General features: G+C 65.6%; 62 protein-coding genes, 3 tRNA genes and 2 pseudogenes (1 of these 67 running past the window's edge). 38 read left to right on the top strand and 29 right to left on the bottom strand.

Going from position 1 to position 55592, the window contains the following annotated elements:
- Positions 1-2: a 2-nt sliver of an undecaprenyl-diphosphate phosphatase gene (locus OXG30_09630; protein ID MCY4135155.1), read on the top strand. It extends 835 nt beyond the left edge of the window; a 2-nt sliver of its 837-nt coding sequence is all that appears in the window; its start codon lies off the left edge, out of view; the stop codon is cut by the window's left edge — 2 of its three bases fall inside, at positions 1-2.
- A 12-nt stretch (positions 3-14) separates the two neighbouring features.
- Here OXG30_09630 and OXG30_09625 read toward each other — a convergent pair whose 3' ends face one another.
- The 3 genes from OXG30_09625 to OXG30_09615 all read right to left on the bottom strand — a co-directional run bounded on the left by OXG30_09625 (position 15) and on the right by OXG30_09615 (position 2084).
- Positions 15-656, bottom strand: coding sequence for an SAF domain-containing protein (locus tag OXG30_09625; protein ID MCY4135154.1), 642 nt, complete (start codon positions 654-656; stop codon positions 15-17).
- A gap of 76 nt (positions 657-732) precedes the next feature.
- Positions 733-1533, bottom strand: a complete 801-nt coding sequence (locus OXG30_09620; GenBank protein MCY4135153.1) for an S-methyl-5'-thioadenosine phosphorylase — start codon at positions 1531-1533, stop codon at positions 733-735.
- 167 nt (positions 1534-1700) lie between these two features.
- The gene (locus OXG30_09615; GenBank protein MCY4135152.1) at positions 1701-2084 is read right to left on the bottom strand and encodes an FmdB family transcriptional regulator; all 384 of its coding nucleotides are present in this window, start codon (positions 2082-2084) and stop codon (positions 1701-1703) included.
- A gap of 97 nt (positions 2085-2181) precedes the next feature.
- Between OXG30_09615 and OXG30_09610 the strand changes: the two genes are divergently transcribed.
- The 9 genes from OXG30_09610 (at position 2182) to OXG30_09570 (ending at position 9000) form a co-directional block, all read left to right on the top strand.
- The gene (locus OXG30_09610) at positions 2182-2760 is read left to right on the top strand and encodes a glycerol-3-phosphate acyltransferase (GenBank protein MCY4135151.1); all 579 of its coding nucleotides are present in this window, start codon (positions 2182-2184) and stop codon (positions 2758-2760) included.
- Positions 2730-3965: a molybdopterin molybdotransferase MoeA gene (locus tag OXG30_09605; GenBank protein MCY4135150.1), complete on the top strand. Its 1236-nt coding sequence runs from the start codon at positions 2730-2732 to the stop codon at positions 3963-3965. The genes OXG30_09610 and OXG30_09605 overlap by 31 nt, the downstream gene beginning before the upstream one ends.
- Positions 3966-4036: 71 nt before the next feature.
- Entirely contained in the window at positions 4037-5020 is a 984-nt protein-coding gene (moaA, locus tag OXG30_09600) for a GTP 3',8-cyclase MoaA (protein MCY4135149.1), read from the top strand.
- Positions 5021-5055: 35 nt separating this feature from the next.
- Positions 5056-5559, top strand: coding sequence for a cyclic pyranopterin monophosphate synthase MoaC (gene moaC / locus OXG30_09595; protein ID MCY4135148.1), 504 nt, complete (start codon positions 5056-5058; stop codon positions 5557-5559).
- A gap of 448 nt (positions 5560-6007) precedes the next feature.
- The gene (locus OXG30_09590; GenBank protein MCY4135147.1) at positions 6008-6295 is read left to right on the top strand and encodes a hypothetical protein; all 288 of its coding nucleotides are present in this window, start codon (positions 6008-6010) and stop codon (positions 6293-6295) included.
- Positions 6296-6372: 77 nt separating this feature from the next.
- Positions 6373-6446 (top strand) — tRNA-Ala (locus tag OXG30_09585).
- Positions 6447-6477: 31 nt separating this feature from the next.
- Positions 6478-7482 carry a phosphotransferase family protein gene (locus tag OXG30_09580; GenBank protein MCY4135146.1) on the top strand — a complete coding sequence of 335 codons (1005 nt, stop codon included), beginning with the start codon at positions 6478-6480 and terminating at the stop codon, positions 7480-7482.
- Between the two features lie 37 nt (positions 7483-7519).
- Complete coding sequence (locus OXG30_09575; GenBank protein MCY4135145.1) at positions 7520-7888, top strand: hypothetical protein; 369 nt, start codon at positions 7520-7522, stop codon at positions 7886-7888.
- Between the two features lie 2 nt (positions 7889-7890).
- Positions 7891-9000 carry a hypothetical protein gene (locus OXG30_09570; GenBank protein MCY4135144.1) on the top strand — a complete coding sequence of 370 codons (1110 nt, stop codon included), beginning with the start codon at positions 7891-7893 and terminating at the stop codon, positions 8998-9000.
- Positions 9001-9012: 12 nt separating this feature from the next.
- Here OXG30_09570 and OXG30_09565 read toward each other — a convergent pair whose 3' ends face one another.
- Both OXG30_09565 and rsgA read right to left on the bottom strand, forming a co-directional pair.
- Positions 9013-9843, bottom strand: a complete 831-nt coding sequence (locus tag OXG30_09565; protein ID MCY4135143.1) for an SDR family oxidoreductase — start codon at positions 9841-9843, stop codon at positions 9013-9015.
- An 88-nt stretch (positions 9844-9931) separates the two neighbouring features.
- A complete protein-coding gene (gene rsgA / locus OXG30_09560; protein ID MCY4135142.1) occupies positions 9932-10900 on the bottom strand; it encodes a ribosome small subunit-dependent GTPase A in 969 nt (322 codons plus the stop codon).
- A 140-nt stretch (positions 10901-11040) separates the two neighbouring features.
- Between rsgA and OXG30_09555 the strand changes: the two genes are divergently transcribed.
- Entirely contained in the window at positions 11041-12813 is a 1773-nt protein-coding gene (locus OXG30_09555; GenBank protein MCY4135141.1) for a molybdopterin-dependent oxidoreductase, read from the top strand.
- Between the two features lie 29 nt (positions 12814-12842).
- On the opposite strand, the gene OXG30_09550 is transcribed toward OXG30_09555, so the two are convergent.
- The 3 genes from OXG30_09550 to OXG30_09540 all read right to left on the bottom strand — a co-directional run bounded on the left by OXG30_09550 (position 12843) and on the right by OXG30_09540 (position 14392).
- Positions 12843-13028 carry a type II toxin-antitoxin system HicA family toxin gene (locus OXG30_09550; protein MCY4135140.1) on the bottom strand — a complete coding sequence of 62 codons (186 nt, stop codon included), beginning with the start codon at positions 13026-13028 and terminating at the stop codon, positions 12843-12845.
- 15 nt (positions 13029-13043) lie between these two features.
- Positions 13044-13235, bottom strand: a complete 192-nt coding sequence (locus OXG30_09545) for a type II toxin-antitoxin system HicB family antitoxin (protein MCY4135139.1) — start codon at positions 13233-13235, stop codon at positions 13044-13046.
- A gap of 260 nt (positions 13236-13495) precedes the next feature.
- Complete coding sequence (locus OXG30_09540; GenBank protein ID MCY4135138.1) at positions 13496-14392, bottom strand: nuclease-related domain-containing protein; 897 nt, start codon at positions 14390-14392, stop codon at positions 13496-13498.
- A 107-nt stretch (positions 14393-14499) separates the two neighbouring features.
- Here OXG30_09540 and OXG30_09535 point away from each other — a divergent pair, with 107 nt between their 5' ends.
- From OXG30_09535 to OXG30_09520, 4 genes are all read left to right on the top strand, one after another.
- Positions 14500-15690: an acyl-CoA dehydrogenase family protein gene (locus OXG30_09535; GenBank protein ID MCY4135137.1), complete on the top strand. Its 1191-nt coding sequence runs from the start codon at positions 14500-14502 to the stop codon at positions 15688-15690.
- Between the two features lie 125 nt (positions 15691-15815).
- Entirely contained in the window at positions 15816-16973 is a 1158-nt protein-coding gene (locus OXG30_09530; protein MCY4135136.1) for an acetyl-CoA C-acetyltransferase, read from the top strand.
- A gap of 7 nt (positions 16974-16980) precedes the next feature.
- Complete coding sequence (locus OXG30_09525) at positions 16981-17718, top strand: SDR family NAD(P)-dependent oxidoreductase (GenBank protein ID MCY4135135.1); 738 nt, start codon at positions 16981-16983, stop codon at positions 17716-17718.
- Positions 17719-17761: 43 nt separating this feature from the next.
- Complete coding sequence (locus OXG30_09520; GenBank protein MCY4135134.1) at positions 17762-18028, top strand: hypothetical protein; 267 nt, start codon at positions 17762-17764, stop codon at positions 18026-18028.
- A 329-nt stretch (positions 18029-18357) separates the two neighbouring features.
- On the opposite strand, the gene OXG30_09515 is transcribed toward OXG30_09520, so the two are convergent.
- The 3 genes from OXG30_09515 to OXG30_09505 are packed head-to-tail and all read right to left on the bottom strand — an operon-like array spanning position 18358 to position 21241.
- Positions 18358-19413, bottom strand: coding sequence for an enoyl-CoA hydratase/isomerase family protein (locus tag OXG30_09515; GenBank protein ID MCY4135133.1), 1056 nt, complete (start codon positions 19411-19413; stop codon positions 18358-18360).
- The gene (locus OXG30_09510; GenBank protein MCY4135132.1) at positions 19379-20890 is read right to left on the bottom strand and encodes an AMP-binding protein; all 1512 of its coding nucleotides are present in this window, start codon (positions 20888-20890) and stop codon (positions 19379-19381) included. The genes OXG30_09515 and OXG30_09510 overlap by 35 nt, the downstream gene beginning before the upstream one ends.
- A gap of 45 nt (positions 20891-20935) precedes the next feature.
- On the bottom strand, positions 20936-21241 hold the full coding sequence (locus tag OXG30_09505; protein ID MCY4135131.1) for a hypothetical protein: 306 nt from the start codon (positions 21239-21241) through the stop codon (positions 20936-20938).
- 65 nt (positions 21242-21306) lie between these two features.
- Here OXG30_09505 and OXG30_09500 point away from each other — a divergent pair, with 65 nt between their 5' ends.
- Positions 21307-22494 (top strand): CoA transferase, encoded by a 1188-nt coding sequence (locus OXG30_09500; protein ID MCY4135130.1) that lies wholly within the window; start codon positions 21307-21309, stop codon positions 22492-22494.
- Positions 22495-22512: 18 nt separating this feature from the next.
- Here the strand turns inward: OXG30_09500 and OXG30_09495 are convergent, their stop codons facing one another.
- Together OXG30_09495 and OXG30_09490 are read right to left on the bottom strand one after the other, a co-directional pair.
- A complete protein-coding gene (locus OXG30_09495) occupies positions 22513-22899 on the bottom strand; it encodes a type II toxin-antitoxin system VapC family toxin (GenBank protein MCY4135129.1) in 387 nt (128 codons plus the stop codon).
- Positions 22896-23156 carry a type II toxin-antitoxin system VapB family antitoxin gene (locus tag OXG30_09490; GenBank protein MCY4135128.1) on the bottom strand — a complete coding sequence of 87 codons (261 nt, stop codon included), beginning with the start codon at positions 23154-23156 and terminating at the stop codon, positions 22896-22898. The genes OXG30_09495 and OXG30_09490 overlap by 4 nt, the downstream gene beginning before the upstream one ends.
- A gap of 81 nt (positions 23157-23237) precedes the next feature.
- Between OXG30_09490 and OXG30_09485 the strand changes: the two genes are divergently transcribed.
- The 9 genes and pseudogenes from OXG30_09485 to OXG30_09445 all read left to right on the top strand — a co-directional run bounded on the left by OXG30_09485 (position 23238) and on the right by OXG30_09445 (position 29071).
- A complete protein-coding gene (locus tag OXG30_09485; protein ID MCY4135127.1) occupies positions 23238-23963 on the top strand; it encodes a VIT1/CCC1 transporter family protein in 726 nt (241 codons plus the stop codon).
- Entirely contained in the window at positions 23960-24820 is an 861-nt protein-coding gene (locus OXG30_09480) for an SDR family NAD(P)-dependent oxidoreductase (protein MCY4135126.1), read from the top strand. The genes OXG30_09485 and OXG30_09480 overlap by 4 nt, the downstream gene beginning before the upstream one ends.
- A 60-nt stretch (positions 24821-24880) precedes the next feature.
- Positions 24881-25942 (top strand): annotated as a pseudogene (locus OXG30_09475) (class I SAM-dependent methyltransferase).
- A gap of 50 nt (positions 25943-25992) precedes the next feature.
- Positions 25993-26065, top strand: a tRNA-Glu gene (locus OXG30_09470).
- Between the two features lie 48 nt (positions 26066-26113).
- Positions 26114-26374, top strand: a pseudogene (locus OXG30_09465) (tyrosine-type recombinase/integrase).
- 320 nt (positions 26375-26694) lie between these two features.
- A complete protein-coding gene (locus tag OXG30_09460) occupies positions 26695-27324 on the top strand; it encodes an NYN domain-containing protein (GenBank protein MCY4135125.1) in 630 nt (209 codons plus the stop codon).
- Positions 27325-27570: 246 nt separating this feature from the next.
- Positions 27571-28353, top strand: coding sequence for an SDR family NAD(P)-dependent oxidoreductase (locus OXG30_09455; GenBank protein ID MCY4135124.1), 783 nt, complete (start codon positions 27571-27573; stop codon positions 28351-28353).
- Between the two features lie 83 nt (positions 28354-28436).
- Positions 28437-28670 (top strand): type II toxin-antitoxin system prevent-host-death family antitoxin, encoded by a 234-nt coding sequence (locus OXG30_09450; protein MCY4135123.1) that lies wholly within the window; start codon positions 28437-28439, stop codon positions 28668-28670.
- Positions 28667-29071, top strand: a complete 405-nt coding sequence (locus OXG30_09445) for a type II toxin-antitoxin system VapC family toxin (GenBank protein ID MCY4135122.1) — start codon at positions 28667-28669, stop codon at positions 29069-29071. Before OXG30_09450 ends, OXG30_09445 begins: the two co-directional genes overlap by 4 nt.
- Here OXG30_09445 and OXG30_09440 read toward each other — a convergent pair.
- Positions 29015-29452 (bottom strand): MFS transporter, encoded by a 438-nt coding sequence (locus OXG30_09440; protein ID MCY4135121.1) that lies wholly within the window; start codon positions 29450-29452, stop codon positions 29015-29017. The two genes, OXG30_09445 and OXG30_09440, sit on opposite strands and share 57 nt — an antisense overlap.
- A 39-nt stretch (positions 29453-29491) precedes the next feature.
- Here OXG30_09440 and OXG30_09435 point away from each other — a divergent pair, with 39 nt between their 5' ends.
- A complete protein-coding gene (locus tag OXG30_09435) occupies positions 29492-30262 on the top strand; it encodes an SDR family NAD(P)-dependent oxidoreductase (GenBank protein MCY4135120.1) in 771 nt (256 codons plus the stop codon).
- Between the two features lie 4 nt (positions 30263-30266).
- Here the strand turns inward: OXG30_09435 and OXG30_09430 are convergent, their stop codons facing one another.
- Positions 30267-31043 (bottom strand): methyltransferase domain-containing protein, encoded by a 777-nt coding sequence (locus tag OXG30_09430; GenBank protein MCY4135119.1) that lies wholly within the window; start codon positions 31041-31043, stop codon positions 30267-30269.
- 38 nt (positions 31044-31081) lie between these two features.
- Here OXG30_09430 and OXG30_09425 point away from each other — a divergent pair, with 38 nt between their 5' ends.
- Complete coding sequence (locus tag OXG30_09425) at positions 31082-31897, top strand: TIGR03619 family F420-dependent LLM class oxidoreductase (GenBank protein ID MCY4135118.1); 816 nt, start codon at positions 31082-31084, stop codon at positions 31895-31897.
- Positions 31898-31993: 96 nt separating this feature from the next.
- Complete coding sequence (locus OXG30_09420; protein ID MCY4135117.1) at positions 31994-32266, top strand: hypothetical protein; 273 nt, start codon at positions 31994-31996, stop codon at positions 32264-32266.
- A gap of 49 nt (positions 32267-32315) precedes the next feature.
- Here the strand turns inward: OXG30_09420 and OXG30_09415 are convergent, their stop codons facing one another.
- From OXG30_09415 to OXG30_09405, 3 genes are read right to left on the bottom strand one after another with little or no spacing between them, the layout of a single operon-like run.
- A complete protein-coding gene (locus OXG30_09415; protein MCY4135116.1) occupies positions 32316-33362 on the bottom strand; it encodes a hypothetical protein in 1047 nt (348 codons plus the stop codon).
- A gap of 40 nt (positions 33363-33402) precedes the next feature.
- The gene (locus tag OXG30_09410; protein MCY4135115.1) at positions 33403-33594 is read right to left on the bottom strand and encodes a hypothetical protein; all 192 of its coding nucleotides are present in this window, start codon (positions 33592-33594) and stop codon (positions 33403-33405) included.
- A 48-nt stretch (positions 33595-33642) separates the two neighbouring features.
- Positions 33643-33942 (bottom strand): hypothetical protein, encoded by a 300-nt coding sequence (locus OXG30_09405; GenBank protein MCY4135114.1) that lies wholly within the window; start codon positions 33940-33942, stop codon positions 33643-33645.
- Between the two features lie 80 nt (positions 33943-34022).
- Between OXG30_09405 and OXG30_09400 the strand changes: the two genes are divergently transcribed.
- The 5 genes from OXG30_09400 to OXG30_09380 all read left to right on the top strand — a co-directional run bounded on the left by OXG30_09400 (position 34023) and on the right by OXG30_09380 (position 40568).
- Positions 34023-35015 carry a hypothetical protein gene (locus tag OXG30_09400; GenBank protein ID MCY4135113.1) on the top strand — a complete coding sequence of 331 codons (993 nt, stop codon included), beginning with the start codon at positions 34023-34025 and terminating at the stop codon, positions 35013-35015.
- Positions 35016-35099: 84 nt separating this feature from the next.
- On the top strand, positions 35100-36836 hold the full coding sequence (locus OXG30_09395) for an ABC transporter substrate-binding protein (GenBank protein MCY4135112.1): 1737 nt from the start codon (positions 35100-35102) through the stop codon (positions 36834-36836).
- Positions 36837-36925: 89 nt separating this feature from the next.
- A complete protein-coding gene (locus OXG30_09390) occupies positions 36926-38704 on the top strand; it encodes an ABC transporter substrate-binding protein (protein ID MCY4135111.1) in 1779 nt (592 codons plus the stop codon).
- Between the two features lie 53 nt (positions 38705-38757).
- Positions 38758-39702, top strand: a complete 945-nt coding sequence (locus OXG30_09385; protein ID MCY4135110.1) for an ABC transporter permease — start codon at positions 38758-38760, stop codon at positions 39700-39702.
- Positions 39703-39794: 92 nt separating this feature from the next.
- Positions 39795-40568 (top strand): ABC transporter permease, encoded by a 774-nt coding sequence (locus OXG30_09380; GenBank protein MCY4135109.1) that lies wholly within the window; start codon positions 39795-39797, stop codon positions 40566-40568.
- A 14-nt stretch (positions 40569-40582) separates the two neighbouring features.
- Here OXG30_09380 and OXG30_09375 read toward each other — a convergent pair whose 3' ends face one another.
- The 5 genes from OXG30_09375 to OXG30_09355 all read right to left on the bottom strand — a co-directional run bounded on the left by OXG30_09375 (position 40583) and on the right by OXG30_09355 (position 44710).
- Positions 40583-41530, bottom strand: coding sequence for a transglutaminase family protein (locus OXG30_09375; protein ID MCY4135108.1), 948 nt, complete (start codon positions 41528-41530; stop codon positions 40583-40585).
- Positions 41527-42546, bottom strand: a complete 1020-nt coding sequence (locus OXG30_09370; GenBank protein ID MCY4135107.1) for an alpha-E domain-containing protein — start codon at positions 42544-42546, stop codon at positions 41527-41529. The genes OXG30_09375 and OXG30_09370 overlap by 4 nt, the downstream gene beginning before the upstream one ends.
- A gap of 40 nt (positions 42547-42586) precedes the next feature.
- Positions 42587-44041, bottom strand: coding sequence for a circularly permuted type 2 ATP-grasp protein (locus OXG30_09365; protein ID MCY4135106.1), 1455 nt, complete (start codon positions 44039-44041; stop codon positions 42587-42589).
- Between the two features lie 49 nt (positions 44042-44090).
- Positions 44091-44165 (bottom strand) — tRNA-Pro (locus tag OXG30_09360).
- Positions 44166-44230: 65 nt separating this feature from the next.
- Positions 44231-44710 (bottom strand): CarD family transcriptional regulator, encoded by a 480-nt coding sequence (locus tag OXG30_09355; protein ID MCY4135105.1) that lies wholly within the window; start codon positions 44708-44710, stop codon positions 44231-44233.
- Positions 44711-44843: 133 nt separating this feature from the next.
- On the opposite strand from OXG30_09355, the gene OXG30_09350 reads away from it, so the two are divergent.
- Positions 44844-45866 (top strand): hypothetical protein, encoded by a 1023-nt coding sequence (locus OXG30_09350; GenBank protein ID MCY4135104.1) that lies wholly within the window; start codon positions 44844-44846, stop codon positions 45864-45866.
- A 17-nt stretch (positions 45867-45883) separates the two neighbouring features.
- Here the strand turns inward: OXG30_09350 and OXG30_09345 are convergent, their stop codons facing one another.
- Together OXG30_09345 and OXG30_09340 are read right to left on the bottom strand one after the other, a co-directional pair.
- Complete coding sequence (locus tag OXG30_09345) at positions 45884-46600, bottom strand: DUF429 domain-containing protein (protein MCY4135103.1); 717 nt, start codon at positions 46598-46600, stop codon at positions 45884-45886.
- Positions 46593-47501: a glutaminyl-peptide cyclotransferase gene (locus tag OXG30_09340; GenBank protein ID MCY4135102.1), complete on the bottom strand. Its 909-nt coding sequence runs from the start codon at positions 47499-47501 to the stop codon at positions 46593-46595. The genes OXG30_09345 and OXG30_09340 overlap by 8 nt, the downstream gene beginning before the upstream one ends.
- Before the next feature lie 260 nt (positions 47502-47761).
- Between OXG30_09340 and OXG30_09335 the strand changes: the two genes are divergently transcribed.
- Both OXG30_09335 and OXG30_09330 read left to right on the top strand, forming a co-directional pair.
- Positions 47762-48847, top strand: a complete 1086-nt coding sequence (locus OXG30_09335) for an acyl-CoA dehydrogenase family protein (GenBank protein MCY4135101.1) — start codon at positions 47762-47764, stop codon at positions 48845-48847.
- 34 nt (positions 48848-48881) lie between these two features.
- On the top strand, positions 48882-50147 hold the full coding sequence (locus tag OXG30_09330) for a sulfotransferase (GenBank protein ID MCY4135100.1): 1266 nt from the start codon (positions 48882-48884) through the stop codon (positions 50145-50147).
- A gap of 9 nt (positions 50148-50156) precedes the next feature.
- Here the strand turns inward: OXG30_09330 and OXG30_09325 are convergent, their stop codons facing one another.
- From OXG30_09325 to OXG30_09310, 4 genes are all read right to left on the bottom strand, one after another.
- Complete coding sequence (locus OXG30_09325) at positions 50157-50504, bottom strand: DUF5615 family PIN-like protein (protein MCY4135099.1); 348 nt, start codon at positions 50502-50504, stop codon at positions 50157-50159.
- A complete protein-coding gene (locus OXG30_09320) occupies positions 50501-50923 on the bottom strand; it encodes a hypothetical protein (GenBank protein ID MCY4135098.1) in 423 nt (140 codons plus the stop codon). Before OXG30_09320 ends, OXG30_09325 begins: the two co-directional genes overlap by 4 nt.
- A 101-nt stretch (positions 50924-51024) precedes the next feature.
- The gene (locus tag OXG30_09315; GenBank protein MCY4135097.1) at positions 51025-51999 is read right to left on the bottom strand and encodes an LLM class flavin-dependent oxidoreductase; all 975 of its coding nucleotides are present in this window, start codon (positions 51997-51999) and stop codon (positions 51025-51027) included.
- A gap of 60 nt (positions 52000-52059) precedes the next feature.
- The gene (locus tag OXG30_09310) at positions 52060-53172 is read right to left on the bottom strand and encodes an LLM class flavin-dependent oxidoreductase (GenBank protein ID MCY4135096.1); all 1113 of its coding nucleotides are present in this window, start codon (positions 53170-53172) and stop codon (positions 52060-52062) included.
- 95 nt (positions 53173-53267) lie between these two features.
- Between OXG30_09310 and OXG30_09305 the strand changes: the two genes are divergently transcribed.
- Positions 53268-54203, top strand: coding sequence for an alpha/beta hydrolase (locus OXG30_09305; GenBank protein ID MCY4135095.1), 936 nt, complete (start codon positions 53268-53270; stop codon positions 54201-54203).
- Positions 54204-54266: 63 nt separating this feature from the next.
- Positions 54267-55592: MFS transporter (locus OXG30_09300; protein ID MCY4135094.1), on the top strand; the 1326-nt coding region annotated here is incomplete at its 3' end.

Raw genomic sequence — 55592 nt, 5'->3', positions numbered from 1 at the left:
AAAGGCGACACCTCTCAACCGGCCTGGACCAAAGCCAGGGTCACCGATCCCTGGACTACCGCGGAGGCCACCGGAAGCAGCTCTTGGCCGGTGACGGCGATGGTGACGGCGTGCTCGGCCCTGTCGGTGACCATCGCGGCAGTGGCCACGGTGAGCGTGGCTTGGGTCTGGGTGCCGCCGTCGCCAGGCAGGGGCAGTGTCACCAGCACATCCACGAGGTCGCCGGGGGCCAGCGGGGGCAGAGCGGTGTGGGCGGGTATGGCCACCTCGGTTCGATCCCCTATGGGCAACCCGCCCAATCGAGCCGCGGTCACCACCTCACCGGTGTGGATGGCGGATGACGCCACTTCGTCGCCGCGGAGGGCGGCCACCGCTCCGGCAGGCAGGGTGAGAGCCGGGTGCCGTCGGGCTTCGGCATTTTGCTCACTCAACTGCTCTCCGGCTTCGATGGGTTGGGTGGCCACGATTACCGGGGTGAGTTCGCCCAGTGACGGGCCGCCTCCGGCCATGGCGGCGATGGCGGCTACCACCAGTCCGGTGATCGCTGCGGCCATCGCCACCACTATCCAGTAGCTGCGCCGCCCGCCCGGCAGTCGGGCTAGAAGCGAGCCCCGCCAGGTGAGGGCTTGGTCGTCGGATTCGGGAGATGCGGCCACCAGCGCGCGCCTTCGCGATGCATGATGCGGGGGAAGCGTCGCTCAGGTTAGCTGCGGTTTGGGTCGTTGGGAAGGGTCAGGATTCCGGCAGGGGCGGGTCGATGCCGTTGGTGCGGTTGGAGCAGTCGGGGAGATTGCGGGCAATGGCCCGAATGGCGCCGAACAGCACTGCTCGCATTTTGTCGACGTTCTGGGCGAAGAAGGCGAACACCTCGTCTTGGGTGACCGGCTCGATGTCGGGATCGTCGTCCAGGCCCACGTCGTAGTCGGTGACCAGCGCAGCGGTGGCATAGCAGATACCCAGCTCGGCGGCCAGGGCGGCCTCGGGGTACTGGGTCATCCCCACCACGTCCCAGCCGTTGTCGCGGAACCAGCGGGACTCGGCCCGAGTGGAGAAGCGGGGGCCCGAGATCACCGTCATGGTGCCCCCATCGTGGGCGGTCATGCCCTCGGAGCGGGCGGCGCCAAGCAGCGCCTGGCGGAGCTCGTCGCAGTAGGGGTCGGCCAGCGAGACGTGGTTGGTGACGGTGTCGAAGTAGGTGTCGGCCCGGCCCGAAGTGCGGTCGACCAGTTGGTCGCACACCACTATGTGGCCAGGAGCGAGCTCACGACGCAGCGAGCCGCAGGCGCTTGGTCCGAATATGGCCCGAACCCCGGCTTGTCGCAGGGCCCACAGGTTGGCCCGGTAGTTGACCTTGTGGGCCGGATATCGGTGGCCGGGGCCGTGGCGAGCCAGAAATACCACCTCGATATCGTCTACCAAGCCGATAGTGAGTGGCCCCGACGGTGGACCGAAGGCATCGTCGCCGGGAACTTCTACGGCATCGTCCAGCAGGGAGTAGAGACCGGAGCCGCCGATGACGCCGATCTCAGGCATGGCTAGTGGTGTGTCGCAGGAATAGCGCCGTGGATCGCGACGGCAGCGGCGTTCCTCGCAAGGCGCACCGACGCAGCCATACCCGGAGCGTACGGCAAGGAGGAGCAACGCCGCGAGGGGCGTCGATGCCTAGCAGGACACGAGCGATTATTCCTGCGACACACCACTTAGTCGTCGGAGGAACTGGAGGCGGCTTTGGCCGGTTCGCGGCTGGAGGACTCCGATGAGCTGCTGTCGGACTTGCCAGCGTCAGGCTTCGCGGCGTCGGACTTCTCTGAGCCGTTGGAGCTGTCGCCGTTGGTTGAAGAGCCGGCCACGGTGGATGACTTGGCCCCTGAGCGGCTGTCGTTGCGGTAGAAGCCGTCGCCCTTGAAGGTGATGCTGGGGACGCTGAAGACCTTGGAAACCTGGCCCTTGCCGGGCTGGGTGCAGGCGGCGGGGCTGGCGATCGAATCGGCTTTGGGGCAGAGCGTCAGGGAATCTTCGGAGAACGACTGGATGACTTCGAAGAGGGTGCCGCAGGTTTGGCAGTTGTAGTCGTAGGCGGGCACGGAGTTAAAGGATAGGGGTGGGTTGTGTTTGTTGGCTATCTGAGGGTGGTACCAGCCTCCGGCAGGCTGGCGGGTCCCACTTTTGTATTGTTGGCGCGTGGACTGGGCATGGTGGCTCGTGCTGGCCGGCTATGCGTGGGGGACGTTTCCCGGCGCGCTTTTGGTGGGGAGGTATACGGGGCACGATCCGACGCGGGAGGGGTCGAAGAACCCGGGGGCCAGCAATGTGTACCGGGTGGCGGGGCGGTGGCCGGCTGCTTGGGTTCTGCTCAGTGATGTGGGAAAGGGATTCATCGCTGCCGGGCTGGGCCTGATCTTCGGCGACCAGTTGATTGGGGCAGCGTGTGGTGCGGCCGCGGTGGTGGGCCATATCGTGCCGCTGGGACGCTACCGCGAAGGGGGCAAGGGGGTGGCCACCTTCGAGGGAATGCTGTTGGCCCTCACCCCGGTGGTAGGGGTAATTCTCATCGGCGTGTGGGCGGTGGCTTTGGCCGGCACCAAGCGGGCTGGCGCGGCCTCGCTGGTGGCGACGGCGGCTGCGCCGGCGGCGGTGGCCATCCAGGGGTGGCCGGCGCCCGACGTCGGCGTGGCGATTGGGGTGACGGTGGTGGTTGTCGCCCGCCACCATGAGAACATTCGCCGCATGTGGCGACGACAAGAACCGGCTCTCTGGTGATGATTCCGCTGGCTGAAGCCCAGGAGCGGGTGCTGGCGGGGTGCAACCTGCTGGACGAAGTGGTCGTTGGGGTAGACCACGCCCGAGGGCTGGTCACCACTGAGACCGTGGTGGCGCCTGAGCTGGTTCCCCCATTCGACAACACGGCGATGGACGGTTTTGCGGTGCGATCGTCCGACGTGGCCGATGCGCCGGTGACTCTGGCCGTTGCGGGCACGGTGGCCGCGGGCGTGCCGCCCGATATCACTGTGGGCGCCGGACAGGCTGTGCGCATCATGACCGGGGCAGTCATACCCCCCGGTGCCGACGCAGTGGTCATGGTGGAACTCACCGAGACCAGTCCCGACGGCACCGGGGTGACCGTGGCCCAGTCGGTGCCCGCGGGCAACCACATTCGCCGGGCCGGCGAGGACCTGACGGTGGGCCAGACGGTGTTCGGGCCGGGAGAGGTTCTGACTCCCGGGCACTTGGGAGTGCTCACCAGCCTGGGCATGTACCAGGTGAGGGTGCGGCCGAGGGCTCGAGTGGGGGTCATGTCCACCGGCGACGAGCTGGTCGAGGGGCCGCAGCCGCTGGAGATGGGCCAAATCCGCGATTCCAACCGGCACACGCTGTTGTCTTTGCTGGCTGAGGCCGGGTGCGAACCGGTGGATTTGGGCAGCATGGCCGATGACGAGGATGAGATTGCCGCCGGCATCCGGGCGGGAGTGGAGAAGTGCGACGCCCTTTTGACCTCGGGTGGGGTGAGCATGGGCGACTACGACTACGTGAAGAAGGTGCTCGACGAGATCGGCGACATGTCTTGGATGCAGGTGGCCATAAAGCCGGCCAAGCCGCTGGCGTTCGGTCTGGTGCAGGGCATCCCGGTGTTCGGGCTGCCGGGCAATCCGGTGTCGTCCATGGTGTCGTTCGAACTGTTCGCCCGGCCCGGCCTGCGCAAGATGATGGGCCATCCTCCCGATACCTGGCATCGCCAGCCGGTGATGGGCCGCGTGGCCGAGGGGTTACGCCGCCGACCCGACGGAAAGACCCACTTCGCCCGAGTTCGAGTCGAGTACGCCGACGGCGAGTTCCTGGCCCGATCGGCCGGAGGCCAGGGATCGCACCAGCTGTCGGCCATGGCCGCAGCCGACGCCCTAGCCGTGCTGCCCGACGGCGACGGCCTCGACGTCGGCGAGGCGGTGTCGCTGCTCATCCTGCGCTGACCGCGAGCCAACCGGCCCCGGATTGGCTTTCCACAGTGTGTTCGGCGCCTTATTCGGCCAGAATGGGGGGAGTGAGCGTGCCGCTGATCGACACCTTTGGACGGGTACACCGGGATCTCCGTATCTCGATAACCGACCGATGCAATTTCCGCTGCACGTATTGCATGCCCGCCGACGGGCTCGACTGGCTGCCCCGCGAAGACCTGCTCACCTTCGAGGAAATCGAGCGCATCGCCAAATTGATGGTCGACCGCTTCGGCATAGACAGCATCCGCCTCACCGGCGGGGAGCCCACTGTGCGGGCCAACTTGCCGGTGCTGGTGGAGAAGCTCGCGGCCTTGGGCGTCGATCTGGCCCTGACCACCAACGGGGCTACCCTGGGTCTTCTGGCCGAGAAGCTGGCCGCCGCCGGGTTGCGGCGGATCAACATCTCTCTCGACTCCCTTCGACCCGAGCGGTTCGAGGAGTTCACTCGCCGGGACGAATTGGACCGGGTGCTCGACGGAATCGACGCCGCCCTGGCCGCCGGACTCAACCCGGTGAAGGTCAATGCGGTGATGATGCGGGGCATCAACGACGACGAGATCGTGGACTTCGCCCGGTTCGGCCGAGACAAGGGCGTGGAGGTCCGGTTCATCGAATTCATGCCGCTGGACGCCGACCTCTCGTGGAGCAACGACAAAGTTGTCACCCTCGACGAGATCGTGACCACGGTGGGCGAGGCGTTTCCCCTGGCCCCCGTTGAGCGATCCCATTCACCGGCCGCGGTATGGCACTACGCCGACGGCCAGGGTTCGTTCGGGGTGATCGCCAGCGTGACCGACGCCTTCTGTGGAAATTGTGACCGGGTACGGCTCACCGCCGAGGGCATGTTCCGCAACTGCCTGTTCGCAGTAGATGAGCACGACCTTCGGGAGCTGGTGCGCTCGGAGGTCAGCGACGATGAGATCGCTGCCGTCATCTCCGATGTGGTCAAGGACAAGTGGGCCGGGCACGCCATCAACCAGGTGCACTTCATCCGCCCCGGCCGATCGATGTCACAGATCGGGGGCTGATGTGACATGGGGTCTTGCGTGACTAGGGGGCTGATGTGACCGACGTCGGATTCACCCACCTCGATCCTCTCGGCCGGGCCCGCATGGTGGACGTAACTCCCAAAGATCCCTCGCACCGCCGGGCCATTGCTCGGGCCAAGGTGTTCATGAGTGCCGACACCGCCTCAGCGGTGGCCCGGGGTGCCATCGGGAAGGGGGATGTGCTGGCGGTGGCCCGGGTAGCGGGGATCCAGGCGGCTAAGCGCACTCCCGAGCTCATCCCGCTGTGCCACCCGTTGCTGGTGGGGGCGGTGTTGGTCAACTTCAGGATCGAGGACACCTACATCGAGATCGAGGCCGAGGTGGAAACGATCGACCGGACCGGGGTGGAAATGGAAGCCCTCACGGCCTGTTCGGTGGCCGCTCTGACGGTTTATGACATGTGCAAATCGCGGGACAAGGAGATGGTGATCGGAGAAATCGCCCTGTGGGAAAAGACAGGTGGGCGCTCTGGTTCTTATCGGCGTTTGGAGGATGCCGACTCGACCTACAACGACTGACCGTATCCCCCTGAAATGCCTGCTGAAGACGGGGTGGCGCGGGTGGACTTTCTGTAGTAGAACCGTAACAAGTGTTAAGTCCCTGTAATGTCCATCTGCCTATTGCCGTAGCGCGTTCAGACAGCCTTCGCGAAGGGTGCAGGCACGACCATCCACCAGTGAGCCCACTAATAGGGCTTACGATTAATCGTGCAAGGGACCCCCGAGATTGGTGACATCAGTGTTGCTCATGATCTTGGCAGCTGCATGGGCTGCCTTTTTGCTACCGCCCCTGATTCGCCGGGCGCGTAACGGGCAATTCGGGTTTAGGCGGCGCACGCCGCAGTTGGGTTTCCGCGCTCCGCTTCGCTCTGTGAATCCCCGTCTGGCTGAGCGGGGTGCCATGGCCGCTCCAGTGGTGGCCCTTCGGCCCAATATCACCCTGCCGCCTCGGGTGTACGCTAATCAGATGGCTTCGAATTCGAATCGAGGGATACCCCGGACTTCGATCGACGCCCGCCGCCGTCGGCGCCGCATCCTGGTGACGCTTATCGTGGGTGCGCTGGCCTCCTTCGTCTTCGCCGTCTATCTGGGCGGATTCGCCTTAGTGGTACACCTGCTGATTGACGCCTTGCTGTTGGGCTACGCCATGCTGCTGGTCCAGCACCAAAGAACCCGCGAGGATCGGCTCAATCCGGTCGGTGCCGACGACTCACAGCCCCGCTCCTGGGACGTGGCCTCCGGCGGCCAGCGCTGATCTCTTCTTCCCGCTGACACCCGCTCATTCCAATCGCGGTTCGGCGCGTCTCCCCCATTAGGCTTGATTCGGCATTTGGGGCTGTAGCTCAGTTGGCTAGAGCGCCTCGTTCGCAACGAGGAGGCCGGCGGTTCGAGTCCGCTCAGCTCCACTCCGCGCCGAGTCGGTAGCGTGTTCTTTCGATGACCGGGGACTTTGACGCCGCCCTAGAAGGATTCATCCGAGCGCGCTTGGGCGAGGTTTACGGGCTTCGGGTGGAAGGCGAGGCTCGGGCCATCGGAGGGCAGTCACGGGAGAATTGGCCGTTCGATCTGCATTGGCAAGATGGCGGGCAGTCGCACCATCGACAGCTGTTCTTGCGGCGTGATCCGGTGGGCAGCGTGCTCGAAACCGACCGCAGGGTGGAGTTTGAGGTGCTGCGGCGGTTGCACGACCAGCCGGTGCGATCTCCCGAGGTGGTGTGGCTGGACGCCGACGGGTCGGAACTGGGCCGCCCGGCGATGGTGATGACCCGCTATGACGGCCACAACGACCACTTCATTCTGCAAGGAGGCGACGGTCGGCCCGACGAAGACTCCCGAGTGGGGATCGCCTCGCAGATGGTGGATCTGATGATCGAGATTCACGCTCTGGACTGGAAAGGCGCCGGACTAAACGAGGTTCTGGCTGTGCCCGCTGATCCGGCGGAGGCGGCCATCGACGAGTGGGCCGCGGTGATCGAGCGCCAGTCATTGGAGCCCCAGCCGGTGCTGGCCTATATCGAGCAGTGGATGCGCCGCAACCGGCCCGAGCCCGGCGAGATCACCGTGGTCCACGGTGACATAAAGCCGGGCAATGTACTGTTCGACGGCAACTTGGTGCAGGTGCTGCTGGACTGGGAGACCGTGCACTTGGGCGATCTCGCCGAGGATGTGGGATGGGTGACCAACCCGCTCCGCCGGGTCGAGCACCAGATTCCCGGACGGTGGGAGGCGGCAGATCTGGTGTCGGCCTATGAGGCTCGCACCGGCCGGACCGTCGACCGGGATGCGCTGCGATTCTGGCAGGTGCTGGCCAACTACAAGCTGGCGGCCATCGTCATCACCGGGGTGCGCAGCTTCTGTGACGACCGCACCCTTCGGGTGTGGTTAGGAGCTGGACAACTAGCCAAATTGCTTTTGGCCCAGACCGCGGAGGAGTTGGGATGAGACCGACATTGAGCGAGCAGATTGAGGAGCATCTGGGATGAGACCGACATTGAGCGAGCAGATCATCGGGGCCCGCCGAGTGCTGGTGGAGTTGGCCTCCCCCGAAGTGTCTGACTCCTATACGCAGGAGCAGATCGCCTTTGCGGCCGCGGCTCTGGAGCACGCCGCGGCGCGATGGTCTGAGGTGCTGCCCGATCTGGTGATCGACATTCGGGCTCTGGAAGAGGTCTTGGGCATCGAACCCGCGGCGCTAGAGGAAGCCGTGCCCGGCGTTGTCGACTACGAGGCAGCCGACGTATACCACCGGAGCCTGCGGGCCCAGCTCACCGATGAGATCATGAGCGGGTCTGAGCAGTCCCCCGCGGTGCGGGCCTACTTGGCCGATTCCACAGAAAGGCTGAAGTAGCCATGCTCGGACCCCTTGACGACACCCTGTGGCACCAGATTGCCGAGCCGTTCGAGCACGTTGGCACGTCTGATCCCCGGTTCTTCGACCGCTACTGGTTCGCCATCTACGACCCGGCCGGACAGGCCGCGGTGCAGTTCACCATGGGCTCCTACAACAACATGAACGTGATCGACGGCGGGGTGGTGATGGTGCGGGGCGGCACCCAGCACAATCTGCGGGCGTCGCGGGCGCTGCGCCCCCGCTTCGAGCCCGAGGTGGGGCCGATGCGGGTGGAGCCGACGGTCCCGCTGGAAGAGCTGAGGGTGATCCTGGCCCCCGGCGATCACTCCATCGCCTGCGATCTGGTGTGGCGGGCCGAGCTGGCCCCGGAGATCGAGAAGCCCCACGTAGAGCGGGAGCGGGGCCGGGTGGCCCAAAACTACCAGCGGTTCAACCAGGTGGGGGTGGTGGACGGCTGGATCACAATCGGCGACGAGGGCTTGGAGGTGGATGGCTGGTGGGGCGGCCGGGACCACTCCTGGGGAGTGCGCCCCTCCATGGGCATCCCCGAGCCGGTGACCGGGCCGCCCCGCCGCCACAGCGAGGTGGGCACCTTGTTCTACTTCCTGTTCTTCTCCACCAACCATCGGGCCGGGCACGTGCAGATCATGGAGCGGGGAGCGGAGCGGGTCTACCTCACCGGGCTGATCCGGGATCGGGACGCTCCCGACACCGACGGCCACGTCACCCAGGCCGATCTTTCACTGGACTTCTTCGCCGACACCCGTCGGTTCTCGTCGGCCGAAATGGCAGTGCAACTGGACGACGGGCGGTCGCTGCGGCTCGGCTCGGCACCGCTGGGTTCGGCGGTGGCCATGGCCGGGCTGGGGTACAGCGGCGGTTGGGACGACGAGCTCGGCCTCGGCGTCTATCGGGGCGAGTCCTACGTCGAGCACGAGATCTGGGACGTGAGCCACCCCGCCGATGTTGTAGCGACCTCCGGTGAGGTGTTCACGCCGATGCACCGCATCGCCCCGGTCACGGTCACCACCAACGACCCCGAAGAGTCCGGCACCGGCAGCCTCACGATGATCGCCAACGGCCGACTTCCTCAGTACGGCTTGGACTGAGCTCCCCCCAGATCAAGGCACGTCAGGGAGGTTGGTGAAGCCTCGGCCGTCGGCGCGGCGGTACCAGCCCTGGGCGGTCATCGTGCCGCCATCGACGGGGATGGTCTGGCCGGTCATGAAACGGGACTGATCGGAGGCCAAGAACAGGGCCACCTCGGCGAAGTCGTCGGGGTTTCCGAAGCGGCACAAGGGGATATTCCGGGTTACCTGCTCGAGGGGTCGGCCCCGCAGCATCTGGTCGAGGGGGGTTTGCAGTGTGACGGCCATGTCGGGAGCGATGCAGTTGACCCGGATATTCTGGTCGGCCATTTCCAAGGCGATTGATCGGGTGAACGCGATGATGGCGGCGTTGGACGCCGAATACACCGCGATCCGGGGCATGGCCCGCAAGGCCTCCACCGTGGACACGTTCACGATGGTGCCGCCGCCCCCTTCCACCATGGTGGGCAGGAATGCATGGGTGCAGCGCAATACGTGGCGGAAGGTGATGTCGATCTGGGCATCCCAGTCGGCCTCGGTGGTCCTGATGAACTTGCCCGCACCCGGCCGGTAGTCGCCCACGTTGTTCACCAGCACGTCCACTCGGCCCTCGCCGAACTCCACCGACGCCCGGTGGAACTCGGCCACTACCGCGGCGTTGGTAATGTCGCCCACCACCGAGATGGCCCGCCCTCCGGCCTCGGTGATGTCGCCCACTGCGGTGTTGGCCAAGTCGGCGTCGATGTCGTTGACCACCACTGCGGCCCCCGCCTCGGCGAACAACCGGGATATGCCGCCCCCGATACCCCCGCCTCCACCGGTGACGGCTGCGATCGTGTTGGCTAATGGCGTTGCGCTCGGCATCCGGGCTTTCTAGCGCATGCAGCGGTCGGCCTGTGAATTGGTCAGGCCGACCGGTGCGGCCCGGTCAGGCGGTCGGGCCTACTCGCGGCTAACGCCGTCGGCGGGCGAGGTCCAGGTCTTGGTCGGCCAGCTCGTCGGCCAGCTCCAAGTAGCGCCGCAGCCGGCCCGAATCCACGTTGCCGGCCACTGCACACCCGGGCTGGCCCTGGTGCCAGCAGTCTTCGGCGAAACGGCAGTCTTGGTCGAGGGCGTCGATCTCGGCGTAGGCCGCGGCCAGCCCCTCCCACGCATCCCACGGCCCCACGGCTCGGATGCCGGGCGTATCCACGATCGATCCCCCGTTGGGGAGCGCGATGAGCCGCCGGGCGATGGTGGTGTGGCGGCCCCGGGCGTCGCCCGCCCGCACTTCTTGGGTGTTCTGGACCTCGGTCCCCACCAGAGCGTTGATGAGCGTGGATTTGCCCACTCCTGACGGTCCCAGCAGCGCCAGCGTGCGGTTGCCCTCCAGCAGGGCGGTCATTTGATCGAGGCCCTCGCCCCGCAACGCGGCGGTGACCACCACCGACGCCCCTGGCGCCAGGGCGGCCGCCTTCTCGGCGTCCCGCTCGGGGCGGCGGCGAAGATCGGCCTTGGCCAGGATGATCGCCACCGACGCGCCCGACTGCCAGGCCACCACGCAGAAGCGCTCGAGCTGGGCCGGATTGATGCGCCGGTCGAGGCCGTGTACCACCCCCACCACATCGACGTTGGCTACCAGTGTTTGGGCTCGGGCGTGCTCGGCCGGATCTCGCCGCACCACCAGGGTGCGCCGCTCCAGCACCTGTTCCACTGTGGGGATGTCGTCAAGGTCGGGAACTACGGTGACCCAGTCGCCGGTTACCGGAGCCACATCGCCTTGGGCTCGCTGGGAGTCGGACGAGACCCGGATCTGGCCCTCGTCGGTCATCACCTCGCACTCGCCCCGGTCCACCTGCACCACCCGGCCCAGTCGTCCTCCCTGGCTCTGGGCCAACTCCCGCCACTGTTGGTCAGCGCCCAAAGCCTCCAGCGGTGTCATCGGCTAGCGATTGGCACGATTTCCATATTCCGGCTCCAAGTAGCGGGTCTATTGGCCCAAACAGTGGAAAATCACAATAGCCTTAGTCCCACACGACCGGATGAAGAACACCCGGGCCACTCACTCTTCGGGAGTCAGAAATGAGCGAATCCGAAACAGCCGTTTCAGGCGAGCGCCGGGCGGCCATCTCCCCGTTCCAAGCGATCTCCGCCGGCATTGTGGCCGCCGGCGGTGCGCTCGGTTTGAGCGAGATCTTGTCGGGGTTGAGCCGCAAGATTCCGTCGCTGGTGGTCTCGGTGGCCGAGGAGATTGTGGACATCACCCCCGGCTTCATCGCGCGCTGGTCCATCGACACCCTGGGGACCGCGCAGAAGCCCGCGCTGGTGTGGGGCATCGTCATCGTGTCGATTCTGCTCGGCGCAGTGTTGGGCTGGCCGTCCCGCAAGCGCTGGTGGGTGATGCCTGCCGGGCTGGTGGTGTTTGCCGTGGTCGGCGGGTGGGCCGCGGCCCGCAATCCCCTGTCCAGCGACGGCTTGGGATGGATGTCGGGCCTCTTGTCGGGGGCTTTCGGCATTGCGGTGTTCATGAGCCTGTACGCGCTGGCCCTCTTTTCCCGGCTGTCCAGGGAAGAAGAGCCTTCGGAGGACGAAGCCCGACCGGTGCCAATGGTCGGGAGGGGCCGGTTCAACGACCGGCGTCGCTTTGTGGGCGCAGTGGGCATCATGGCCGGGGCCTCGCTAGCCGGTGGCCTGCTCGGACGATGGCTGCGGCGGCGCGACACCGTTGAAGGGGCTAGGGAGGGTGTTGCCGAAGCCCTCCAAGGCCGCACAATCGCCACCCCCACCGCCCGGGCCACACCAAGGCCCACCGAGTCGGCCTCGGAACCGGCTACCCCCACCGCGACGGCGACCCCCGAATCCGCCGGTGCCGAACCCACAGCAGAAGCAACGCCCGAGGCCACCGCCGAGCCCACACCCTCGGTCACCGCTGAGCCGTTGCGAGAGCCCAACTTCGACTACATCGCCGGGATCGCTCCCCTCATCACGCCCAACGAGGACTTCTACCTGATCGACACCGCCCTCTCGTATCCCCAGATCGACCCGGCCGACTGGTCGCTGCGGATCCACGGCATGGTGGATCAGGAGGTGGAGATCAGCTTCGATGAGCTGCTGGATCTGGGCCTGGTTCGAGAGCAAGTGACCTTGTCATGCGTATCCAATCGGGTGGGCGGCCGCTTGGTGGGCAACGCCGAGTGGGTGGGAGTCCCGCTGGCCACCGTGTTGGACCAGGCGGGAGTGCAGCCCCAGGCCACTCAGATTGTGGGGCGCTCGGTGGACCGGTGGACCGCCGGTTTTCCCACCGCGGTGGCGCTCGACGGAAGGATCGCCATGGTGGCGGTGCAGATGAATGGCGAGCCGCTGCCCATCTCCCACGGCTTCCCCGCCCGGCTGGTAGTGGCCGGCTTGTACGGCTATGTGTCGGCCACCAAGTGGCTGTCGGACATCGAGCTCACCACCTGGGAGGCATTCGACGGCTACTGGATCCCCCGCGGCTGGTCCAAGGAGGGGCCGATCAAGACCCAGTCCCGCATCGACGTGCCCCGCCGGGACTCCACCATCGACCCCGGTCCCACCGCGATTGCCGGGGTGGCCTGGGCCCCCACCCGGGCCATCGAAAAGGTTGAGGTACAGGTGAACAACGAGGATTGGGTGGAGGCCGAGCTCAGCCGAGAGACCACCATCAACTCCTGGCGACAGTGGATGGTGACCTGGAACGCCACCCTCGGTGAACACCAAGTAAGGGTGCGGGCCACCGACGGTACCGGGACCACGCAGACCTCGGAGATCAGCAATCCAGCGCCCGACGGGGCCACCGGCTGGCACACCATCCAGGTGAGAGCCGACGAGGCCTGATTCCCAGATCCCCCAGCAGTACTGGCCCGTCAGTCCTCAGACGTGCTGAGTTGTTTGATGATGTGCCTAGCCAGCCTTTCGTTGATTTCTCGGTGGCGGGGCACGGGCTGATAGGCACCAGTTACGGGATTGCGGTACCAGTCGTGCTTGGAGCCATGCCGAACCAGGACGGCGCCGGACGCTTGAATCTGCTTGATCAGGTCAACCCGCTTCATGCCTGGGCGGGGTGATCATGCCAGCGTGAGGTCGGCGACTCGGCGTACCCCGGGAAGCTCGCCGCTAGTCAGGTCGGCGTAGAGGTCGCGCAGATGCTGCTTGAGTTCGTCCAACGTCTCACCCTGCGTCCAATAGTCGGGGAATTCCTCCAGATACCCGAGCCACCATTCGTCTTCTTGCCAGTAGACCATCTTCGTCGTCGCCACGTCTGCGTCTCCCTGCTATCCGTTGGCTCGAACTCCCCGACGGGGGTCAAGCCGTTCGCTTTCCCTTGCTCATGCACCGTAGCGAACGCTGCCCTCACCACCCAAGAGGTTGTTCACAGCCCGGAGAGCACCCTCCCATTCAGCTTTCAGCCCAAATTGGTTCGGAAGTCCCACAGGCTTCGCAATCCAGGAAGTACTGCCCCATCTCCCTGCCAATTTGTGCCTTCTTGTAACCCTTTTGCGTTGACCCACAGGCAGGGTCACTCCGCAGGCATCGGCGTGTTCTCGTGGCACACACTGCACTGCCAGTAATCGTTGTAGTAGGGCCGCGTCCGCCTTCGCGCTTCTAATTTCTCTGAACCGCAATGCATGCATTGCGCAAGTGCAGGCCGTGCATCCGCAACACCGATGCGACCAACATGCCGCTCGGCAAGAAATCTAGCCACAGTCCGGGCCTCTGGCTTCTTCATGTTCCAAATCCCGTAATCCCCCTGACCCCTTATCTTGGTCAGCTTCGCGTTGCGACTGTGCAGCTTGAGTTCCTGGTTGATCTTGTCAGGCACTTGATCAGCTTTGGCCACGAACACTCGAAATGGCTCTTGGGGCTCCTTCCATCCATCAATCCTCTTTATCGTTCCCTTGTCGGACACAGCAACAATGGTTTGGATTGGGGCTCTTGCGAAGCCGCGCTGATCCGTTCCGTAAATGAGCCTGGCGACAGTGCGAATCCCGAATGGAAGTCTCCCAACAAGTTCTTCCGCATGCTGGTACAGGAACTTTCTAAGGAACTCCGACTGCCTCCGCGCTTGCTGAATTGGCGAGGGCATTCCCGTCTCGCAGTGGTCGTTGACACGGGTCCACTCATCTCCTCCCGAGCCATCAGACCGCACTTGTACCTCTCCTGTCACGGATTTGCACTCGATGATGAAGAACCCAAAGCGGTGTACGAGCAGGTGATCGATCTGGCACACTCCGGTGGAGTCATCGTGCTCTGGTTGGGCGGGGTCCTCGAGCCGCAAGCCGTGCAGAACGAAGATGTTCGGATCATCAGAGAAAAATCGGTGCAGATAGTGGGCCATTTGTTTCTCGGCGGCGATTCCGGCCTGTATACGTGGGTCTTGGTTGTGGGCAGCCTCTTTGAATTTCTTGACGATCATCGCGACATTTTGGCAAATCCCGTATGTCATCCCTGCGTCGGTCAGGTGCTGTCTGATCTGAGAGGCGGGTCGTCTACCCGGTGTGGCCGCCAGTAGATTTCCGGCAGATGGATTTCGACCTGACTCCCGCGGAGCGGGACTTCCGCGACGAGGTGCGGACGTGGCTGGAGGAGCACTTGGTGGGGGAGTTCGCCGGGCTGCGGGGCCGGGGCGGGATGGGTCAAGAGGACATTCCCGCCGAACAGCAGATTGCCTGGGAACGCGAGCTGGCCGGCGGCGGCTGGCTGGGCATCGACTTTCCCGCCCACTTGGGGGGCCGGGAGTGCAGCCTGTCGGAGCAGGTGCTGTTCCACCAGACCTACGTGGAGGCCCGGGCACCAGGGCGGCTGCCCAACATGGGGGTCACGCTGCTGGGACCGACTCTGGTGGCCTACGGCACCCCTGAGCAGCAGGAGCGGTTCGTGCCGCCGATCCTGTCGGGCGAGGAGTTCTGGTGCCAGGGCTATTCCGAGCCCAATGCCGGGTCGGATTTGGCCAACGTGGGCACCAAAGCGGTGCTCGACGGTGATCGGTGGGTGGTCAACGGCCAGAAGATCTGGACCTCGCTGGCCCAATACTCCGACTGGTGCTTCGTGGTGTGCCGCACTGATCCCGACTCGGCCCGCCACGCCGGGCTCTCCTACCTGTTGGTGCCCATGGACCAGCCGGGGATCGAGATTCGCCCCATCGTGCAGATCACCGGCGGTACCGAGTTCAACGAGGTGTTCTTCGACGATGCGGTGACCAATGCCGATCTGGTGGTGGGGCAAGTGGGCCGGGGCTGGGAGGTGGCCATGGGCACGCTGGCCTTCGAGCGGGGGGCCTCAACGCTGGGCCAGCAGACCTACTTCCGCCAGGAACTAGACGCGCTGCTGGCCGAGGCCCGGGCCAACGGCACCGCTGATGATTTGGTGATCCGTCAGGAGCTGTCCCAGGCCTACGCCACATTGGAGATCATGCGGTACAACAACCTGCGGATGCTCACCGTGGTGGACGCCGGTGGGGTGCCGGGGCCGGAAATGTCCATCGGCAAGCTGTTGTGGTCCAACTGGCACCGCTCGCTGGGCGAGTTGATGGTGGGGGTGCGGGGGGCGGACGCCATGGCGGTTGCGGTTGACGACGGTGAGGACTACTCGCTGGACCCATGGCAGCGCACGTTCCTGTACAGCCGAGCCCACACCATCTATGCCGGATCGAATGAGATTCAGCGGAACATCATCGGTGAGCGAGTCTTGGGGCTTCCTCGCGAACCGAGGTAATTGGATGAGGCCAGAGCGAACCAACTTGTTCGGGCTGCCGAGAGAACCGCGGTAATTGGCAAGCCAAATTGTTGGGCCTTCCCCGAGAACCGCGATGATTTCAAGTATCGGAAAGAGGAGCAGCCATGGCTGAGGCATACATCATCGACGCGGTCCGCACCCCGGTGGGACGACGGGGCGGCAGCCTCTCGGAGATCCACCCCGCGGACTTGGGGGCCCATCCCATCCTCGGGCTTCTCGATCGCACCGGTGTCGACCCGGCTGCGGTGGACGACGTGATGTACGGCTGTGTGGACGCCCTCGGCCCCCAGGCCGGCGACATCGCCCGCACCGCCTGGCTGGCCGCCGGACTGCCCGAACACGTTCCCGGAACCACCATCGACCGCCAGTGCGGATCGGCCCAGCAGGCCGTCCACTTCGCCGCTCAGGCGGTGATGGCCGGGGTGAACGACATGGTAGTGGCCGGCGGCGTGCAGAACATGAGCATGATTCCCATCGGCTCGGCCATGGAGGTGGCCCAGCATGTGGGGGTGGAAGACCCCGACCCCTTCACCGGTTCCGACGGCTGGGTTGATCGCTACGGCACCCAGGAGGTGTCGCAGTTCCGGGGCGCTGAGCTGATCGCCGAGCACTGGGACATCAGCCGTGAGCAGATGGAGGAGTTCGCGCTGGCCAGCCACGAGCGGGCGGCCACCGCCACCGACGAGGGCCGGTTTGCCAACGAGATACTGCCCCTGGCTGACCTGGAGTTCGACGAGGGCATACGGCGGGGCACCACCTTGGAGAAGATGGCCAGCCTGTCGCCGTTGGCCGAGGGCGGGCGGCTGACCGCCGCGGTGTCCAGCCAGATCTCCGATGCGGGCTGTGCCATGCTGATCGCCGGAGAGCAGGCGGTTTCCGACCACGGGTTGAAGCCCCGGGCCCGCTTCCACCACATGTCGGTGCGGGGCGCCGATCCCATCTTCATGCTTACCGGCCCCATCCCGGCCACCGAATATGCACTGGCCCGAACCGGCATGACCATCGACGACATCGACCTGTTCGAGTGCAACGAGGCTTTCGCCCCGGTGGTGCTGGCCTGGATGGGCGAGCACGACGTGCCCCACGAGAAGGTCAACGTGAACGGCGGGGCCATCGCTCTGGGCCACCCCCTGGGGGCCACCGGGGCCCGGCTGATGACCACCCTGTTGAACGAGCTGGAGCGCACCGGTGGCCGCTACGGCTTGCAGACCATGTGCGAAGGCGGCGGCCAGGCCAACGTCACCATCATCGAGCGCTTGTAGTCGGGGCGTGGCCGAATTCGCCGACAAGGTGGTGATCGTCACCGGCGCAGCCCGGGGCATAGGGCGGACCACGGCGGTTGAGTTCGCCGAAGCCGGGGCGACGGTCGTAGGGGCTGACCTAAATGCCGAGGCCCTCAACGATGTGGAAGAACTGTCGCTGCGACTGGGCGGAGATGTGGGCGACACCGGCGATGCCCACGCCATCATCGACGACACTCTGGCTGCCTTCGGGCGCCTCGACGTGCTGGTGAACAACGCCGGGGTATGGGTGCTCAAGCCCACCGCCGAGATCACCCCCGAGGAGTGGGACGACCAGCTCTCCACCAACCTGCGCTCGTTCTTCCTGCTCATCCGCCGGGCTTATCCCGCGCTGGCCGAGGCCAGGGGCAACGTGGTGAACGTGGCCTCCATCGCCGCGATGCGATTCACCACCCCGCATGTGGCCTACGCATCTGCCAAAGCCGGGGTGGTCGCCATGACCAGGGACTTGGCCGCCGAGTATGGCCCCGATGTGAGGGTCAACGCGGTGGCCCCCGGCCCCATCGACACTATGCACCTCACCGCTTCGATGACGCCCGAGGAGAAGGCCGACTTCGGCCGCCGCTACCCGCTGGGCCGCATGGGCGAACCCGAAGACGTGGCCCACGCCATCGTCTTTCTGGCCTCCCCCAAAGCCGCCTACATCACCGGCGCCACCCTCCCCGTCACCGGCGGAACCGAGTTGGGCGTCCCCAGCCTCTTCTAGCCTTCGGTTGAAATCCTCCAATTTCGTAATACAATAATCGAGTGTGGAGATCCACAGCTCGGCGAAAAAGCATGGATTCGGCGATCAAGAAATACTTCATGCTCTTGACCATGCCATGGCCGTCTTTGACTTGGACTCTGAGGGAGACCCTCCCAGGGTCCTGGCAATCGGACCGGACCCCTCCGGCAACATGCTGGAGATGATTTGGCTTGAGTTGAGCGACGGGGAGCGGCTTGTAATCCACGCCATGGCCCTCAGGCCTGCGTATTTCACACTCTTGGAGCTTGCAAAGCGGGAAGAACAGGAATGACCAACGAGAAGACATACCAAACACAAACCGGACGGGCGCTCACTGACGATGACGTAGAGAGCATTGCTGTCGAGGTAGAGACAACCGACTACGACGTTGAGGCGCTTCGTGCTCGCCGGCGGGGGCGCCCACCCATGGGTTCTGAGCCTTTGGAGGTTGTGACGGTACGGATCGAAGCTGAGCTCCGGGCTGCCATTTCTGCAAGAGCGGAGAAGGATGGCATGACGGTCAGCAGTGTCCACCGGGAAGCCTTGCGACAATTTCTCGACGTTCCAGAGTCGGCCTAGTTGCTGCCATAACTCTGACATCGACTGGCGGATGACTCCGTCTCAGCCCTCGATGCGGTCGATGAGGCCCCAGCTCAGGGCGGCGGTGGCGTCGATCTCGGTGTTGGTGAGGGCGAAGTAGCACAGGCGCTGGCGGCCGATGCGGCGGGCGATGCTGACGGTGCCGCCCGCACCGGGAACCAAGCCCATGGCCACCTCGGGCAAGCGGAAGGTGGTGTCGGGGTGGGCGGCCACGTCGTGGGCGTAGGCAGGCAGCTCCACGCCGGCGCCGACACAGGTGCCGTGGACCATGGCCCGGGTCTTGGCGGCCAGCCGGTCGATCCAGAAGGCGGCGCTGCGCACCGAGCGGACCCGATGGGCGGTGCCGGGGTCGGGAGTGGTGCCGAACTCGGCCAGATCGCCGCCGGAGCAGAACGTGGGCCCGGCACCCTCGAGCACGATGCCGTCGAGGGTGGGGTCGGCCCATGCGGCCCGAAGCTGTTCCACCAGCCCGTCGCGCATTTCGGCGCTGAAGGCGTTGTGGCGCTCGGGCCGGTTGAGGGTGAGCCGCAGGGTTGATCCGGCGCGCTCGGCCAGCACGGCGGGCTCGGGGTTGTCGGGAACCAGACGGCTGGGCTGGGAGGCCAGCCAACCTTGGAACTGGGGGCCGGACTGAAGGGTGGAGTAGGCCAGTGACTCGGCCACCAGCCCGTCGGCGGTGGAGCGGTCTCGGCTCAGGCGCAGGAGCTGGACCAGGGCCACTGCCGCGGCGGGCGATGCTGCTGCCGCGGCCGCGATCTGGTCGACCTCGTCGGCGGCCACGGCCAGCGGTACTTCGAGGTCGCCAGAGGCGAGCACGATGTCGAAGGGGTCGCAGATCTCGGCCAGCTTTGGGGCATCGGCGGGGTCCCGGTCGTCGGGCACGGAGGCCACGATCACAGCGGGGGTGCTCTTCACCAGATCGGCTGTTTCGGGCGACGGCCATTGCGACAGGTCGGCCGCGGTCAGCTCGACGAGAATCACCGGGCAGTCGGCCAGTCCATAGTCCTCCCCGGCGTAGGGGAGCGACAGCAGCGACCTGGCCTCAGCCAGACCTGTCGTTTGAACTGGCGAGCTCATCTCTTAGGATCCGGCGCAAGAGCTTGCCGGTCTCGTTGTAGGGCAGCTCGTCGCGCACCTCGATGCGGTCCGGGGTGCGTGACGACCTCATCTGAGTCTTCACGAACTCCTGGAGTTCGGCGATGTCCACCGTTTGCCCTTTGGCGGGCACCACCACCGCGGCCACCGCCTCGCCCCACTGCTCGTCGGGCACGCCGACCGCGGCGGCGTCGGCCACCGAGTGGTGGCTCAACAGCACGTCTTCGATCTCGCCGGGGGAGATGTTCTCCCCGCCCCTCACGATGATGTCGTCGATGCGGCCTTCCACGAACAGGTAGCCGTCGTCATCGAGCGAGCCGCCGTCGTTGGTGGGGAACCAGCCGTCGGGGGTGACCCGGGTGTTCCGCCCCAGGTATTCGCCTGAAACCTGCTCGCCTCGTACCCAGATCTCGCCGGAGGTGCCGGTGGGAACCGGTTCGCCCTCGTCGTCGCGGATGTCCACCTCGATGGCGGGCAGCGGTCGGCCCGCCGAGCCCAGCCTGGCCCGCACGGCGGGATCGTCGGAGCGGTGGGCTTCGCGGTGCTCATCGGGGCCGAGCACGGCCACCGTGGAGCTGGTCTCGGTGAGGCCGTAGGCGTTCACGAAGTTGGTCTCGGGCAGCAACTCCAGTGCTCGGGCGATGACCGGAGCGGGCATCTTGCCGCCGCCATACGACAAGGCCCGCAGCGAGGGGAGCCCGCCTCCGACGTCCTCCAAGTGGTCCACGATGCGGGCCAGCATGGTGGGCACCACCATGGCATGGGTGACACCCTCGGCACGGACCAGGTTCACCCAGTCGGCGGCGTCGAAGTTGGGAAGTTGCACGATGCGGCGCCCGGCGTACACCGAGCTCAAGATCGCGGCCATGCCGGCCACGTGATAGGGGGGTACCGACACCAGGGTGGCCTCGTCTTCGGACGCCCCCATGAACTCCACCGAGCCGATGATGTACGACACCAAGTGCTTGTGACGCAGTACCGCGGCCTTGGGCGCTCCGGTGGTGCCGCTGGTGTAGAGGAGGATGGCGATTTCGTCCGGATCGACGTTCCAGTCGCTGTCAGGGGCGCTGCCTTCGGCCCATTGGGACAGGAAATCGGGCCGCACAACCGCTCGCACGCCGTCAAGGTCGCCGATGGCCAACAGGGCGTCGTCATTGCACACCGTGACCGAGGGAGCTACTTCGGCGGCCAAATGGCGCAGCTCGGGCACCGTCAGCCGGTAGTTGAGGGGAACGAACGGCACTCCGGCCCAAGCCGAGCCGAAGAGCGCTATGGGCAGAGCCTCGCTGCTGACATCCACCAGGCTGACCCGGTCGATGCCCGCCTCCCTGAAGTGGGTTGCGGCGGCGCCGGACCGCTGGAACAGCTGCTCGTAGGTAAGCCCCTGCCCCTGGGATCCAACCGCGGTGCGGTCGCCGAAACCGCTGGAGGCCATCTCCAGCAGCATCATCAGGTTCATGGGCTCATTCTCTGCGGTGCGTCTCCCGGCGGGCGTTTGCCCTGGCTAGTCAGAGGCCGGGAGGGGTTTTGCCTCTTTCAGGCTCAGTGGCGTGTCCCCCAGTGCCAGCGAGCCGTCGCCGGGCTTGGTACACAGAACCTCGAGAGATTCGTCCTCGTTCACATAGCGCTTGCCCAGGGCGGTGCCATCGGCAGCACCGGCGGCAACCTCGCCGTTGCGCTCGGCATCGGCCGGATCGGCCATCGGCGAACCGCCGCAGGTGATGTCCACATCGCCGCTTGGTGCTTTCACCACGATCAGCTCGGTGTCGCACACCGAGCTCTTGAGGCGGCTACCCGGTTTCAAGTCCATTCCTACCTCCTGGGAGATATCTCCCAATCTTTTCCCTTCAGCCTCAACAGGTACAAACTGCGGTTATGGAGTCGTCACCCTCGACCGGGCGCCATCCGGCTTTGGTTTGGGCCGAGTCCGGGCTCATGGGGCTGAGCGGCCCGGAGCACGGGCCTCCGGCGCTGGCATCCGGACGCTGGCTGGAGCGGCTCGACAATGTGGTGAGCGACATCTCCAAGCTGTGCGGACAGGCACTGAGGACCAATGCCGCCGGCTTTCTTGGGGAGCGGGCGGCACTTGTGGGCCGTAGTCGAAGAGGCGCCGTGTCGGTGGGAGGAGCGTGCCGCATGGTGGCGGCGGCCGACGGCGTGTTGGCGGTGTCGCTGGCCCGCAGCACCGACACCGAAGCGGTTCCCGCTTGGCTGGAGATCGGTGATCTGGCCGGGGACGACGTGTGGGCCGAAGTGGCCGCAGGGGTGCGGGACAAGCCGGTGGTTGAGCTGATCGAGCGGGCCGAATGGCTGGGCTTGGCGGTGGGGGAAGCAGTCCGTCCCTTGCCGCCTGCCGAGCCCTGTTCGCTCACCGACGCCGGACCGGCGGGATCAGGCCGCAATCTGGTGCTGGACGTGAGCTCGCTGTGGGCTGGCCCGCTGTGCGCGTCGCTGCTGGGCGGCATCGGATTCAAGGTGCTGAAGATAGAGGCGCCAAACCGTCCCGACGGGGCGCGGTACGGCTCTCCCGCGTTCTATGAGCGATTGAACCGGGGCAAGCAGGACACGGTTATCGACCTGGGATCCGAGGACGGTCACCGCCAATTTCTGGATCTGTGCCGGGAATCGGCAGTCGTCGTGGACGGCCTGCGGCCCCGGGTGTGGGTCAATTGGGGTATCGACCGATTGGAGGTGGCCCAGAGTTGTGGGCTGGTTTGGGTTTCGATCTCCGGGCACGGCGACGGGCGGGCCGGATTTGGTGACGACGCCGCAGTGAGCGGGGGCCTGTGGCTGTCAGACCCGGACGGCGGACTGCCGTGGTTCGTTGGCGACGCGGCCGCCGATCCGGTGGCTGGGTTGGCGGCCTGTCGTGCTGCGGCGGAGGCCACAGCCGCCGGTCGTGCCGGGCTGGTTGAAGTGGCCATGAGCCAGGCGGTGAGCTGGGTTCGAGATGGTGACGACCTGAGCGCACCCGGCGCCGAAGTCTTCCGCCGGGGCGACAATTGGGTGGTGAGAGCCGATGATGAGGAGCAGATCGTGCTGGCGCCACGCGATGGGGTCTGATCGTGATGACTAGCGGATCTACGCAGCTTCGATGTCGGTGAGTGCGAAGTCGTTGCCCTTGAACAAGAGAGGTTCCCCAGTCTCCTTGGCCAAGGCGTAGGCGAAGCAGTCCCCAAAGTTCAGCGCCGCGGGATGGTTGCCCTTGCCGAACTGCCGCCAGGCCCGGCGAGCGGCTTGGGCATGCTCGGCGGTGACCGCAACGAGCTGGATGGGAGATTCTTCGATGAGGAGGTCGAGTTCATGGCCCCCACCAGAACCGACACGGCCTTCAAGAACAATGGTGGACTCGACAAAGTTGGCGACAGACATGAGGCAGCGCTCGGCTTCCGCAATCGCTCTCTTGTAGTGCTCGTAATCGGACTCTTTGAGGAGGATGGCCAGCACGGCCGAGGTGTCCACGATCACTTCGGAGCCCCGTGCTCGTCGTACAAGAAGTCGCCGTGGTCCACCGCTGATGGGCCGCCATCACGAAGAAGTTTGGAGCAGCGTTGGGCAATGGCCTCAATCGCTTCCATGCGGGCTTCAACACTACGGCTGCGCTGTTCGCGTTCGAGGCGCTCTTGCAGGGCCACGGTGATTGCCCCGGTCATCGTCTCGCCGGTGAGATTGGCCAACTCACTGGCCAGTCGGCAGGTCTCGTCATTCTTGATATTGAGACTCATTGAAATTCTCTCATGGTAGAACCGATATTATTTTTCTACCATACACCGCCAATGCACCCATTCAAACGGTAGGTTGAGACGGTGTTCGCAAGGAAGAGGAGCGGCTCGGGGCATCTCGGTGAGGGCCATCACCGCAATGTGGCCCGGGGCGGGTACCGGGCGGCGGTGTTCGGGGCGAGCGACGGCCTGGTGTCCAATATGGCGATCATCTTGGGTGTGGCCGGAGGCACTTCGGGGCAGGGACTGGTGAGGCTGGTGGGGATCGCCGGGCTCATCGCCGGTGCGGTTTCTATGGCTGCGGGCGAATACTTGTCGATGCAGGCTCAGCGAGAGCTGTTGGAGCGCGAGTTGGACATGGAGCGGCGAGAGCACGCCCGCAATCCGGAGCACGAGGTGGAGGAGCTGGCCGAGATCTACGAGTCGCGGGGAATAGACCAGGACATAGCTCGGGAGATGGCCGCCAACATCATGGACGACCCTGAGAAGGCCTTGGAGGTCCACGCCCGAGAGGAGATGGGAATTGATCCCAACGAGCTGGGCAATCCGGTGTTTGCCGCCATGTCTTCGTTCATTTCCTTCGCCTTGGGTGCAATGTTGCCGTTGTTGCCGTGGTTCTTCGGTGGTGGCAATGGGGCCATCGTGGCATCGATCATCCTCGGAGGGGTGGGCGCCGTAATGATTGGCGGTGCGTTGGCGCTGGCCACCGGCCGCTCGATTGTGCGGGGCTCGCTTCGTCAGCTTGCCTTTGTTGCCGCCGCAGCGGCCATCACTTTCGGGATCGGCTCTGCTGTGGGAGTAGGCGTATGACTGATTGGGAGTGGACGTTGGGCGGTCTCAAGAGCGACAAAGACCCAATTTGGAGCGAAGACAACATCCTCGACCCATCCAGTGTGCTGCTCACCGACAAAGTGGCCATCGTCACCGGCGGTGCCCGGGGGATCGGCGCGGCCACCGCAGTGGCCCTGGCCCGGTTCGGCGCCGATCTGGCCATCTGCGACCGGGAGGCCGACGATATGGCCCGCACTGCCGCCGCGGTAGAGGCACTGGGCCGCCGCTGCCTGACCGGGCTGTTCGACGTGCGTCACCCCGAGCCCCGAGACGCCTGGCTGGCCGAGGTGGGAGAAGCCTGTGGGCGGGTGGACGTGCTGGTGAACAACGCCGGCGGCACATTCAGCTCCCCGTTTGCCGACATCAACCTCAAGGGTGAGGCCGCGCTCATTGCCGAGAACTTCACCCAGGTCACCGGTTTCATCCGGGGATGCATTCCGCTGATGAGCGAAGGGGGGTCGATCATCAACGTCACCTCCATCGAGGCCCATCGGGCCGGTCCCGGCTTCTCCATCTATTCGGCGATGAAGGCGGCCCAGGCCAATTTGGCCATGAGCCTGTCGCTGGAGCTGGCGCCGGCGGGCATCCGGGTCAACTGCATCGCCCCCGACGTGATCCCCACCGAGGGCGAGAGGATGCTCGGCGACGAGAGCACGGACGAGCGATCGCAGCTGGCCCCTCAACCGTGGTTGGAGGGCGGCTCGGTTCACGACTGCGCCGCGGCGATCGTGTATCTGGCCGGGGATCTTTCCCGGTTCGTGACCGGCTCCACCATCCATGTGGACGGCGGCAACCTGGCCGCCGCCGGGTGGAAGCGCCGCACCACTCGCCGCTAGGCCACGTAGACACCACTAGGGTTCCAGCCGGTACATCACCGAGAAGGAACTGACATGGACATCGACGTTGATCGGGTAACCGAGCTGGCCGGCGAGGTGGCGACCCACATGGCCGGGGCCACCACCATGGCCATGGTCTACATCGGCGACGAGCTGGGCCTGTATCAGGCCATGGCCGGGGCGGGACCGATGACTGCCGATGCCTTGGCCGAAGCGACTGGTTGCCATCCCCGCCTGGTCACCGAGTGGCTGCGCCAGCAGGCTGCCGTCGAGCTGGTGGAGATCGACGGCCAGGGCGACGAGGATGTCACCTACCAGTTGACCGATGAGGCGGCCGCGGTGCTGGCCTGGGAGGTGAGCCCCGCGTTCTTGGCCGGCGGCATCGGCATGTTCCGGGCCATGTTCGCCGATATGGACGACATCCTCGACGCCTTCCGAGGCGACGGCGGATTGGCGTGGGGCGATCACCATCCCTCTTTGTTCACCTCCACCGCCCGCTTCTTCCGCCCCCAATACGAGATGTATCTGGCCAACGAGTGGATACCGGCCGCCGATGGAATCGACGAAAAGCTCCGGGCCGGGGCCACCGCGGCCGACGTGGGCTGCGGCTGCGGAGATTCGGTGCAGATCCTGGCCTCGGCCTATCCCGAATCCCACTTCACGGGGTTCGACTTCCACGGCCCGTCCATCGACCAGGCCAGGGAGGTGGCCGCCGAGGCAGGTGTGGGCAACGCCTCCTTCGAGGTGGCCGACTCCCAGGGCTACCAGGGCACCTACGACGTGATCTTCTTCTTGGACTGCCTCCACGACATGGGCGACCCGGTGGGCATCGCCGCCCACGCCCGCAGCCAGCTTGCCGAGGGCGGTTCAGTGCTCATGGTGGAGCCGTTCGCCTTAGACGGCCACCTCCGCAATCTGACTGAGAACCCGATGGCGGCCACGTCGTACGGCGCCTCCGCGGTGTTTTGAATACCATGCTCACTGGCCCAACCCGTCGGGTTGGGGATGGGTGCTCAAGCCGGCGAAGCCGCCATGCGGGAAGTGTTCACCGCCGCTGGCTACTCCAGCTTCGAGCGCGTGACCGAGACCAACGCCAACATCATCTACCAAGCCCGCCCGTGACTATTCGGGTCGCCGGATCCCGAAAGCAGCCGGTACACTTCAGCGTTCCCGCCCCGTTCGTCTAGAGGCCTAGGACGCCAGATTCTCAATCTGGTAACACGGGTTCGAATCCCGTACGGGGTGCTTCTTACAGTTTGTCGCTGTTCACAGACGGACCCAATTGTGCCCTAAATCCCCTCGACCGCCGCCCGATCAGGCGAGGCCCGCAACGCTGTGTGGGAGGAGATCGACTTTGATGCCTGCGAATGGCGGATTCCAGCGAATCGAATGAAGACCGCAAACGAGCACCGTGTGCCGATGTCTGATGCCGCCCTCGAAGTACTGCAAGGGGCCAAAGGCCTTCACGACGGCTCCGGTATAGTCTTCCCGTCGCCGCTCAGGGCCGGCAGGCCCCTTAGTGACATGACGCTAACGAAAGTCCTGCGCGATGTCGGTCTCGCCGAACGGGCAACCTCGATCTTCGACTGGATCGAGATCTTCTACAATCGGACCCGGCGCCACTCATCGCTCGGCAACATCTCACCCGCCGAGTTCGAGTGACGCCACCGACAACAACCACACGCCGCCTGACTCCCGCAAACCCAGTCCAACAAACAGGTGACACATCAGGTGGACCAACCTCAGGGGGTCACGCCAGAGTGATCCGCCTTCTTGACAAATGGGGTTGTTGAGTTCAGTTCGCGCGGGTACAGTAATCGTATTCCTCCCCGCCTGCCCTGGCTCCAGGGCATGGCGGGGCTACTTTTTGTCTCGTGCCTGACGATCGCGTTGTTGTGTTCATCGACTACCAGAATGTGTATCACCGCGCCCGCGCTTCGTTCTTTGAGGGGGCCGATCCCCCAGTGCAAGTCGGCCATGTCCACCCGCTGAGAGTCGGGGAGCTGCTCTGCGATCTGGGCCGAGGCAAAGACCCCGGCAGGGTGCTGGCCGGCCTTCGTATCTACCGGGCTGTTCCCGACACGCGCAGCGGTGCCGACTTGGAGCGGGCCACCAAGATCCAGATGGCCCGCTGGGTGAGCACGGCGGGCGTCAAGGTGTGCTCCCGGCCAATGGACTACATCGAGACGATGAGACGGGGGAAGGAACATTGGGTGGGCCGCGAGAAGGGCATCGACGTTATGTTGGCGGTCGATCTGGTGGACATGGCCCGAACAGGTGCCTACGACGCCGCGGTCGTGTTCTCTGCCGACACCGACTTGCTGCCGGCTCTGGAGGCCGCGGTCAGGATCGGCAAGCGCATCGAGACCGCCACTTGGCTAGGCCCCGGCGACAACCGCGGGCCGCTGCGCATCAGACATCACAACCTGTGGAACCACTATCTTGATCGGGCCCACTTCGACATGGTCCGAGACGATACTGACTACCTGAAACCGCCATTCTGAGCCAAAGCCCTTACCCTGCGATACGACTCGCTATGTGTGGGACTGATTGGGGGACAGAACAGAAAGACCGCCGTCTATAGCGAATCTACTTGGGACTTTGCAGAGCCTTCGAATCCTGTACGGGGTGCTACCACTGCGGACGAGCCTTCCAGCCGACCGGACCTTGTGGTCTTTTGTGGCGAGCTGAGCACAATTGGCGCGCGAGACTGGCGCACTAACTGAAGTTCTTGGGGAAGGGAGCTGGCAATGAGTCGGTTGGATGAAAAGGTTGCGTTGGTGACTGGCGCTAGCGGGGGCATTGGTATGGCCGCGATGCGTCGGCTGGCGGGAGAGGGGGCCGCTGTGTTGGGGGTCGACCTGGTGGACGAGGCGGGCGAGAAGCTGGTGGCCGAGTTGACTGAGGGCGGGGCCCGGGCGGTGTACCAGCACTGCGACGTGGGTTCACTGGAAGATGTCACCAATGCGGTTGAGCGGGCAGTTTCGGAGTTCGGCCGCATCGATGTGCTGTTCAACAACGCCGCTACAAGCAGCGGTGGCTACATTCCCGAACTCGACCCTGAGGGTTGGGATTCCAGCCTGCGGGTGATGCTCACCGCGGCGATGTACGGCATGAAGGCGGCCATCCCCCACATGGCCTCTCAAGGAGGAGGGTCGATCATCAGTACCTCTTCGATCTATGGGGTGGTGGCCTCTCCGGGCAACGCTCCCTACTGCACAGCCAAGGCCGGGCTCATCAACCTGACCCGCACAGCGGCGGTGGAATGGGGCCGCAAGAACATCCGGGTCAATGCCATCTGCCCCGGCGTGGTGGAGACGCCCATGTACGGAGCGGTGCTCGATATCGGTCTGAAGACCCATGAGGAGATCTCCGCTATGCACGCACTGGGCCGGACCATCAAGCCAGAAGAGATCGCCAACTTGGTGCTGTTTCTGGCCTCAGATGAGTCCTCGGCCATCACTGGCCAGGCCATCGTCATCGACGGTGGGCTGCTGTCCGACTGCAATTTGACCGGAGTGCCGCCTGCCTGACGGTCTAGGGGCCTGTGATCTTGTGAGTGAGGTTCTAGCTAAGTTATTAGCTAGGTATGCCTGTGAGCGGTTATGCTTACGACATGTTGACGGTGGGAATGCACGAGGCGAAGACAACACTGTCAAAGCTGATCCGAAAAGCGATTGCGGGGGAAGAAGTGTTGATCACCAAGTCCGGCACCCCGGTTGCGAAACTTGTTGCCGTGGTCCCCGAGGGACCACGAGAGCTGGGCCGAGACGTGGGCCGCTTCTCGGTGCCCGACGACTTCAACGACCCGCTTCCCGACGACCTGCTTGATGCATTTGAAGGCCGGTGACCTCGACCGTCCTTTTGGACACCCAAGTCTTCTTGTGGATGCACGCGGCACCAGACCGGCTTTCAAGCTCGGCCCAGTCAATGCTGGCCGATTCAAGCCAAAGGGTGCTGCTGTCGGCCGTATCGTCTTGGGAGATTGCCATCAAACACGCACTGGGACGCCTTGATCTTCCCGAACCGCCCGCGGAGTATGTTCTCAGCAGGATTGCCAGCTCCCGCCTTACGGCAATAGCCATCGAGCACTCCCATGCCCTGTTCGCCGGTGCGCTTCCCCTCCACCACCGCGATCCCTTCGACCGATTGTTGATCGGTCAAGCAGGGGAACTGGGGATACCTGTGATGACCTCAGACCAGGTGTTCGATCAATACGATGTCGGGGTCATCTGGGCCGACCGGCAATAGCCGGATATTCCGGAATCGGTGCAGCGCCCGGTTGTTGAGCAACGTCACTATGCCCATGCCCAATGTCACAGACAGGGTGGCCATCAGCGACGCCAGGCCGTACAGCACCATGCTTCCGACAAGGATGCGCTTTCGACCGAGTGCATCGGCCATCGGGCCGTAGACCAGGTTGCCGATGCCCGAGCCCACGAAGAACAGCGTGATGGTGAGCGACAGGCCGGTTGAGTCCTCCGGCAGGTTGAACGCATCCCGCATCTCCGAGAACGCCGGGAGCAGGGTGTCGATGGCCAGCGCCGACACGGCGCTGATCATGGCGATGAAAAGGATGAACTCCCGTTCGCCCAATCGGCGGCCGGTAGCAGCGGGTGCGAGAGTGCTCACACCGGCCAACTTCTCATAACGGCGTAGCCTGTCAGCCATATGGAGATGAAGTCAAAGGAGTTGGAAGGCAAGGTGGCGCTGGTCACCGGCGCGGCTCGGGGTCTTGGCGCAGAGATTGTGCGCCGCATGGTGGCGGCCGGTGCCTTGGTGACCGCAGCCGACAAGCGAGCGGACGACGGGGCCGCGGCTGCTGCCGAGGCGGGGGCCGAGTTCATCGAGTTGGACGTGACCGACGCCGAGCAGTGGGCCGCGGCGGTGGATGCGGCCGCCACCACCGACGGCGGCCTGGACATCTTGATCAACAACGCGGCGATCACGAGGGTGGTCCCGATCTTGGAGTGCGATCCTGCCGAGTTCCGCAAGGTGATCGATACCAATTTGGTGGGCACCTTCCTGGGCATCCAGGCCGCCGCGCCGACCATGGCGTCGAGCGGGGGAGGGTCCATCGTGAACTTGAGTTCGCCCAGCGCATTCGAGGGTACGGTGGGGATGCCGGCCTACTCCACCTCCAAGTGGGGCATCCGGGGGCTAACCCGCACGGCGGCGCTGGAGCTGGCTGACTCCGGAATCCGAGTCAACGCGGTGGTGCCCGGTCCCCTGCGGACCGCGATGACCCGTCGACCGGGGTGGGAAGACGAGGACTACGAGCGCCACTACGGGGCCACCGTGCCGCTGCGGCGCATGGCCGACCTCGGAGAGGTGGCCGACCTGGTGGTCTGGTTGGCCTCCGACCAAGCCTCCTACTGCACCGGCGGCGACTACGCCGCCGACGGCGGCCTGGGCGCCGGCGCGCCTGCGCCTACAGATTGAGCCGCTATCGCCGATAGTCGGGGTTGAACTGGATTTGGCCCTCTACTCGGTGGAGCCAGGGGTAGAGCTCGGTTGGGCGGCGGGCGATGACGGCCAGCTGGTTGGACTGGCGCTTGAAGAGGGTGCAAAGCAGGCGCAGGGCAGGTTTGGCCAGCTGTCCGGCCAGGCGCCGACGGCGGCCAGTGGCCTCGGCTGTCGGCAGGCGCAGGCCGTAGCGGAACTCGACGCGAGGCTCACCGGTGGGGTCGTAGGACCGCAGGGTCTTCACCACCTCGGACTCGGTCCAGCGGTACACGTGGTTGGGCACGCTGGTGTTGTCCAGCCCTCCGGTGTGAAACCCCTGGTCGGTGACCGCAGCCAGCTCGTAGTCGTCGGCCATGCCCATCCGCACGGCCAGCCGCATCAGCGCGCTGTCACGGGCCTCGATGGCCACGATCCCCTTCCGGCACACCCGGTACATCTCCCCCAGCGCCCGGTGGGGGGAGCGGCAGTGGTGCAGCCCCTCGGACACGAACACCCAGTCGAAGGAGCGGTCTTCAAAGGAGAGCGACTGGGCGTCCTGGAACGACCACGCCCCATCCGGCACCAGCGGGGCGAACGCCTCGTCGAGGTTGGACACCACCATATCGGTGAATCCCAGCGAAGACAGCAGCTCCCAGTCCTCGATTCCGGCGCACACTGCCAGCAGCCGGGTGTCGGCGTCAAGACCCAGGCTGTTCAGGGTGGCAGTGGCGAACTTGCGGTCCAGGATCCCTCTCCAGTCTCGGTCTCCGTTGGCCATCGTAAGGCCACCGCTGGTGGTCCGTTAGGTTGCTGAGGGTGAAGTTCGGGTTCCCCTTCATCTCGTTGCACCCGGGAGCATGGGTGGAGGTGGCCCAGGCCGCCGATGAGGCTGGGTTCGAGTCGTGCTGGATCGCCGATCATCTGGTGTTCCCGGTGGAGATGGAGGGTTCGCTGGGCGACGTCGACCACCCCAACGTGTCCGCCACCGTGCCGGTCTACGATGCCCCGGCCTACCTCTCGTACCTGGCTGGTCAAACCACCCGCATCAACCTGGGGGTGTACGTGTACCTGGCTGGACTGCGCCACCCGTTCACCACGGCCCGGGGCTTCGCCACCCTGGACCACGTCAGCAACGGGCGGGCGCTGGTGGGGGTGGGGGCGGGGTGGCTGCGCAACGAATGGGCGGCTGCAGGGATAGACCCCCGCACCCGGGGGCGCCGCCTCGACGAGGCCCTGGACGTGTGCGTGCGGCTTTGGACCGAGCCCGAGGTGGAGCACCACGGCGAGTTCTACGACTTCGAGCCGGTGGCCTTCGAGCCCAAGCCCGTCCAGAAGCCCCATCCCCCGATCTTGGTGGGCGGGCTGTCGGACGCCGCGCTAGGGCGGGCGGCCCGCTACCAGGGATGGATGGGCATGGGCGACTCCTTCGAATCGGTCCGGGCCGCCGCCGACCGCCTGGCCGAGCTGGGTGCGCCCGACATCGAGATCACCGCCCAGGGGCGGTGCGAGACCCTCGACGACCTCCGCCGTTGGGAGGACGCCGGCGCCCACCGACTGGTGGTAACGCCGTGGGAGAGCACCAGCAAAGCGGTTGATTCGCTCCGGCGGTTCGCGGACCGGTTCATCGCCTGAGAAGGCGAGCGGGAACCGGTTGGAAATGTGCCAAAAAGCGCTGGGGAGGGCGTACAATGGCATTTCTGCGCACACAACATTTGACTAGGAATTGCCATGGGTCGAGGATCAGAGAGCTTTCAGAAGCGACAGCGGGAAAAGAACAAGCGCGAGCGGGCTGCGGCCAAGCAGGCCCGCCGTCACGGCAAGCTTGAAGTTCCCTTCGAGGAAGAGGTAGAAGCTCCTTCCTCAAACGGAAAGTCAGAAGCCGAGCTCTATGAGGACTTCCGCCTGTTGAGCGAGAAGTACCAGTCCGGGGGAATGGACGAGGAGACCTACGAGCAGCGCCGGGCCGAGATCTTCGAGCAACTCGGCCTTGAGGTCCACTGAGCCGACTAGTTCACTTCGCCTACCCAGTAGAGGCTGAACCGGCAGAGGTCTAGTCAGCAGCGATCAGCCGACTGGTGGGCATGCCCAGCATGCACGACAGCCCCGCCGACTGAAGCCCGCCTGCGCCCCCGGCTACCAGGATCACGAAGTGATCGGGGGCAAGCACGATGGGCACCCGGTCGTTCTCGATAGCCACGCCCAACCCTTCGAGCATGTCTCGGGTGGGCTGGTGCCGATATGGGGGGTAGAAGTCCAGCGGTACCCGGGCTTCGGCGAACAAATGCTCCCGCAGTTCCTGTTTGGTGGGCATGAGGCTGGCCACCATCTCGGCGATTACCGGGCTCATCACCAGCACAGTCGGGAAGGGGTTGGGGGCGTCGTGACCGCCGCACGGTCCGCTTATGGCCAGGCCATTGGTCACATGGTGCAGCACTTGGTCGGCCTCGTGGTGCATGTCGGTGATGGGCCACATCCCGTTCACGGCCAGCACCGTCACCACGTCGTCTTCGGCATCAAACCCAGCTTCGGTGTGGTAGGGCGGGTAGGGGGAGGCTTCCTCGTTCTCGGCCACGCACAGGGAGGTGGCCTTGCCCGGCCAACCCAGCGGCGCCTTGTCCACATCACCGGGGATGGCCCCGCCGATATTCACCAAGGCCAGCCGAAGAGCCCTCCCCACGGTGGCGTTGGTGTGCGATCCCGGCCCGAAGCACCCGGCCCCATAGTTGAAGCCCAGCCGGTTGCGGATCGGGCCGTTCACCACCAGCATCGGCCCTACCGGATTGGTGGTGGTCTGGACCCCATGGGCGTTCATCTGGGGGTCGCAGAAGGCATCGATGGCGGCGATGAGCACCGGCATCGCCTCAGGGGCGCAGCCGGCCATCACCGCATTGACCGCGATCTTCTCCACCGTGGCCGGCGCATTCAGCGGGGGAACGTCGCTCACCACATGGTCGGCCGCCAGCCCGGAGGCGGCGACCGCAGCAGCAACCCTCTCGGGGGTGGGGGGAACGATCGGCAAACCGTCGGTCATGCCCCGCTCTCGCAGATAGGTCTCTACCTCGTCGCCGCCGCCGTCGACGTCAACCCGCTGAGTCATCTCATCATTGACCGGCTGTCCTCAGTGGCGACCCGATGGGTCATGCCACTAGAGCGTCCACGATGTCGTCGAGGCGGGAAGCGATGTCAGCTCTGATGTCTTCCTCAGACCACTCGTCATAGCCCGACGGCAACACGATCAACGGCTGGCTGTCCACCCGCAGGCCCCGGGCGGTGGCCTCGGCTAGGCCTCGGAACTGCTCGGTCACCAGGCCCACCGCCGGTGTTCCCATGGCTTCCAGCGTGCTGCTGGCGTGGATACACCACGCCGTGCAAGAGCCTCAATTGCCCAAACCGCTGATCACCGCGTCGACTTCGGCGTGGAAGGCCTCCATCTCCTGCTGATACTGCTCGGGATCGGCGCCGTGCATGGGACCGCTGGCTCGAACCACTACTCCGGCCGCTCCTGCTCGGTCCACAAGCTGACGAGACAGCTCGTCGGCCATGATGGCCATGGATCGCCACATGTCGTTGTCGATGATGCCCACTGTCGCGCCGGCCAGCGAGTCCTTGCGGATGGCCAGCGGCTGGGCGGGCTCGTTCACCTCGCCGGTGGGCAACAAGATGGTGGTGGTTTCCATGGAAGCTCCTCGCGGAAAACTCCAGACGACTCGGGCGAGCCCTTCTGGTCCACCCTACCCCGTGTCGTAATGTGTCGTGGATGCGCACGACGACGCTGCCCCGGCCTCCGGTCATCATGGAACAGGCCTTGGAAGACCCTGAAGTGCTGCTCGGCATATTGCAGCGCCAGTCGCCCCATCCGCTGACGCTGGCCGGCGCTGAGTTCGTGGAGAGCCGGGCTGCCCTGCGGGCCGGCGCCCGCACCGGTGACGTCCCGTCGTTCGTCGATGTGGTCGACGGCGAGCCCCGCATTCCCCCGGTTTTTCGCACCACCTGGGGAGCAGAGGAACAGGCCGTGGAGGGGGCCGACACCATCGTTAACAACCCCCGGTTCATCGAAGCCGCCCGCCGGCTCTATGGCGCCGAGGTGGTGCGCCCCTATTTCACCTATGTGAATATCAACGCCCCCAGCGGCCAGTACGCCCGCCACACCGATATCCCTTCCTTTCGGGGGGTCGGCCGGGACGACTACCCCACCTGGCTGCTCAATTGCATGATGCACTCGGGGTGCTTCGACCGCTGGCGGGTGCGGATCGCCACCGCGGTGTGCTGGTACTACGAGGGCGTCGGCGGGGAGTTCACCTACTGGCCCGAAGGTTGGGACGGTGATCTGGTGACGGTGGATCCCCCCTACAACTACGGCGTAATGGGCGACAACGACTACATGCCCCATCGGGTTGAGTCCATCGGCACCGAGACCGACTACGCCAAGTACGGATTCGATGCCACCATCACGCTCACCCCCGATCGACAGTGGCTAATCGAAGAGCCCAGCCATGAGACGGTGGTCCATGCCTTCGACGAGGTGCGGGTGTCGCTGTCGTGGAAGGCCTTCGTGTTTGACGACGCCCACGAGGCCGAGGTGTACGACGAACACCTGGACGACCTCGACGAGGCGACCCTGATTGCCACGCTGGCCGAGGACTGTGCTCAGCGGGGCGTTGCGGTGCCTGACGGGCCCGACGCACTCACTCGGCCCGAGTTTGGGGATCGGGTCAGGGACACTTATTTGTCACCTGAACTACGCTTCTGACCGTTTGTGGCGGCAGGTTCCTTGGTGTTCGCAAGTTATTGGGACATGAGGAGCGCGGCTTGGCGGTGGCTAGCCGCTCTTTTCGTGGTCGCACTGTTGGCATCGGCCTGCGGTGGTGACGACGACACCGGCGACGGCGTCTCGCCCCCCGCAACATCGGCACCGTCCCAAGACGGGGAAGACGCTCGAGACGAGGGGCGCAGCGACAGCCAAGACGAGCAGCCCCTAGATCAGGAGAACCGCGACGCCGACGAGGTGTCTCCTGAGCCCACAGCGGCCCCGACGCTGCCGGACGAGGAGCCACCCCCATCAGAGCTCGATGAGATCTACGGCGGCACGCTGGTGTTCGCCCTGGAGTCGGAGACCACGGGGGGATGGAACCCAGTCACGACATCCGCCGCCACGTCGGGACAAATCGTGTTGCGGCAGCTGTACGATCCGCTGGTCATCGAGGGCGCCGATGGCGAGGCGATTCCGTTCCTGTTGGAGAGCTTCTCGCCCAACGACGACTACACCGAGTGGACGTTCACGCTGCGCCCGGGGATCACGTTCCATGACGGCCTGCCGGTGGACTCGGCTGCCTTGGTCCGCCATCTGGAGGAGTTGGGCAACGCCACTTTGTCACGGCTGGCCATTGAAGAAGCCGAGATCCAGAGCTTCGAGGCCATCGACGACTTGAGCGTGAAGGTCACCCTGGGGAAGACGTTTGTTGATTTCCCTCTCGGCTTCACCAGCGCGGGCGGCTTTCTGGGGTCGCCAGCCATGCACGACCTCGGCACCGACAGCGCCCGCAACCCGATCGGCACCGGCCCGTTCATGCTGGAAGAGTGGGTAGAGCACGAGGTGACCCGCCTGGTGCGCAATCCGAACTACTGGCGCACCGACGCCGAGGGCCGGCAGCTCCCCTATCTCGACGCCATCGAGTTCCGCCCCTTTGAAGACGATGAGATCCGGTTCAACGCCCTGCGTTCAGGCGATGTGGATGCCAGCGTCGACAACGGCGGAAGAAGGGTTGAGGAGTACAACGAGAACTTCAAGGCGTACTGGCAGGGAGAGCAGTACTCGGCTACCACTTCGGTGTTGATGAACACCACGAGGCCGCCGTTTGACAATGTGGAGTTTCGCCGGGCGCTGGCCCAGTGCATCGACCGGCAAACTCTCAATTCCGTTCTTTGGGACGGGCAGCCTCCCGCCACCGGCCCATTCTCCCCGGGAACTCCCGGCTATCTGGAGGACTCCGGGTTTCCCGACTACGACCCCGATGCCGGCCGGGCGGTCATCCAGCGGTTGGGCGCGCCCAGCTTTGACATCATCACCACGGTCACCACATTGGACCTGCTGCAAGCCGAATTGCTCGTCCAGATGTGGGGTGAGTGTGGGCTGGATGTGGGCATCAACCAGATGCTCCAAACCGAGGCGGTGACCACGGCGGTATTTGGGAACTTCTCCGTGTTCATAGCGGTCAACCACAGCGGGTACAGCCTGGCTATGGAGCGGTTCTGGTGGCACAGCGGCTACAGCCCGCCACCCCCCGTGCCAGCCATCAACTTCGGGCGCATCGTCGACCCCAGGATCGATGCCGCGCTAGACGAGGTCATCACCACCGACGACGAGGAGCGGCAGCGAGAAATTGCCGAGGAAGTCAACCGGGCGTTTGCCGAGAGCGTCTACAACATCTGGCTCTACCACTCGCGGTGGTTGGTGGCCGCCCAAGACCATGTGAATGGCATTGACGACCTCACGCTTCCCGAGGGTGGGAAGCACCCCAAAGTATTCTTGGGCCGGGTGTTCTTGGCCGAGGCCTGGCTGGACATGAGGTAGGGAGCAGGGTTCAAATTGCTGGAGTAACGTGGTGGTAGGTACCGACATAGGGGGTATGTGACGTGTTCGGACTCAGGCGGGTTTCCAAGTTGGCGAGCAGGCGGTGGCTGGCCCTGTTCTTCGCAGTGGCACTGGTGGCCGGGGCCTGTGGCGGCGGGAACGACGACGATGACGCCGGGAGCGGTGTGGCCGCTGAGGCCACCGCCGCCCCCGAAGCGCCTTCAGGGGATGACGGCGACGAAGCCCCCGCTCCCAGCGGAGGCGACGAGGATGCGGACCAGTCCAGCACCGATGACGGGGGGGAAGACGCAGGTTCGTCCGAAGACACGTCAGCCCCGGAGGCTGAGGCCACTGAGGCTCCACCCGCCGCACCGGAGCCCCAGTACGGGGGCACGCTGGTGGTGGGATTGGAAGCCGAGACCACCAACGGCCTGAACCCGGTGAATGCCCAGGCTGCGGTGTCGGGCCACATCTTGTTCCGGGCCCTATACGACACCTTGACCATCGAGGGCGACGACGGCCAGATTGTGCCGAACCTGCTGGAGAGCTTCAGCTCCAACGACGACTTCAGCGAGTGGACGCTCACTTTGCCGCCGGGGATCAGCTTCCACGACGGGACGCCGGCTGATGCGGCTGCACTGAAGCGCCACTTCGAGGAGAACGCCAAGGGCACGCTGACCGGAATCGTCATCGGCGACTGGGGGATTCAAGAGATCCAGATCGTGGACGACCTGACGGTGAAGCTGGTGCTGGAAGGACCGTTTGCCCCGCTGCCGTATTTCCTGAGCAGCCATCTCGGCTATTTCGGGGCACCGTCGATGCACGATCTCGGCCAGGAGGGAGCGGCTCGCAATCCCATCGGCACTGGGCCGTTCATGCTGGATGAGTGGATCGACAACGAGGTCACCCGCATGGTGCGAAACCCCAACTACTGGCGCACCGATGCCGAGGGACGCAGCCTCCCGTATCTGGACGCCATCGAGTTCCGGCCCATCCCCGACACCGACGGCCGGTTCAACGCCCTCAGGTCGGGCGACCTCGATGCCACCAGTGTGAACACCGGCCTCAGGGTTGACGAGTACAACGAGCAGTTCAAGACGTTCTGGCAGGACGAGGACTACAACGAGACCACCTACCTTCTGCTCAACAGCTCCCGACCACCTTTCGACAACGTGGAGTTCCGCCGGGCGCTGGCTCAGTGCTTCGATGTCCAGACTTTCAACACCGTCCGCTGGGACGGACAGGTACCGGCGACCGGACCGTTCTCCCCGGGCACTCCCGGCTATCTGGCGGACTCCGGTTATCCCACCTACGACCCCGCGGCGGGCAGCGCGACCATTGCCCGGCTGGGCATTACCGAACTTGATCTCGGCACCACCATCGACCCGGCCAACCTGCTCAACACCGAGATGATCGCCGCCTTATGGAGCGACTGCGGGCTCGACGTGTCCATCACCCAGGTGGACCAGGCCGAGTTGATCACCAACGCGGTGTTCGGCAACTTCACTGCCTTCTTGTGGCGTCAGCACGAGAGCTACAACTTGGGCGTCGAGCGGGTTTGGTGGCACAGCAAGTTTGGCCAGGGTATCGCCCTGAACTTCGGCCGGATCAACAATCCGGCTATAGACGCCGCCCTTGATGAAGCCTTGACCACCGACGACCCCGAGCGTTTGCGGGAGCTGGCCGAGGACATCAACCGGGCATTCGCCGATCAAGTCCACTACCTCTGGGCCTACCACTCGAACTGGCTATTCGCCACCCAAGACCATGTGCATGGCGTGGACAACCTCACCCTCCGCGGCGGACAGGAGCACGAGAAGGTGTTCAGCGGGAGGGTCTTCTTGACCGAGGCCTGGATCGAGCAGTAGCGGCTGGTTCCGGCTAGGAGGGACGCTTACAGGCAACGGGGCGAGGCGGATCGGTGCTCCGGTTCTTCGGAACGCGCTTGGCCCAGCTTGCCCTGGTGGTGCTGGCAGTAACGCTGCTGTTCTACTGGATGCTCAACCTGCTCCCCGGCAACCCGTGTGTGGCCGCGTTCGGCGGGGCAGCCACTCAAGAGCAGATCGACGAATGCGAGCGGGATCGCAACCTCGACGACCCGGTCATCGTGCAGTGGGCCAAGTGGGGCGGAGACGTGCTCACCGGGGATTTCGGCAAGTCGTATCTCACCGGGCGCTCGTTCGGCGAAGCCCTCAACACCGCGTTGCCCCGCACCCTGTTGCTATTGGCCTATTCGCAGATATTGGCGCTGGGCGCGGCGATTCCCCTCGGGCTGTGGTCGGGCTACCGGCAAAATAGCGTGGGCGACAAGATCACCAGTGGGGGGGCGTTCGCGCTGCTGTCCACGCCGGTCTTCGTGCTCGGGCTGGTACTGATCTTGTTGTTCGCAGTGAAGCTGGACTGGTTCGACTTGAGCGGCTATGAGCCGATCTCCGAAGGGTTGGTGGCCCATTTCAAGGTGATGTTCCTGCCCGCGGTCACGCTGGCTGCCGGGCTGCTGCCCGTTTACCTGCGGCTGCTGCGCACAGATGTGATCGGCACACTCCAGGAGGACTTTGTGGGCACTGCCCGGGCCAAGGGACTCCCGGTGCGCCACGTACTGCTGCGCCATGTGCTGCGCCCGTCGAGCTTCACGCTGCTGACCATCTTCGGCATCCAGGCGGCCCAGGCGGTGAACGGCGCCATCGTGGTGGAGTTCCTGTTCGACCTCGACGGGGTGGGGTCGCTGCTGGTGAGCTGGGTGGCCGCCCGCGAGTTCCTCTTGGTGCAGACCCTGGTGGCGCTGATCGCCGCGGTCTTCGTGACCGTGACCACGCTGGTGGACCTGCTCTACTCCGTGCTCGACCCCCGGGTGCGCCGGAGATGACCGCTACCGCTGTCGTCACGGGCGTCCAATCCGGGCTCCGCCCTCACCGGCAAGGTCGCAACCTCGCCCTTCGTTTGTCGGTGGGGTGGCTGGTGTTGGTGATAGCAGCCGCGGTGCTGGCACCCTGGCTGGGGTTCTTGGACGACCCCCACAAGCCGTTGGCCGGACAGCCAGAGGAGGGTCTGTCGTGGTCGCACTGGTTCGGCACCGACCAGCTCGGACGGGACATGTTCGCCCGCTCGGTGTGGGGCAGTCGGCTGTCGCTGTCTATCGCCGGTCCCGCGGTGGGCATCGGGATCGTGGTGGGCGGCGTTCTGGGGGTGGTGGCCGGCTATTTCGGGAAATGGATCGATGGCGCGGTCAGCAGCGTGGTCAATGTGGCACTGGCCCTGCCCGCGCTGGTGTTCGCCCTGTTCATCGTGACCATGCTGGGCCAGAGCTACACCAACGTCACCATCGCGGTGACCATATTGACGATCCCGGCCATTGCCCGCATCGCCCGGGCCCAAGCGCTGCGGTTTGCCGCCCGGGAGTTCGTGACCGTGGCCGACATGATGGGGGCCCGATGGCCCCGGCTGCTGTTCCGGGAAGTGCTGCCCAACGTGGTGCCGGCGTTGGCCTCCATCGCCTTTTTGGCCATGGGGATCGTGATCATCGCCGAGGGGAGCCTGTCGTTTATCGGGGTGAGCGTGGGCTCGCCCAGCATCACCTGGGGCAACATCTTGGCCGCAGGGCGGGGGAGGCTTGAGGAGTCTCCCCACATCGCCTTGACCACCGGCGGGGTGATGTTCGTCACCCTGATGGCGTTGAACTTCGTGGGCGATGAGCTGCTCCGGCGCCTCGACGTGCGCGAGGCCCGGATTTAGCGCGGGCCCGGTTCCTACTGTTGTTGCTGCTGTTGCTGGCGGGCGCGAGGGGCCTTGACTGCGGACAACAGCGAGGGCTGCGTTGGCGCCGACGGCGGGCGGGCCGGGTCCATCCGGCGGATCTCCACTGACGCCTCCACGGTGGGAGTGCCCGGACCGGAGTAGACGCCCCGCAGTGGGGGCACGTCATCGTAGTCGCGGCCGTGGCCGATCTTCACGTGCTGGCGGCCCACCGCCAATTGGTTGGTGGGATCGAGCGGCAGCCAGCCCAGACCGGGAACGGCCGCCTCGAACCAGGCATGGGTCTGCACCCTCACCAAGTCGCCGTCGATACTGCCGATGCGATCGTCGCTGGAGAACAGGTAGCCCGACACATAGCGGGCCGGGATCCCGATGCTCCGGCACAGGGCCACCGCCAGGTGGGCGTAGTCCTGGCAGACGCCGACTCCTTTGGCCGCGATGTCGGCAATGGGCTCGCCGATATCGGTGGCACCAGGCTCATAGGTGAGCTTGTCGCCGACGTACCGACTGACCTCCATCACTGCGCTGGCCACATTCGACCCGTTGGCATCGGCAAGACTGCGGGCTGCTTGGGCCATGTCCTCGTTCCAGTTTGTGTGGTGGCTGCGCTTGAGGAACTCCTCGTGTCGGTCGCGGAATTCCGGCACGTTCAGCGTCTCCAACGGCGGGTCGGTGGCCACTGGCGGCGGGTCTTGGGTCTCCACCGAAGCCTCCGCCGTGACCTCGAGGACGGTGTGGGTGTTAGTGACGCCGAAATGGTCCACCCGAGTGCCCCAGTAGTCGGTGAACGACAGCATCCTGGCCGACGGCTCGACGATCACCCGATAGTTCAGCAACTGCTGGCGCTCATCGGAGACCGGACAGGCTCTCATCTCGTTTTGGGACTCCCGAACCGGAGCGTCGAACGCGAATGTGGTGCGATAGCAGATGTCCAGCCTCACGACGACACCCCCGGCATGATGGCCTGGCTGTGCAGATCGAACGACTCGGCGTTGCGGAAGAAGTGGTTGCCCACCAGATTGGCCACGTCCCGCACTCCGTCTTCCAGCGTGGACAGATGACGGGGCAGGTCGCCCACCATGGAATCAAAGTCGGCATACTCCAGCTCGGAGCGGAGCTGGGCCAAACGCCGAAGAGGCGGGGGACGGCCGTTGGCGGCCAGCGCTTGCACATGGGACTCGCTGGCCCTCAGGCAATAGATCACTGATCGGGGGAATGAGTCGTTGATCATGAGGAATCGGGCCACGTCAGAGCCCACAGGAGATGATTGGCTGGCCCGTTGGTAGGCCTCCAGGGCCGAGACCGACCGGAGGGTGAGGGCCATCTCGTCGTAGGACGATCCGTCGAGCTCCGGGTAGCGGACGCTGACCAGGCGGCAGGTCATCAGCGCCCGTTCCAGCATCTGGCCCAGCACCAAGAACCGGTAGCCCTCACCCTGGGCCATCGACGAGCTGATGACACCGGTCAGCGACTGGCAGCTCACCCGGATGAAGTCGAGGGTTTGGAACGGGTCTTGCTCCATGGTTGCCGGGAAGTCGCCTTGGCGGAGCCGCAGGTGAAACTCGTTGATCTGCTCCCAGAGCTCTGAGGGGATCTGGTCTCGCAGGGATCGGAAGTTCTCCCTGGTGCGGCCGATGCAGAACGCCACCGACCCGGCCAGGGCCGGTGATGCCACCAAGCGGGTCGCCGCCGCCTGCACGTCGATGCCCAGCCCGGCCTCGCTCCGCAGCATGGGCGGGGACGGCGTCATGCTCTCGGCCATGGTCTGCACGTCTTCGGTGGGGGTCGGCACCTCCAGCCGCAGCGTGCTGATCAAGTTCTGCATTCGATCGATGGCCTGGGCTGGGCTCTCGGCCACAGTGCTGAGCAGGGTGGCCCGCACCATTCGGGCGGTGTCCTCGGCCCGCTCCAGGTAGCGGCCGGCCCAGAACATGTCCTCGGCGTGTCGGGCCAGCATCAGCTCGGAAGTCCTGGTTCGCTTGCGTGTCGGGCCAGCATCAGCTCGGGGCTGCCGTTGTCGGTTCGGGGCTGCCCAGCACCCATGTGTCTTTGGAGCCTCCGCCCTGAGAGCTGTTGACGATGAGCGATCCTTCCCGCAGGGCCACCCGAGTGAGCCCGCCGGGTATCACCTCCACCTGCTCGCCGCTCAATACGAACGGGCGCAGATCGATGTGGCGGGGGGCGAATCCGTCGCCGCTCCACGCGGGCAGCCGGGACAGGTTCACCACCTCTTGGGCGATCCAGTTGCGGGGGTCGGCCAGGATCTTGTCTCGGGCCTCGGCCAGCTCGGCATCGGTGGCCCGGGGGCCGATCACGATGCCGTAGCCCCCGGATTCGGCCACCGGCTTGACCACCAGTTGGTCGAGGCGCTTCAGCACCTCGTTCCGCTGGTCCTCCTCCCACAGCAGGTAGGTGTCGGCGTTGGGGATGATCGCCTCCTCGCCCAGGTAGTAGCGGATCATGTCGGGCACGTAGGCATAGACCGCCTTGTCGTCGCCCACTCCGTTGCCCACCGAGTTGGCCACCGACACCGTGCCGGCCCGAGCGGCGGCCATCAGGCCGGGCACCCCCAGGGTGGAGTTGGGGTTGAACACCACCGGATCCAAGAAATCATCGTCGATGCGGCGGTAGATCACGTCCACCCGCTCCAGGCCCCGAGTGGTGCGCATAGCCACCACATGGTCGTCCACCACCAGGTCGCGCCCCTCCACCAGCTCCACGCCCATGCTGCGGGCCAGAAAAGCGTGCTCGAAGTAGGCCGAGTTGAAGATGCCCGGGGTGAGCACCACCACGGTGGGGTCGTCGCCGCATGCGGGTGGAGCGATAGAGCGCAACGCCCGCAGCAGCGACCGCCCGTAGTGGTCAACCGAGCGAACCGCCAGATCGGAGAAGGCGGCGGGCAACAGCTTGGTCATGGCCGCCCGGTTCTCGATCACATAGGAGATGCCGCTGGGGTTGCGCAGGTTGTCCTCCAGCACCCGGTAGGCGCCGTCGGCGTCGCGCACCAAGTCGATACCGGCCACCAGGCAGCGCGCCCCCAGCGGGACCGACACGTTCATGGCCTCCCGCTCAAAGCCGGTGCATGAGGTGATCAGCCGGCGGGGGACGATTCCGTCGTTGACGATGGCCTGCTCACCGGCGTAGATGTCGTCGAGGAAGCGGTTGAGGGCGGTGACCCGCTGGATCAGGCCCCGCTCCAGCATGGACCACTCCTCGGCGGCGATCACCCGAGGGAACAGGTCCATGGGCCAGGTACGCTCGGTGCCCTCGTCGCCGCCGTACACCGTGAAGGTGATCCCCTGGCGGCGGAAGGATTCGTTGCGCTGCTCTTCGAGGGCCTTCACCTGTTCCGGCGTCAGCCGGTCGAACCACTCCTGCACCGGCCGGTAGTGATCACGGATTCGCCCCTGCTCGTCGACAGCCTCGTCGAAGAACCCAGGAGCGCCGGACATGGCCGCCATTCTAAGTGGTCGGGTTTCTCCGGGTTTCGTGTTGGTGGGGTCGGGCTGGCCGGATTTGAACCGGCGACCCCCTGCTCCCAAAGCAGGTGCGCTGACCAAGCTGCGCCACAGCCCGTGTTGGGGGTAAGCGTACTCGTCGCCCTAGTGCCGGAGAGCAACTGGTTTTCCCGCCCGGCGGGATCAGGACAGGGCTTCCTCCACCCGGTCGAGGGCCTCGTCCTCAGACACGTTCAGCGAGAAGCTCAGCTCCGACACCAGCACGTTGCGGGCCTTGGTGAACAGGCTCTTCTCGCCGGCGGAGAGTCCTTTGTTCTGGTCTCGCAGGGCCAGGTTCCGCACCACCTCGGCCACCTGGTAGACGTCGCCCGACTTGAGCTTCTCCTGGTGGTTCTTGAACCGGCGGCTCCAGTTGGCGGGCTCGCGCACGTCGCGCTTGCGGAGCACCTCGAACAGGTCCTCCACGTCCTCGGTGGAGATGGGCCACCGCATGCCCACCTCTTCGGCCTTGGACACGGGCACCGACAGCACCATCTCGCCGTGGGCCATGCGAAGCACCAGGTACTCGGTCTTTTCTCCGAATGCCTCTTTCATCTCCCGCTTGACCACGGTGGCTGCTCCGTGGTGGGGGTAGACGACCTTGTCACCTTTTTTGAACGTCATTGTGCTCCGAGGGGCTCAGGGGAACCCCCTAAGGATGCCATCATCGGGAGCGGTTTCGCATCTTGGGTGCAATCTCCTGCTTTCCCGCCAAGCTCCATGCACAACGACAGCCCAGCGACCAAGATGGGCGAAGATGGCTTCGCTTCGAACCGAGATAACCGAGATCGTCACCGGGCTGGGGATGCTTGAATTCGATTCGCTGGATGAGGCGCTGGCGGCCCGCCCCTCGAAGATGGTGGGGGTGGAGCACCGCCACTACGACAAGCTGATCGCCGCCCGGGCCGACGGTAAGCACGGGGTGCAGTTCGAGGAGGCTTGGGCCAACGGCCTGGCCTTCGCGGTGGCCGAAGACGGCTTGCGGGAGAGGGCGCCGAAGCGGGTGGAGTGGAAGGGCCCCCATCAGGCGCCCTCCTATGAGCAGACGCCGGCTGATCTGCGGATCGACCATGTGTATCTGGTGAGCTGCAAGTACGGGTCGAGCCTGCTGCACAACGTGGCTCCCGGGCACCTCTTCGAGCGGCTGCTGGCGGTGAGGCGAACCGGGGCAGGGGACTGGTACGCCGAAGTGGCCCTGGCCGAGTACCAGGCCCTCTACCAGGCCGCCCGCCAGTATCTGGCCAGCCACGAGGAGGGGTTCGACGACCTGCCGCCGTCGGTCACCGATCTGAGCGCCGACCAGCACAAGCGGCTGAAGCGGCCCTTTGCCCGCCGCTGGCCCGAGCCGCTGGCCGAGGCGGCCCACTGGTTCTCGGTGGCGGTGTCGCAAGCTTCCGCCGAGCGGTGGCTCAAGGCGCTGGGCCATCGGGCCACCCGTCGGGAAGAGGCGCTGTGGCGCCTGCTGCGGCTTCAGCCCGCGCCCTATTTCGTGTTGGGCACCGACCACCGCCGCCGTCCGGTGCGCTATCGGGTGGACACCCCCTGGGATTTCCGCCAGCGGTTCGCGTTCAGGTCGTTCGACGTTTGGCCGGAGGCCCGGGTGCAGCCGGTGGTGCGCTGGCGGGGCGACCTGATTGTCAAAGCCACCGACACCCCCGTGCACGTGGACGGACATGTAGAGGTGCGGTGGAGCCACGGCCGCTTCCAGGGGTCGCCCGAGGCCAAGGTATATCTCAAGACCCCCCACCTGGAGACCCCCGGCTATACGGAACTGTCGTAGCTGGCCTTGATCGGAGATCAGGCCCAGATGGCCATCGGATAGCCGGTGGTGTCGATTTCGCCGTGTCCCAAGATCATCGCCGTGCCGGCGGCCATGCGCCGGGCAGTCCAGGCCGCGGCTGTGGCGTCGATCAAGTCGTGCAATTCGCAGGGGCGTTCCTTGTGAACTAGCTCCCATTGAAGCCTGTCGAATTCAGGTTCGAGGGCGGCGAAGCGCTCGGCGATCCCTCCTCTTCGATGTTTGGAGATCGACATCGGCTTACCAGCCAGCACGGCAAGACTGGTCTCGGGGTGGACCTCGGCTGCCTGGGGCTGAGCCTGCGGGGCCAGGTCAGCGGGAGACAACACGCCCCGAACCTCACGCACCTTGGGGAGCAGGTTGAACGCCTGGATCGACAGGCCTTGTCCCGTGACGCGCTTGGAAAGCTTGTTGGCCCTGGTGTGGTCGGCTGACTCCAGCAAATAGAGGGAAGGAGTCCAGAACAGTGATGAGCGCCGAGGGCCGAGCAGGTCTTTGGCCTCGCGATCGGAACGACGCCGAACCTTGTCAGGCAGACCGATGGGCATGTCGATCGCAACGGCCAAGAGCCGGCGTTTCCGAGCTCTTGCCCATATTTCGGCGAAGGACGTCGATAGCCAGAACTCCACGGGGGAGCCGGGAATTGTGCTGGTGGTGGCCATCACCCAGCCCCCTCTGGTTCCGTCCACTCCCGCCACCCGCGCTACGTCACTCAAAACGGACCTCGAAGATGGTGGGCCAGCGCTTGCCGGTGATGAGGAAGGTTCCAGTGTCGGGCCGGTAGGCGATGCCGTTGAGGACGTCGTTGCTGTCGGTCAATTCTGGATGGGGGCTGATGATCCCGGCCATGTCGGCTTCGGCGGCGACCGACCCGGTGTCGGGGTCGATGACCACGATGCGGTCGGTGAGCCAGACGTTGGCCCACACCTGATTGCCGACGCACTCCAGTTCGTTGAGCCGGTTGACCGGGCTGCCGTCGGCCCGGGTGACGGCAACCGAGCCCATTGCCTCGAAGGTGGTGGGGTGTCGGAAGGTGAGCGTGTTCGACCCGTCGCTCATCACCAGGCGGGCGCCGTCGTGGCACAGCCCCCAGCCCTCGCCGGCGTAAGTGAAGCTGCCGGTGGGCTCGAGCGTGTCCCGGTGGTACACCCCAGCGGTGCCCGCTTGCCAGGTGAGCCAGATGAGTTGGTCGTCAACCAGGGCGAGGCCCTCTCCGAAGTGCTGGGGGTCGGCCGCGGTCTCCTGAAGCACTCGCCCGGTGGGCAAGTCGATGATTCGCAGCACGGATTGTCCTCGCAGCCCGGTGCCCTCGTACACCAGGCCGTCGAACCACACGAGTCCTTGGGTGAACGACGAGGTGTCGTGGGGATGGGTGGCCACCACCTGGTAGGTCAGCGTTCCCGACCAGGCAGGGGGCAGGGGTTCTGGAGGGGCCGGCGGTTCTTTGGGGGTGGGTTGGACGGTGGGAACCGGAGTTGTGGGCGCCGGGGTGGGATTCGCTGTGGGCGAAGCGGTGAGTTGAGCCGTGGGATTCGCGGTGGGTGAGGCAGTGGGTTGGGCGGTGGGATTCGCGGTGGGTGAGGCAGTCGGCGCTGCGGTGGCTGCGGGAGTTGCCACTGCGGTGGGCTGGGCGGTCGGGAAGGACGTGGGGACTGGGGAGGGTGATGCCGGGGCTGTCGCATCAGGGGTGGGCGAGGCCGGGGTTGGTGCTGTCGCATTAGGGGCAGCCTTTGGCGCAGGCGCATCAGCACCGCAGGCTGCCGCCAAGGCGATGGCAGCCAACAGCCATATCGCAGCTCTCAGGAGGTGATTGCGAGACAGAGCCGCCATTGTTGCTCAAATACGCCCCCCGGTCAGAGGGGTGTCACACTGAACCCGTGGATTTCTCCTTGTCCGAGCAGGAGCAGGCGGTGGCCGATCTGAGCCGTCAGATCTTGAGCGACCTGTCAACTCCTGAACGGCACAAGCAACTGGAGGCAGAAGGCGCCGTTCATGACACCCAGGCGTGGCAGGCGCTCAGCGAGGCCGGGCTGGTGGGCGTGTCTCTGCCGGCGGACTGCGGCGGGGGCGGCCTGGGATTCCTGGCCGCCTGCCTGATGCTGGAGGAGGTCGGCCGGACCACGGCCCGAGTGCCCTTCCTGGCCCCGGTGGCGGCCATGGCCGTAGCAGAGTTCAGCCCAGGCCACCGTTGTCTGGCTGGCATGGCCGAAGGGTCGGTGTTGGTATCGCCCGCATTGGTGGAACCGGGCCGCGACCCCGGCGAACCCTCTACGGCTGCGACCGCGACAGGCGATGGCTGGACGCTGAGCGGGACCAAGGAGATGGTCCCGTTTGCCGATCAGGCCCACTGTCTCTTGGTCACCGCATCGGCGGGCGATGAGGCCGGGCTTTTCCTGGTGGACAAGTCAGCCTCTGAGGTTGAGGTCGTGCTTCAGGAGACCACATCGGGGCTGGTCGAGGGGAAGGTAGTGCTGTCTGACGCACCCGCCGAGCGGCTGGGCGAGGACTCTGTACCGGTGGAATGGCTGGTGCAGCGGTGTACCGCGGCGCTGAGCGCGGTGGCCGTGGGGGTGGTGAGCGAGGCCCTGCGGATTACCGCGGCCTATACCAGTGAGCGGGAGCAGTTCGGTCGGCCCATCGCCACCTTCCAGGCCGTCGGCCAGCGGGTGGGCGACGCCTATATCGACACCGAGGCCATCCGCCTCACCGCCCTGCAAGCGTGCTGGCGGCTCGATCAGGGGTTGGAGGCATCGACCGAGGTTGCGGTAGCCAAGTACTGGGCCGCCGACGGCGGTCAGCGGGTGGCCAACGCTGCCCAGCACCTCCACGGCGGAATGGGCGTGGACCGCGACTATCCGCTGTGGCGCTACTACGTATGGGCCAAGCACTTGGAGCTGTCGCTAGGCGGGGCCACTGCCCAGCTCCTGCGCATCGGCGACGCCCTCGCCGCCGGCACCGCCTGAGCGTGGCGGATTCGAGGGGTTACCCTACGCCACCATGAGCGATGCCAAGCGAGACGTCAGGGCTACCGACGGGCGGTCTCTTCCCATGGTGGTGCGGGCGCTGAACGGCTATGGCCGCACCGTTCGCCGGATTCGACCCACACATGGCCGGCTCAATGCCGATGCGTTGGTGAACAAGGCCCAGGAGTCGGCCAAGCTCGACGACTTCGGACCCGACGGCTGGCAAGAGGGGTTCGAGATCCTGGTGGACTCGATCAACAACGAGGGCAATCTGAGCCAGCTGGGTCGGATGATCATGGGGGGCCTTCTCGACTCCACGCTCCAGATGCGGCTGCGGGTGATGGACTGGGCCCACCAGCATCCCGAAGTGGCCCGTGAGCAGATCACCGCGCCGATCGTGGTGAGCGGTCTGCCCCGCACCGGCACCACCTTGCTCAGCAACTTGCTTGATCTAGATCCTCAGAACCGGTCGCTTCTGGGCTGGGAGGCTGCGGCCGTCGCCCCGCCGCCCACCCTGTCGAGCCACAAAGAAGACCCCCGCATTGTTGCCTCAGTGGAGGGCTCGGGCCAGTTGTCCAAGCTGGCCCCCAGCGTTCAGGCCATGCACCCGATGGCGGCCACCCTGCCCACCGAGTGCGTGACGCTGCTGGGCGGGGAGTTCAAGTCGATCCACTTCGAGACCCAGGGCACGTTCGACACCTACGGCGCATGGTTTGAGACCTGCGACATGGTGCCGGCCTATGAGTTCCACCGCCTGTGCTTGCAGGTGCTGCAATCCACCATCCCGACCCAGCGGTGGGCGCTGAAGACGCCGGGCCACATGTGGCACATGGACGCCGTGTACGCCGTGTACCCCGATGCCCGGGTGGTGTGGACCCACCGCGACCCGCTCAAGGTGGTGGGGTCGGTGGCCAGCCTCAACAGCACCCTCCACGCCACCAACACAGACCAGGTGGATTTCGCCCGGGTAGGCCGAACCTGGCGGGACAAGTGCCTGCACGGCATCAAGGTGGGCGCCGAGTTCCGAGACCGGCAGGGGCCGAACGATACCGTGTTCGACCTCCAGTACGCCGAGCTTATGGACGACCCGGTGGGCTCAGTGGAGCGCATCTACCGCCACTTCAACATGGAGCTCGACGATCTCGGCCGGCGCAGGATGGCGGCGTGGATGGAGGAAAACCCCCAAGACCGCTTCGGAAGACACCGCTACACGCTCGACCAGTTCGGATTGTCAGCCGACGAAGTCCGCGAGCAATTCGCCCACTACGTCGAGCGCTATCAGGTACCCTCGGAGAGGTAGTAGGAGCCCTTAGGGCCAGTGGGTTCCGGGATAGGGGTTGGGGTTTTGGGCGGCCCACTGGTGTAGGTGTCTCGCGAGGTGGTGGGCTAGTGCGCCACCTCGTGGGTGGTCAGCTTTGCGGACTAGCACCACGGGTACACAGGGGTCGTCGTTGGCGAGTCGCTGGGCGGCGATTGCTGCGAAGTCTGAGAAGTTCTCGGTCACCACTACTCGGCTTTGTCTGAGGGCTTCGGCATAGACCGACTCGTCATCTGCTCCGGCGAGCCCGACGGCGGAGACGCTGATGGCGTCATGGCCCAGTGCGTTCAGCTCCTCCGAGGTCGATGGCGGCAGCATTTCGTCGATCAGCCACCTCAAGACGACAGCAAGTTCTCGCGTTGTTCAATCCGGCGGCGGATCTGCTCAGCGGCCCGCTCATTCGCTTCGATGCGAGCGTCGATCTCCTCGGGGAAGGAGCTATAGAAGTCGGCAGCCAAACTGACCATGCTCACCGGTAGTTCGAGTTCCTCGGCAAGACGCTCGATGCGGTCCATGCCTCGGCCCGACCAACCCCGCAGGTCGCGGATGACTTCCCATACATCTGGCCCGCCGACCAGCCCCGCTCGTCGCCCGGTAGGACCAGAGCGATAGATCACACCCGGGAACTCTCGGGTTTTCAGCCCCTCATCAAGCAGCGAGCTCACCAGCGATGTGGTTGACATGGAAGCGGCCCGACTCTCGGCTTCGAGGCGCTCCAACAGCTCATCTTCAAGGCGAAAAGAAGTAGGACGGGGCACAGCTCACCTCTCTTCTATGCTCAGTGCTTCTGCAGCCGATTTCATGAGAAACACGCTACATTGCACTACATAGAAATACAAACGCTTTGAACAGCAGCGGCTCAGAGGTGGGGGAGTACCTCGGTTTCGAAGAGGCGGAGGTTTTCCCAGGAAACGGCGGGGTCGAGGCCGCCCATGAGGGGGTGGAACATGAGGGCGTCGAAGTCGCCCATGGCCTTGATCATGTCGATGGCCTCGGCTGGGGAGATCAGTTGGTGCATGCCCATGGCCCGCAGGGCGTCGGCGTTCTCGACTGGCTCGAAGCCGGTGGCCGCGCCTGACTCTGCCGCCCATTGGCCGTAGGCGTTCATCTCGTGCAGGGCGTGGGGGGCGACCTTGGCCCAGGTGGCGTCGGGATCGTGGGTGATGTGCAGGTAGCCGACCCCGCCGGAGGTGGCCGGACCGGGGTCGTCACGGCCCAGTTTGATGACCTCGTCGCGGTAGAAGTCCCAGAACTCGGGCATGGTGGGCAGGAACCCATCCGCGATATGGGCCGCTCGCCGGGCCGCCTTCTCGCCGCTGCCCCCCAGCCAGATGGCCGGCCGGGGATTCTGATAGGGGGTGGGGGTGACCCGCACGGTGCGGCCCCGGAACTCAAACGGCTCGCCGGTCCACGCCGCCTTGAGGGTCTCCACCATCTCGGTGGTGAGGCGCACCCGGTCGCTCGTCGTATGCCCGAACATCTCGAACTCCGAGGGCACATAGCCCCCGGCCACCGTCACGCTGATGCGGCCCTTGCTGATCCGGTCGAGCACGGCCAGGTCTTCGGCGATCCGCAGCGGGTCGTGCATGGGGGCGATCAGCGCCGCCAGCATGATGTGGATGTTCTCGGTGCGGGCGGCGATGGCCGAGGCCAGCGCCACCAGCGAGGGCAGGTAGCCGTCGTTGGAGCCGTGGTGCTCCGACAGGGTCACCGACACGAAGCCCAGGTCCTCGGCCCACACCACCTGTTCGATGGCGGCGTGGTACAGCTCCTCCACCGGCACCGGGCAGATGTCGGGGCACCGGAAGTCGTAGCGGATGTTGAGCAGCGCCATGGCCGCCTCCAGTCTTCGGTTAGCTCTTCTTGAACGGGTAGTTGGCGGTCAAGGCGCCCCCTAGCTGTTCTTGAACTCCGGGATCACGTAGTTGCCCATGAGCTCGATGGAGGTCATCACATCCTCGTGGGCCATCTTGTACGGGTTGAACAGGCAGAACAAAAGGTCGCAGCCCACCGCCTCGTAGCGCTTGGCGATCTCCACACAGCGGTCGGGGTCGCCCATCACCGCGGCGCCCGACTCCCAGATGTAGTCCATGGTGATCTGGCCCAACAGGCCCTCGTCGCGGCTCTTGGCCGCGTCGCCGGTGTACTCGTAGGTGCCCAGCTCGGCCACCTCCAGGTCGGCCAGGTAGTCGGCCACCGAGGCGATGAGCCCGCCCCCGTAGCCCGGATACCACACGAACGACTCCTCGGCGGCGGCCCGGGCCTTCTCGTTGGTCTCATTGCAGTGCACCATGGTGAAGGTGGCGGCCCGCTCGTTGCGGAACGCCCCCACCGGCTCGTCGCAGTCGGCGTGGCCCTTGCGGAAGGCCTCGAGCCGCTCGGCCAGGTCCTCAGGCGGCTGGCCCACGGTGAACGAGCACAGCCCGATGCCCCGCTTGCCGATCTCATAGTGGCCCGGCACCGAGCTGGTGGCCCCCCAGATGGGCGGGTGGGGATCCTGGCGGGGCTTGGGCAGCACCCGGCGCTTGGGCATCGACCAGTACTCGCCCTCGAACTCGTACTCGTCGTTGGTCCAGCAGCCCACGATGTGGCGCAGGGCCTCGTCCCACTGGGCCCGGGTCTCGTTGGGGTGGATGTTGAATCCCTCCAGCTCGGCCCGGGTGGACGAGCGGCCGGTGCCGAACTCCACCCGCCCGTTGCTGATCAGATCGAGCACCGCCACCGACTCCGCCGTGCGCACCGGGTGGTTGTAGGGCTTGGGCAGAAGCCGCACGCCGTAGCCGATCCGCATGTTCTCGGTGAGGGCGGCGATGTGGCCATACAGCACCTCGGGGTTAGAGCAGTGGGAGTACTCCTCCAAGAAGTGGTGCTCCACCGTCCAGAACGAGTGGAAGCCCATCTTGTCGCCCAGAACGGCCTGTTCGATGGTGTTCTGGTAGGCGTTGTACTCGCTCTCACGAGTCCAGGGCCGGGCCACCGGAATCTCGTAGAACATCGCAAACTCCATGCCATTCCCCTTGAGTGTCGGCGCTGCTGTGTCCGGGCAGATCGTAAACGCCGCGACCCGCAGTAGGCGCATTGGGCTCGGGTAGGGTGCGGCCCATGGCACTAGATCCGGCCGCCAAGGCCGTTATGGACATGATGGAAGAAAACGGGGTCAGCTTTGCGGGCATCGCCTCGCTGACCGCCGAGGAGCTGCGCAACCGCATGCAGTTGGGCGACATGCCGGTGGAGGATGTGGCCCGCACTGAGGACCGGGTGATCGGTGGCGCCGACGGCGGCGATCTGCCCATCAGGATCTACTGGGCCGAGGCCACCGATGAGCCCCGCCCGGTGGTGGTGTTCTTCCACGGCGGGGGATGGGTGATCGGCGGCATCGACAGCCACGACGGCCAGGTGCGAGAGATGGTGAACCGCACCGGCATGGTGTACGTGTCGGTGGACTACCGGCTGGCCCCCGAGGCCAAGTTCCCGGCCGCGGCCGAAGACTGTTACGCCGCTACCCAGTGGGTGGCCGCCAACGCGGCGTCCATCGGCGCCGACGCCTCCCGGCTAGGCGTGGCCGGCGACAGCGCCGGAGGCAACCTGGCCGCGGTGGTGTCCCAAATGGCCCGCGACCGGGGCGGTCCGGCCATCGCCCATCAGCTGCTCGTCTATCCCTGCTGCGGCATGGACTCCAACGCCTGGCCGTCGCAGACCGAGAACGGCTTCGACTACTTCCTTACCAAGGAGTCGATGGACTGGTTCTACGACCAGTACGCGGATGTGGCCGACCGCGACAACCCCTATGCCTCGCCGATCAAAGCAGCCGACCTCAGCGGATTGCCCCCGGCGTGTGTGATCACTGCCGAGTTCGACCCGCTGCGCGACGAGGGAGAGGCCTACGGGGCCCGCCTCCAAGAATCCGGGGTGGCGTGTGAGGTCCACCGCTACGACGGCATGTTCCACGGCTTCTTCGGTATGACCTTGGCCATCCCCGGCGCCGTCGAAGCCCAGGAGACCGCGGCTGCCGCGGTGCAGGCCGCCCTGTCGGGATAGTCCCGGCGTGAAGCCCTGAGCACAAGCGCGGTCGGCTACGACGACCGCTACCGGTTCCGCCTGATGGCGGCCATCGTCCCCGTGCAGTTCGGGGTGAGCATGAGCCTGACGGTGATCGCCGTGGCCGTCGGCGACATCGCCCGCGACCTCGACACCGGAACCGATGCCGCCAGCTGGACGGTGAGCGGGGCCATCTTGGCCTCAGCGGTGTCCACGTCGCTGGGCGGCAAGCTGGGCGACATCTACGGCCACCGCCGGGCATTTTTGGCTTCGGCGGTGATGCTGGTGGTGGTCACACCTCTCAGCGGCCTGGCCTGGAACATCGAGAGCTTGATCGGTTTCCGGGTGGCGGCCGGGGTGGCCAACGGGGTGGCCACCGCGGCAGGCACCGCCATGGTGCTGCTGGCGTTTCCCGTCGCCACCCGCTCCCGGGCCATCGGCTGGTACCAGTCGGCCTTGTCGGGGGCACCCGCCATCGGGCTGATCGTGGGCGGGCAGATCGTCGAGCAGTTCGGCTGGCGGTGGGTGTTCGCCTTCTTCGGGGTGATCGCGGTGATCGGCCTGGTGACCAGCGCGACGGTTGTCCGCCCGATGGGCGGCGGCCTGGAAGTGTCGGTCGACTACTGGGGCGGCCTCACGCTCACCGCCGGGGTGGCACTGGTGCTGGTGGGGCTCACGCTGTTGGGCAACGACGGGGTGGGCACTTCGGTGAGCGTCATCCTCATGGCCGGCGGGGTTGTGCTTCTGGGGGCGTTCGCCCGCATAGAGCAGCGCGTGCCCGAGCCGATCATCAGCATGGCCTACCTGCGAAAGCGCAACTTCTCCATCCCCATCTGGGTGGTCACCCTGGCCAACTTCTCGTTCATGGGCGGTCTGGTGGTGACCCCGTTCTTGTTCACCGAGCGGTTGGGCTGGGGCCTGGGAGCGGCAACCCTGCTGTTGGCGGTGCGGCCGATCACGTTCAGCTCGTGCGCCTTTGCCGGGGGCTACATCCACCCCCGCTTGGGGCCCCGCACCACCCCGGTAGTCGGATCGTCGCTGTTGGCCGTGGGCATGGTGTTCTTCGCCCTGTCGGCCTGGCAGGCATCGCTGGGCTGGACGGTGGCGGGGCTGTTCGTGGTGGCCATCGGCCACGGCATCCAGCTCCCCTCGCTCACCACCACCGCCTCCGACGCAGTAGAGCCCGAGGACTACGGCGTGGCCTCGGGCATGCGGGGCACCCTCACCCAAGTCGGCGTCACCACCGGCATGCAGACCATGGTCGTCATGATCGGCACCGACATCACCGGCAACTCCCTGGCCAGCTCCTACCTCCTAGGCGCCGGCGCCGCCATCCTCGCCGTAGCCCTCTCCCTCGCCATCTCCCCCGGTTCAAGGACCGTCCGCACC

Source organism: bacterium (genome assembly GCA_026708015.1).
Taxonomy (GTDB): Bacteria; Actinomycetota; Acidimicrobiia; order Acidimicrobiales; family Bin134; genus Poriferisocius.
This window is presented reverse-complemented; position numbering and strand designations above follow the sequence as displayed.

Bases quoted from the DNA above. Each gene is read 5' to 3' on its own strand.
- OXG30_09570 (MCY4135144.1), top strand. From the start codon at position 7,891: ATGCTCGGACCCCTTGACGACACCCTGTGGCACCAGATTGCCGAGCCG.
- OXG30_09370 (MCY4135107.1), bottom strand. From the start codon at position 42,546: ATGCTGGCCCGACACGCCGAGGACATGTTCTGGGCCGGCCGCTACCTG.
- OXG30_09455 (MCY4135124.1), top strand. From the start codon at position 27,571: ATGAGTCGGTTGGATGAAAAGGTTGCGTTGGTGACTGGCGCTAGCGGG.
- OXG30_09480 (MCY4135126.1), top strand. From the start codon at position 23,960: ATGACTGATTGGGAGTGGACGTTGGGCGGTCTCAAGAGCGACAAAGAC.
- OXG30_09420 (MCY4135117.1), top strand. From the start codon at position 31,994: ATGGGTCGAGGATCAGAGAGCTTTCAGAAGCGACAGCGGGAAAAGAAC.
- OXG30_09535 (MCY4135137.1), top strand. From the start codon at position 14,500: ATGGATTTCGACCTGACTCCCGCGGAGCGGGACTTCCGCGACGAGGTG.
- OXG30_09350 (MCY4135104.1), top strand. From the start codon at position 44,844: ATGGCTTCGCTTCGAACCGAGATAACCGAGATCGTCACCGGGCTGGGG.
- OXG30_09550 (MCY4135140.1), bottom strand. From the start codon at position 13,028: ATGAAGCGGGTTGACCTGATCAAGCAGATTCAAGCGTCCGGCGCCGTC.
- OXG30_09365 (MCY4135106.1), bottom strand. From the start codon at position 44,041: ATGTCCGGCGCTCCTGGGTTCTTCGACGAGGCTGTCGACGAGCAGGGG.
- OXG30_09620 (MCY4135153.1), bottom strand. From the start codon at position 1,533: ATGCCTGAGATCGGCGTCATCGGCGGCTCCGGTCTCTACTCCCTGCTG.
- OXG30_09315 (MCY4135097.1), bottom strand. From the start codon at position 51,999: ATGGCGCTGCTCAACATCCGCTACGACTTCCGGTGCCCCGACATCTGC.
- OXG30_09500 (MCY4135130.1), top strand. From the start codon at position 21,307: ATGGAGTCGTCACCCTCGACCGGGCGCCATCCGGCTTTGGTTTGGGCC.
- rsgA (MCY4135142.1), bottom strand. From the start codon at position 10,900: ATGACACCGCTGGAGGCTTTGGGCGCTGACCAACAGTGGCGGGAGTTG.
- OXG30_09400 (MCY4135113.1), top strand. From the start codon at position 34,023: ATGCGCACGACGACGCTGCCCCGGCCTCCGGTCATCATGGAACAGGCC.
- OXG30_09530 (MCY4135136.1), top strand. From the start codon at position 15,816: ATGGCTGAGGCATACATCATCGACGCGGTCCGCACCCCGGTGGGACGA.
- OXG30_09515 (MCY4135133.1), bottom strand. From the start codon at position 19,413: ATGAGCTCGCCAGTTCAAACGACAGGTCTGGCTGAGGCCAGGTCGCTG.
- OXG30_09450 (MCY4135123.1), top strand. From the start codon at position 28,437: ATGTTGACGGTGGGAATGCACGAGGCGAAGACAACACTGTCAAAGCTG.
- OXG30_09410 (MCY4135115.1), bottom strand. From the start codon at position 33,594: ATGGGAACACCGGCGGTGGGCCTGGTGACCGAGCAGTTCCGAGGCCTA.
- OXG30_09580 (MCY4135146.1), top strand. From the start codon at position 6,478: ATGACCGGGGACTTTGACGCCGCCCTAGAAGGATTCATCCGAGCGCGC.
- OXG30_09310 (MCY4135096.1), bottom strand. From the start codon at position 53,172: ATGGAGTTTGCGATGTTCTACGAGATTCCGGTGGCCCGGCCCTGGACT.
- OXG30_09305 (MCY4135095.1), top strand. From the start codon at position 53,268: ATGGCACTAGATCCGGCCGCCAAGGCCGTTATGGACATGATGGAAGAA.
- OXG30_09330 (MCY4135100.1), top strand. From the start codon at position 48,882: ATGAGCGATGCCAAGCGAGACGTCAGGGCTACCGACGGGCGGTCTCTT.
- OXG30_09565 (MCY4135143.1), bottom strand. From the start codon at position 9,843: ATGCCGAGCGCAACGCCATTAGCCAACACGATCGCAGCCGTCACCGGT.
- OXG30_09435 (MCY4135120.1), top strand. From the start codon at position 29,492: ATGGAGATGAAGTCAAAGGAGTTGGAAGGCAAGGTGGCGCTGGTCACC.
- OXG30_09590 (MCY4135147.1), top strand. From the start codon at position 6,008: ATGGCTTCGAATTCGAATCGAGGGATACCCCGGACTTCGATCGACGCC.
- OXG30_09430 (MCY4135119.1), bottom strand. From the start codon at position 31,043: ATGGCCAACGGAGACCGAGACTGGAGAGGGATCCTGGACCGCAAGTTC.
- OXG30_09575 (MCY4135145.1), top strand. From the start codon at position 7,520: ATGAGACCGACATTGAGCGAGCAGATCATCGGGGCCCGCCGAGTGCTG.
- OXG30_09555 (MCY4135141.1), top strand. From the start codon at position 11,041: ATGAGCGAATCCGAAACAGCCGTTTCAGGCGAGCGCCGGGCGGCCATC.
- OXG30_09510 (MCY4135132.1), bottom strand. From the start codon at position 20,890: ATGAACCTGATGATGCTGCTGGAGATGGCCTCCAGCGGTTTCGGCGAC.
- OXG30_09415 (MCY4135116.1), bottom strand. From the start codon at position 33,362: ATGACTCAGCGGGTTGACGTCGACGGCGGCGGCGACGAGGTAGAGACC.
- OXG30_09540 (MCY4135138.1), bottom strand. From the start codon at position 14,392: ATGATCGTCAAGAAATTCAAAGAGGCTGCCCACAACCAAGACCCACGT.
- OXG30_09490 (MCY4135128.1), bottom strand. From the start codon at position 23,156: ATGAGTCTCAATATCAAGAATGACGAGACCTGCCGACTGGCCAGTGAG.
- OXG30_09355 (MCY4135105.1), bottom strand. From the start codon at position 44,710: ATGACGTTCAAAAAAGGTGACAAGGTCGTCTACCCCCACCACGGAGCA.
- OXG30_09505 (MCY4135131.1), bottom strand. From the start codon at position 21,241: ATGGACTTGAAACCGGGTAGCCGCCTCAAGAGCTCGGTGTGCGACACC.
- OXG30_09405 (MCY4135114.1), bottom strand. From the start codon at position 33,942: ATGGAAACCACCACCATCTTGTTGCCCACCGGCGAGGTGAACGAGCCC.